General features: G+C 69.5%; 63 protein-coding genes and 1 tRNA gene (2 of these 64 running past the window's edge). 39 read left to right on the top strand and 25 right to left on the bottom strand.

The window, feature by feature from the left end:
• Together FHX82_RS13745 and FHX82_RS13740 are read left to right on the top strand one after the other, a co-directional pair.
• Window positions 1-432 carry the 3' portion of a class I SAM-dependent methyltransferase gene (locus tag FHX82_RS13745; protein WP_145936653.1) on the top strand. 363 nt of this gene lie to the left of the window's left edge, so the window shows 432 of its 795 coding nt (coding positions 364-795); the start codon falls outside the window, past its left edge; the stop codon is at window positions 430-432.
• Window positions 433-445: 13 nt separating this feature from the next.
• On the top strand, window positions 446-616 hold the full coding sequence (locus FHX82_RS13740) for a hypothetical protein (protein WP_183176627.1): 171 nt from the start codon (window positions 446-448) through the stop codon (window positions 614-616).
• Here the strand turns inward: FHX82_RS13740 and FHX82_RS13735 are convergent.
• From FHX82_RS13735 to FHX82_RS13710, 6 genes are all read right to left on the bottom strand, one after another.
• Window positions 613-1,608 (bottom strand): TIGR03842 family LLM class F420-dependent oxidoreductase, encoded by a 996-nt coding sequence (locus FHX82_RS13735; RefSeq protein ID WP_145936652.1) that lies wholly within the window; start codon window positions 1,606-1,608, stop codon window positions 613-615. The two genes, FHX82_RS13740 and FHX82_RS13735, sit on opposite strands and share 4 nt — an antisense overlap.
• A 10-nt stretch (window positions 1,609-1,618) precedes the next feature.
• On the bottom strand, window positions 1,619-3,004 hold the full coding sequence (hydA, locus tag FHX82_RS13730) for a dihydropyrimidinase (protein ID WP_145936702.1): 1,386 nt from the start codon (window positions 3,002-3,004) through the stop codon (window positions 1,619-1,621).
• Complete coding sequence (locus tag FHX82_RS13725; RefSeq protein WP_145936651.1) at window positions 3,004-3,846, bottom strand: nitrilase-related carbon-nitrogen hydrolase; 843 nt, start codon at window positions 3,844-3,846, stop codon at window positions 3,004-3,006. Before FHX82_RS13725 ends, hydA begins: the two co-directional genes overlap by 1 nt.
• On the bottom strand, window positions 3,797-5,365 hold the full coding sequence (locus FHX82_RS13720; RefSeq protein ID WP_145936650.1) for an NCS1 family nucleobase:cation symporter-1: 1,569 nt from the start codon (window positions 5,363-5,365) through the stop codon (window positions 3,797-3,799). Before FHX82_RS13720 ends, FHX82_RS13725 begins: the two co-directional genes overlap by 50 nt.
• A 154-nt stretch (window positions 5,366-5,519) precedes the next feature.
• Window positions 5,520-5,885 carry an SSI family serine proteinase inhibitor gene (locus FHX82_RS13715; RefSeq protein WP_145936649.1) on the bottom strand — a complete coding sequence of 122 codons (366 nt, stop codon included), beginning with the start codon at window positions 5,883-5,885 and terminating at the stop codon, window positions 5,520-5,522.
• A 244-nt stretch (window positions 5,886-6,129) separates the two neighbouring features.
• Complete coding sequence (locus FHX82_RS13710; protein WP_145936648.1) at window positions 6,130-7,719, bottom strand: PucR family transcriptional regulator; 1,590 nt, start codon at window positions 7,717-7,719, stop codon at window positions 6,130-6,132.
• An 84-nt stretch (window positions 7,720-7,803) separates the two neighbouring features.
• Here FHX82_RS13710 and FHX82_RS13705 point away from each other — a divergent pair, with 84 nt between their 5' ends.
• The 17 genes from FHX82_RS13705 to FHX82_RS13625 all read left to right on the top strand — a co-directional run bounded on the left by FHX82_RS13705 (window position 7,804) and on the right by FHX82_RS13625 (window position 24,339).
• Complete coding sequence (locus FHX82_RS13705; protein ID WP_145936647.1) at window positions 7,804-9,096, top strand: aspartate aminotransferase family protein; 1,293 nt, start codon at window positions 7,804-7,806, stop codon at window positions 9,094-9,096.
• Window positions 9,093-10,583: a CoA-acylating methylmalonate-semialdehyde dehydrogenase gene (locus FHX82_RS13700; RefSeq protein ID WP_145936646.1), complete on the top strand. Its 1,491-nt coding sequence runs from the start codon at window positions 9,093-9,095 to the stop codon at window positions 10,581-10,583. The genes FHX82_RS13705 and FHX82_RS13700 overlap by 4 nt, the downstream gene beginning before the upstream one ends.
• A gap of 83 nt (window positions 10,584-10,666) precedes the next feature.
• A complete protein-coding gene (hrcA, locus tag FHX82_RS13695) occupies window positions 10,667-11,692 on the top strand; it encodes a heat-inducible transcriptional repressor HrcA (protein WP_145936645.1) in 1,026 nt (341 codons plus the stop codon).
• Window positions 11,693-11,734: 42 nt separating this feature from the next.
• Window positions 11,735-12,901 carry a molecular chaperone DnaJ gene (gene dnaJ, locus FHX82_RS13690; protein ID WP_145936701.1) on the top strand — a complete coding sequence of 389 codons (1,167 nt, stop codon included), beginning with the start codon at window positions 11,735-11,737 and terminating at the stop codon, window positions 12,899-12,901.
• A complete protein-coding gene (locus FHX82_RS13685) occupies window positions 12,901-13,653 on the top strand; it encodes a 16S rRNA (uracil(1498)-N(3))-methyltransferase (RefSeq protein ID WP_145936644.1) in 753 nt (250 codons plus the stop codon). Before dnaJ ends, FHX82_RS13685 begins: the two co-directional genes overlap by 1 nt.
• Before the next feature lie 391 nt (window positions 13,654-14,044).
• A complete protein-coding gene (locus FHX82_RS13680) occupies window positions 14,045-14,404 on the top strand; it encodes a histidine triad nucleotide-binding protein (protein ID WP_145936643.1) in 360 nt (119 codons plus the stop codon).
• Window positions 14,405-14,494: 90 nt separating this feature from the next.
• A complete protein-coding gene (locus FHX82_RS13675; RefSeq protein WP_145936642.1) occupies window positions 14,495-15,574 on the top strand; it encodes a PhoH family protein in 1,080 nt (359 codons plus the stop codon).
• A gap of 6 nt (window positions 15,575-15,580) precedes the next feature.
• The gene (gene ybeY, locus FHX82_RS13670; RefSeq protein ID WP_145936641.1) at window positions 15,581-16,135 is read left to right on the top strand and encodes an rRNA maturation RNase YbeY; all 555 of its coding nucleotides are present in this window, start codon (window positions 15,581-15,583) and stop codon (window positions 16,133-16,135) included.
• A 3-nt stretch (window positions 16,136-16,138) separates the two neighbouring features.
• Complete coding sequence (locus FHX82_RS13665) at window positions 16,139-17,464, top strand: hemolysin family protein (RefSeq protein WP_145936640.1); 1,326 nt, start codon at window positions 16,139-16,141, stop codon at window positions 17,462-17,464.
• Complete coding sequence (locus FHX82_RS13660) at window positions 17,464-17,799, top strand: cytidine deaminase-like protein (RefSeq protein ID WP_145936639.1); 336 nt, start codon at window positions 17,464-17,466, stop codon at window positions 17,797-17,799. Before FHX82_RS13665 ends, FHX82_RS13660 begins: the two co-directional genes overlap by 1 nt.
• Entirely contained in the window at window positions 17,796-18,689 is an 894-nt protein-coding gene (gene era, locus FHX82_RS13655) for a GTPase Era (protein ID WP_145936638.1), read from the top strand. The genes FHX82_RS13660 and era overlap by 4 nt, the downstream gene beginning before the upstream one ends.
• A 32-nt stretch (window positions 18,690-18,721) precedes the next feature.
• Window positions 18,722-19,480, top strand: a complete 759-nt coding sequence (gene recO / locus FHX82_RS13650; protein ID WP_145936637.1) for a DNA repair protein RecO — start codon at window positions 18,722-18,724, stop codon at window positions 19,478-19,480.
• Window positions 19,481-19,544: 64 nt separating this feature from the next.
• Entirely contained in the window at window positions 19,545-20,357 is an 813-nt protein-coding gene (locus FHX82_RS13645) for an isoprenyl transferase (protein ID WP_145936636.1), read from the top strand.
• On the top strand, window positions 20,354-20,770 hold the full coding sequence (locus FHX82_RS13640) for a hypothetical protein (protein ID WP_145936635.1): 417 nt from the start codon (window positions 20,354-20,356) through the stop codon (window positions 20,768-20,770). The genes FHX82_RS13645 and FHX82_RS13640 overlap by 4 nt, the downstream gene beginning before the upstream one ends.
• Window positions 20,771-21,741: 971 nt before the next feature.
• Window positions 21,742-22,749 (top strand): permease, encoded by a 1,008-nt coding sequence (locus FHX82_RS13635; protein ID WP_229880876.1) that lies wholly within the window; start codon window positions 21,742-21,744, stop codon window positions 22,747-22,749.
• A gap of 17 nt (window positions 22,750-22,766) precedes the next feature.
• Entirely contained in the window at window positions 22,767-23,117 is a 351-nt protein-coding gene (locus FHX82_RS13630; RefSeq protein WP_145937607.1) for a hypothetical protein, read from the top strand.
• Window positions 23,118-23,616: 499 nt separating this feature from the next.
• A complete protein-coding gene (locus FHX82_RS13625; protein WP_145937608.1) occupies window positions 23,617-24,339 on the top strand; it encodes a TIGR03943 family putative permease subunit in 723 nt (240 codons plus the stop codon).
• A gap of 248 nt (window positions 24,340-24,587) precedes the next feature.
• Here FHX82_RS13625 and FHX82_RS13620 read toward each other — a convergent pair whose 3' ends face one another.
• Together FHX82_RS13620 and FHX82_RS13615 are read right to left on the bottom strand one after the other, a co-directional pair.
• Window positions 24,588-25,010, bottom strand: coding sequence for a Fur family transcriptional regulator (locus FHX82_RS13620; RefSeq protein ID WP_145937609.1), 423 nt, complete (start codon window positions 25,008-25,010; stop codon window positions 24,588-24,590).
• Between the two features lie 82 nt (window positions 25,011-25,092).
• Window positions 25,093-25,449: an ArsR/SmtB family transcription factor gene (locus FHX82_RS13615; protein ID WP_145937610.1), complete on the bottom strand. Its 357-nt coding sequence runs from the start codon at window positions 25,447-25,449 to the stop codon at window positions 25,093-25,095.
• Between the two features lie 148 nt (window positions 25,450-25,597).
• Here FHX82_RS13615 and FHX82_RS13610 point away from each other — a divergent pair, with 148 nt between their 5' ends.
• From FHX82_RS13610 to FHX82_RS13570, 9 genes are all read left to right on the top strand, one after another.
• A complete protein-coding gene (locus tag FHX82_RS13610) occupies window positions 25,598-26,986 on the top strand; it encodes a glycine--tRNA ligase (RefSeq protein ID WP_145937611.1) in 1,389 nt (462 codons plus the stop codon).
• 76 nt (window positions 26,987-27,062) lie between these two features.
• Window positions 27,063-27,995: an ABC transporter ATP-binding protein gene (locus FHX82_RS13605; protein ID WP_145937612.1), complete on the top strand. Its 933-nt coding sequence runs from the start codon at window positions 27,063-27,065 to the stop codon at window positions 27,993-27,995.
• Window positions 27,992-28,717, top strand: a complete 726-nt coding sequence (locus FHX82_RS13600) for an ABC transporter permease (RefSeq protein ID WP_145937613.1) — start codon at window positions 27,992-27,994, stop codon at window positions 28,715-28,717. The genes FHX82_RS13605 and FHX82_RS13600 overlap by 4 nt, the downstream gene beginning before the upstream one ends.
• On the top strand, window positions 28,717-29,871 hold the full coding sequence (locus tag FHX82_RS13595) for a sensor histidine kinase (protein WP_145937614.1): 1,155 nt from the start codon (window positions 28,717-28,719) through the stop codon (window positions 29,869-29,871). The genes FHX82_RS13600 and FHX82_RS13595 overlap by 1 nt, the downstream gene beginning before the upstream one ends.
• A complete protein-coding gene (locus FHX82_RS13590; protein WP_145937615.1) occupies window positions 29,868-30,473 on the top strand; it encodes a response regulator transcription factor in 606 nt (201 codons plus the stop codon). The genes FHX82_RS13595 and FHX82_RS13590 overlap by 4 nt, the downstream gene beginning before the upstream one ends.
• An 11-nt stretch (window positions 30,474-30,484) precedes the next feature.
• Window positions 30,485-31,120: a YdcF family protein gene (locus FHX82_RS13585; RefSeq protein WP_145937616.1), complete on the top strand. Its 636-nt coding sequence runs from the start codon at window positions 30,485-30,487 to the stop codon at window positions 31,118-31,120.
• 21 nt (window positions 31,121-31,141) lie between these two features.
• On the top strand, window positions 31,142-32,401 hold the full coding sequence (locus FHX82_RS13580) for a deoxyguanosinetriphosphate triphosphohydrolase (protein ID WP_145937617.1): 1,260 nt from the start codon (window positions 31,142-31,144) through the stop codon (window positions 32,399-32,401).
• Window positions 32,402-32,422: 21 nt separating this feature from the next.
• Window positions 32,423-33,532, top strand: coding sequence for a serpin family protein (locus FHX82_RS13575; RefSeq protein WP_145937618.1), 1,110 nt, complete (start codon window positions 32,423-32,425; stop codon window positions 33,530-33,532).
• A gap of 8 nt (window positions 33,533-33,540) precedes the next feature.
• A complete protein-coding gene (locus FHX82_RS13570) occupies window positions 33,541-35,325 on the top strand; it encodes a glycosyltransferase family protein (RefSeq protein ID WP_145937619.1) in 1,785 nt (594 codons plus the stop codon).
• On the opposite strand, the gene FHX82_RS13565 is transcribed toward FHX82_RS13570, so the two are convergent.
• Window positions 35,312-36,058 (bottom strand): alpha/beta fold hydrolase, encoded by a 747-nt coding sequence (locus FHX82_RS13565; RefSeq protein WP_229880873.1) that lies wholly within the window; start codon window positions 36,056-36,058, stop codon window positions 35,312-35,314. The genes FHX82_RS13570 and FHX82_RS13565 overlap by 14 nt on opposite strands.
• A gap of 46 nt (window positions 36,059-36,104) precedes the next feature.
• On the opposite strand from FHX82_RS13565, the gene FHX82_RS13560 reads away from it, so the two are divergent.
• The gene (locus FHX82_RS13560; protein ID WP_145937621.1) at window positions 36,105-36,680 is read left to right on the top strand and encodes a carboxymuconolactone decarboxylase family protein; all 576 of its coding nucleotides are present in this window, start codon (window positions 36,105-36,107) and stop codon (window positions 36,678-36,680) included.
• Here the strand turns inward: FHX82_RS13560 and FHX82_RS13555 are convergent.
• Window positions 36,634-37,569, bottom strand: a complete 936-nt coding sequence (locus FHX82_RS13555; protein WP_145937622.1) for a sigma-70 family RNA polymerase sigma factor — start codon at window positions 37,567-37,569, stop codon at window positions 36,634-36,636. The genes FHX82_RS13560 and FHX82_RS13555 overlap by 47 nt on opposite strands.
• Window positions 37,570-37,592: 23 nt before the next feature.
• On the opposite strand from FHX82_RS13555, the gene dnaG reads away from it, so the two are divergent.
• Genes dnaG through FHX82_RS13540 form a run of 3 tightly spaced genes read left to right on the top strand, consistent with a single transcriptional unit; the run spans window position 37,593 to window position 40,740 of the window.
• Window positions 37,593-39,470 (top strand): DNA primase, encoded by a 1,878-nt coding sequence (gene dnaG / locus FHX82_RS13550; protein WP_145937623.1) that lies wholly within the window; start codon window positions 37,593-37,595, stop codon window positions 39,468-39,470.
• Window position 39,471: 1 nt separating this feature from the next.
• On the top strand, window positions 39,472-39,984 hold the full coding sequence (locus FHX82_RS13545; protein WP_145937624.1) for a hypothetical protein: 513 nt from the start codon (window positions 39,472-39,474) through the stop codon (window positions 39,982-39,984).
• A gap of 15 nt (window positions 39,985-39,999) precedes the next feature.
• Window positions 40,000-40,740, top strand: a complete 741-nt coding sequence (locus FHX82_RS13540; RefSeq protein ID WP_145937625.1) for a trans-aconitate 2-methyltransferase — start codon at window positions 40,000-40,002, stop codon at window positions 40,738-40,740.
• Between the two features lie 695 nt (window positions 40,741-41,435).
• Here FHX82_RS13540 and FHX82_RS13535 read toward each other — a convergent pair.
• Window positions 41,436-41,666, bottom strand: coding sequence for a hypothetical protein (locus FHX82_RS13535; protein WP_145937626.1), 231 nt, complete (start codon window positions 41,664-41,666; stop codon window positions 41,436-41,438).
• Window positions 41,667-41,813: 147 nt separating this feature from the next.
• On the opposite strand from FHX82_RS13535, the gene FHX82_RS13530 reads away from it, so the two are divergent.
• Window positions 41,814-41,886: transfer RNA gene (locus tag FHX82_RS13530), tRNA-Asn, on the top strand.
• A gap of 57 nt (window positions 41,887-41,943) precedes the next feature.
• Here the strand turns inward: FHX82_RS13530 and FHX82_RS13525 are convergent.
• From FHX82_RS13525 to FHX82_RS13490, 8 genes are all read right to left on the bottom strand, one after another.
• Window positions 41,944-43,101 carry a tyrosine-type recombinase/integrase gene (locus FHX82_RS13525; protein WP_145937627.1) on the bottom strand — a complete coding sequence of 386 codons (1,158 nt, stop codon included), beginning with the start codon at window positions 43,099-43,101 and terminating at the stop codon, window positions 41,944-41,946.
• Window positions 43,101-43,280 (bottom strand): helix-turn-helix domain-containing protein, encoded by a 180-nt coding sequence (locus FHX82_RS13520; RefSeq protein ID WP_145937628.1) that lies wholly within the window; start codon window positions 43,278-43,280, stop codon window positions 43,101-43,103. Before FHX82_RS13520 ends, FHX82_RS13525 begins: the two co-directional genes overlap by 1 nt.
• A 4-nt stretch (window positions 43,281-43,284) precedes the next feature.
• Window positions 43,285-44,766: a replication initiator gene (locus tag FHX82_RS13515; RefSeq protein ID WP_145937629.1), complete on the bottom strand. Its 1,482-nt coding sequence runs from the start codon at window positions 44,764-44,766 to the stop codon at window positions 43,285-43,287.
• 17 nt (window positions 44,767-44,783) lie between these two features.
• Window positions 44,784-45,023: a hypothetical protein gene (locus FHX82_RS13510; protein WP_221215900.1), complete on the bottom strand. Its 240-nt coding sequence runs from the start codon at window positions 45,021-45,023 to the stop codon at window positions 44,784-44,786.
• 58 nt (window positions 45,024-45,081) lie between these two features.
• Window positions 45,082-45,894, bottom strand: coding sequence for an FtsK/SpoIIIE domain-containing protein (locus FHX82_RS13505; protein ID WP_145937630.1), 813 nt, complete (start codon window positions 45,892-45,894; stop codon window positions 45,082-45,084).
• A gap of 10 nt (window positions 45,895-45,904) precedes the next feature.
• The gene (locus FHX82_RS13500; RefSeq protein ID WP_229880870.1) at window positions 45,905-46,546 is read right to left on the bottom strand and encodes a hypothetical protein; all 642 of its coding nucleotides are present in this window, start codon (window positions 46,544-46,546) and stop codon (window positions 45,905-45,907) included.
• A gap of 180 nt (window positions 46,547-46,726) precedes the next feature.
• Window positions 46,727-47,005, bottom strand: a complete 279-nt coding sequence (locus FHX82_RS13495) for a hypothetical protein (RefSeq protein WP_145937631.1) — start codon at window positions 47,003-47,005, stop codon at window positions 46,727-46,729.
• 2 nt (window positions 47,006-47,007) lie between these two features.
• Window positions 47,008-47,334 carry a hypothetical protein gene (locus FHX82_RS13490; RefSeq protein WP_229880868.1) on the bottom strand — a complete coding sequence of 109 codons (327 nt, stop codon included), beginning with the start codon at window positions 47,332-47,334 and terminating at the stop codon, window positions 47,008-47,010.
• Window positions 47,335-47,500: 166 nt separating this feature from the next.
• Between FHX82_RS13490 and FHX82_RS13485 the strand changes: the two genes are divergently transcribed.
• Both FHX82_RS13485 and FHX82_RS13480 read left to right on the top strand, forming a co-directional pair.
• On the top strand, window positions 47,501-48,268 hold the full coding sequence (locus tag FHX82_RS13485) for a DUF5919 domain-containing protein (RefSeq protein ID WP_145937633.1): 768 nt from the start codon (window positions 47,501-47,503) through the stop codon (window positions 48,266-48,268).
• Window positions 48,255-48,725 carry an NUDIX hydrolase gene (locus FHX82_RS13480; protein WP_145937634.1) on the top strand — a complete coding sequence of 157 codons (471 nt, stop codon included), beginning with the start codon at window positions 48,255-48,257 and terminating at the stop codon, window positions 48,723-48,725. The genes FHX82_RS13485 and FHX82_RS13480 overlap by 14 nt, the downstream gene beginning before the upstream one ends.
• Here FHX82_RS13480 and FHX82_RS13475 read toward each other — a convergent pair.
• The 3 genes from FHX82_RS13475 to FHX82_RS13465 all read right to left on the bottom strand — a co-directional run bounded on the left by FHX82_RS13475 (window position 48,704) and on the right by FHX82_RS13465 (window position 50,327).
• Window positions 48,704-49,261, bottom strand: coding sequence for an HD domain-containing protein (locus tag FHX82_RS13475; protein WP_145937635.1), 558 nt, complete (start codon window positions 49,259-49,261; stop codon window positions 48,704-48,706). The genes FHX82_RS13480 and FHX82_RS13475 overlap by 22 nt on opposite strands.
• A 9-nt stretch (window positions 49,262-49,270) precedes the next feature.
• Window positions 49,271-49,924 (bottom strand): hypothetical protein, encoded by a 654-nt coding sequence (locus tag FHX82_RS13470; protein WP_145937636.1) that lies wholly within the window; start codon window positions 49,922-49,924, stop codon window positions 49,271-49,273.
• A 79-nt stretch (window positions 49,925-50,003) separates the two neighbouring features.
• Window positions 50,004-50,327 carry a winged helix-turn-helix domain-containing protein gene (locus FHX82_RS13465; protein ID WP_183176626.1) on the bottom strand — a complete coding sequence of 108 codons (324 nt, stop codon included), beginning with the start codon at window positions 50,325-50,327 and terminating at the stop codon, window positions 50,004-50,006.
• A 114-nt stretch (window positions 50,328-50,441) separates the two neighbouring features.
• Here FHX82_RS13465 and FHX82_RS13460 point away from each other — a divergent pair, with 114 nt between their 5' ends.
• Window positions 50,442-50,819, top strand: coding sequence for a helix-turn-helix domain-containing protein (locus FHX82_RS13460; protein WP_308431589.1), 378 nt, complete (start codon window positions 50,442-50,444; stop codon window positions 50,817-50,819).
• 48 nt (window positions 50,820-50,867) lie between these two features.
• Here the strand turns inward: FHX82_RS13460 and FHX82_RS13455 are convergent, their stop codons facing one another.
• From FHX82_RS13455 to FHX82_RS13445, 3 genes are all read right to left on the bottom strand, one after another.
• Window positions 50,868-51,209 carry a hypothetical protein gene (locus FHX82_RS13455; RefSeq protein ID WP_145937638.1) on the bottom strand — a complete coding sequence of 114 codons (342 nt, stop codon included), beginning with the start codon at window positions 51,207-51,209 and terminating at the stop codon, window positions 50,868-50,870.
• 338 nt (window positions 51,210-51,547) lie between these two features.
• Window positions 51,548-52,741, bottom strand: coding sequence for a DNA recombination RmuC family protein (locus FHX82_RS13450; RefSeq protein ID WP_145937639.1), 1,194 nt, complete (start codon window positions 52,739-52,741; stop codon window positions 51,548-51,550).
• Window positions 52,742-53,500: 759 nt separating this feature from the next.
• A complete protein-coding gene (locus tag FHX82_RS13445) occupies window positions 53,501-53,665 on the bottom strand; it encodes a hypothetical protein (protein ID WP_183176625.1) in 165 nt (54 codons plus the stop codon).
• 103 nt (window positions 53,666-53,768) lie between these two features.
• On the opposite strand from FHX82_RS13445, the gene FHX82_RS13440 reads away from it, so the two are divergent.
• The 3 genes in view from FHX82_RS13440 to FHX82_RS13430 are tightly spaced (at most 12 nt apart) and all read left to right on the top strand, a layout consistent with a single transcriptional unit that may run on beyond the window.
• Window positions 53,769-53,933: a ribbon-helix-helix domain-containing protein gene (locus tag FHX82_RS13440; RefSeq protein ID WP_145937640.1), complete on the top strand. Its 165-nt coding sequence runs from the start codon at window positions 53,769-53,771 to the stop codon at window positions 53,931-53,933.
• Between the two features lie 12 nt (window positions 53,934-53,945).
• Window positions 53,946-54,266, top strand: a complete 321-nt coding sequence (locus FHX82_RS13435) for a VOC family protein (RefSeq protein WP_145937641.1) — start codon at window positions 53,946-53,948, stop codon at window positions 54,264-54,266.
• A protein-coding gene (locus tag FHX82_RS13430; RefSeq protein WP_145937642.1) for a class I SAM-dependent methyltransferase crosses the window boundary here: on the top strand, window positions 54,263-54,641 show its 5' portion. Its footprint extends 473 nt past the window's final position; the window shows 379 of its 852 coding nt (coding positions 1-379); it begins with the start codon at window positions 54,263-54,265; the stop codon falls past the right edge of the window. The genes FHX82_RS13435 and FHX82_RS13430 overlap by 4 nt, the downstream gene beginning before the upstream one ends.

Here is a 54,641-nt window from a genome sequence, read left to right as displayed (position 1 = left end):
GGCGCCCGCAAGGCAGCGGAGGTGCTGCGCCCCGGCGGGCGGCTCGCGGTGTTCTGGAACGGTTTCCAGCCGCCCGACGAGCTGGCGAAAGCGTTTGCCGAGGTGTACCGCCGGGTGCTGCCGGACTCGCCGATCACGGCTGCGGCGGGCCGGTCGGCGGCGGAGATCTATTCGCTGGGAGCCGCGAAGGCGGCCGACGGGATGCGGGAGACGGGCGCGTTCGGCGAGCCGGAGGAGTGGCGTTTCGAGTGGGAGCGCTCCTACCCGCGCGACGAGTGGCTGGACCAGCTCCTCACCCAGGGCGGGCAGGGATTGCTGCCGGAGGAGCAGCGCGAGCAGCTGCTCTCCGGCATCGCCGCCGCGATCGACTCCCACGGCGGCCGGTTCACGGCGCACTACACGACGATCGTCTCCACCGCGGCGCGGGTGTGACTACTCTGGCCGGGTGAGTGTCAAAGCCGCTGTCACGGCTCTGGTCGTCGTCCTCGTCATTTCGCTGGGGCTGATGGTCTGGGCGATCATCGACGGGAACTTCATCAACGTGGTCCTGGAAGCGGGTTTGGTCGCGTTCGCGGTGTACTCGCTCGTGCGGGTCAAGCGACATGGTAGGTCCTAAGTGGACAGCTTCGCGATGATGTCCCCGTAGGCGGCCAGCGTCCGCTCCCGCTGGTCGTGCATCAGGTACACCGCGAACTGGTGCACGCCCAGCTCCGCCAGCTCCTGCAGCCGCTCGATGTGAGCGGTCGCCGGGCCGGTCAGGCAGAACCGGTCGACGATCTCGTCCGGCACGAAGTCCGTCGACGGGTTGCCCGCGCGGCCGTGGTGGGCGTAGTCGTAACCCTGACGCTCGCGGATGTAGTCCGTCAGCTCGTGCGGCACCGGACCGGAATCCCCGTACCTGGCAACGAGATCCGCCACGTGGTTGCCCACCATGCCGCCGAACCACCGCAGCTGCTCCCGCTGGTGCGCCACGTCCTCGCCGACGTACGCGGGCGCCGCCACGCAGATCGTGATGCCCGCCGGGTCGCGGCCCGCCGCCCTGGCCGCCTCCTGCACCGCGCCGATGGTCCACCGCGCGATGGCCGGGTCCGCGCACTGCAGGATGAAACCGTCGGCGTGCTCGCCCACCATCTTCAGCGCCTTCGGCCCGTACCCGGCCATCCACATCTCCAGCCGCCCGTCGCGGACCCACGGGATGCGGACCTCCTTGCCGTTCAGGACGGCCGCCCGGCCCTCCGCCAGCTCCTTGACCACGTGCATCGACTCGCGCAAGGTGTCCAGTGTGGACGGCGGCTTGCCGATCACCCGGTGCGCCGAGTCGCCCCGGCCGATGCCGCAGACCGTCCGGTTGCCGAACATGTCGTTCAGCGTCGCGAACAGCGAGGCCGTCACCGACCAGTCCCGCGTGCCGGGGCTGGTCACCATCGGCCCCACCGTCAGCGCCGACGTGGCCGCGAGGATCTGCGAGTAGATCACGAACGGCTCCTGCCACAGCACGCACGAGTCGAACGTCCACCCGTAGCCGAACCCGCAGTCCTCCGCGGCCTTCATCAACCGCACGACGTCGCGCGCCGGCGGGTCGGTCTGCAGCACCACCCCGAATTCCACGGCGATCCCCTCAGTTCAGGTACTGGCACAGGTCACGCGACAGGAACCGGCCGTGACCCGTTCCGCCGCTGAAACCCGACGGCGAAACGACGACCTTTCCGCGCGACAGCACGGTTTCGACCTTCCCGGTGAGCTCGAACCCTTCGTACGCCGAGTAGTCCACGGCCATGTGGTGTGTCTCGGCCGACAGCGTCTGCGTCGCCGCCGGGTCGTAGATCACGATGTCGGCGTCTGCGCCCGGGGCGATCACGCCCTTGCGCGGGTACAGCCCGAACATCCGCGCCGGAGTCGTCGAGCACGCCTCCACCCACCGGCCCAGCGAGATCTCACCCGCGACCACGCCCTGGTGCAGCAGGTCCATCCGGTGTTCCACGCCCGGAATGCCGTTCGGGATCTTCGAGAAGTCGCCGCGGCCCAGCTCCTTCTGGTCCTTGAAGCAGAACGGGCAGTGGTCGGTGGACACCACGGACAGGTCGTTGGTCCGCAGCCCGCGCCACAGGTCCGCCTGGTGCTTCTTCTCCCGCAATGGGGGAGAAGCGACGTACTTGGCGCCCTCGAAGTCCGGACGAGCGAGGTCCTCGATGGACAGATAAAGGTACTGCGGGCACGTCTCGGCAAACACGTTCTGCCCCGCGTCCCGCGCCGCCGCCACCGCGGAAAGCGCTTCCGCCGCCGACAGGTGCACGATGTACAGCGGCGAACCGGTCACCCGGGCCAGGGTGATCGCCCGCGAAGTCGCCTCACCCTCCAAAGCGGACGGACGCGTCAACCCGTGCTGCACCGGATCGCCCTTGCCCTCCGCGAGGGCCTGCGCCACGAGCTGGTCGATCGCGATGCCGTTCTCCGCGTGCATCATGATCATGGAACCGGTCTCGGTGGCCTTCCGCATCGCCCGCAGGATCTCGCCGTCGGTCGAGTAGAACACCCCCGGGTAGGCCATGAACATCTTGAAGCTCGACACCCCGGCGTCGACGCAGCTCTCCATCTCCTTGAGCGTCGAGTCGTTGACGTCGGAGACGATCATGTGGAACCCGTAGTCGACGGCGCAGTTCCCGTCCGCCTTCTCGTGCCACTTGTCCAGTGTGGACGCCAGCGACGTGCCCTTGGCCTGCACCGCGAAGTCGATGATCGTGGTGGTGCCGCCCCACGCGGCGGCCGTGGTGCCCGTGGCGAAGGTGTCCGAGGAGAACGTGCCGCCGAACGGCATCTCCATGTGCGTGTGCGCGTCGATCCCGCCCGGCAGCACGTACTTCCCGGTCGCGTCGAGCACGGTGTCCGCGGTGTCGAACAACCCCGGCGCGGTCACGGCCGCCACCCGTTCGTCCTCGACCAGCACGTCCGCCGCCACGCCCCCGGCGGGGGAGAGCACCGTCCCGCCCTTGATGAGCGTGCGCATCACGGCGCCACGATCGAGTCGTAGGAGTCGGGCCTGCGGTCGCGGTAGAACTGCCACAGGTCGCGCACCTCGGCGAGGGCGTCCATGTCGAGGTCCCGCACGACCACCTCGTCGTCGGTGTCCGACGCCGCCTCGGCGACCAGCTCCCCGCGCGGGTCCGCGAAGTACGTCTGTCCGTAGAAGTCGTTGTCGCCCAACGGTTCCACGCCGACGCGGTTGATCGCGCCCACGTAGTACTCGTTCGCCACCGCCGCCGCGGGCTGCTCCAGCCGCCACAGGTACTGCGACAGCCCGCGGCTCGTCGCCGACGGGTTGAACACGATCTGCGCCCCGCCGAGCCCCAGCGCGCGCCAGCCTTCGGGGAAGTGCCGGTCGTAGCAGATGTACACCCCGATCCGGCCGACCGCGGTGTCGAACGTCGGATATCCCGTGTTGCCGGGCCGGAAGTAGAACTTCTCCCAGAAGCCCTTCACCTGCGGGATGTGGTTCTTGCGGTACTTGCCCAGGTACCGGCCGTCCGCGTCGATCACCGCCGCGGTGTTGTAGTACACGCCCGCCTGCTCCTGCTCGTACATCGGGGCGACGATCACGATCCCGTGCCGCTCGGCGACCTCCTGCAGCAGCTTCGTCGTCGGCCCGTCCGGAATGCCCTCGGTGTAGGAGTAGTAGTCCGCGTCCTGCACCTGGCAGAAGTACGGGCCGTAGAACAACTCCTGCAGGCAGACCACCTGCGCGCCCTGCGACGCGGCGCTCGCGATGGCCTCCACCGCGCCCGCGATCATCGAGTCCTTGTCACCCGTCCACCGCTGCTGCACCAACGCGGCCCTGACCAGGTTGCTCACTGACTTCCTCCTTCTCCTCGGACGCGCGACCCGGCAGGGTCAGCGCGAGGTAGACCACGAAAGCGCCGATCAGCCCGGCGACCCAGCTGTAGTCGTAGACCGGCTTGAGGAACGGGATCAGCCCGTCCGCGGGGAACGGCCCGCCGGACCCGGGCGCGGTGTAGGCGCCGCCGACCGCGAGCACCGCCCCGACGACGGTCGCGACGAGCGCCTGCCAGCTCCAGCCCGCGCGGAACCAGTACCGGCCGCGTTCGGTGTACAGCCCGGCGAGGTCGAGCGAACGCCGCCGCTGCACCCAGTAACCCGCGACAAGCACGCCCGCGACCGCGCCGAGGATCCCGCCGTAGAACCCGAGCCAGGTGAAGATGTAGATGTTCGGGTCGGAGTAGAGCTTCCACGGCTGGATCACCACGCCGATCACGCCGGTGATCAGCCCGCCGAGCGCGAACGTGACGCGCTTGGGGAAGGCGTTGGAGAAGTCGTAGGACGGGCTCACCACGTTCGCCGCCAGGTTCGCCGAGATCGTCGCGAGCACCAGCGCGATCAGCGCGACCACCACGAGCACGGGGCTGGAGAACCGGTCGGCCAGCCGTGCCGGGTCCCAGATCGCCTCGCCGTAGAGCAGCTGCCCGCCGGAGGTGGTCAGGATCGCCACGATCGCGATGAACGTCATCGTGGTCGGCAGGCCGAGCAGCTGCCCGCGCACCTGCTTGCCCTGGCTGCCACCGAACCGCGTGAAGTCCGGCATGTTCAGCGACAACGTGGACCAGAACGCGATCATCGCCATCAGCGACGGCGCGAACACCTTCCAGAAACCGCTTCCCCAGCCGAGTTTCGCGGGCTCGGCGAGGATCGGGCCCGGGCCGCCCGCCTTGACGAGCACGTAGGCCAGCAGGATCAGGAAACCGACCGACACCAGCGGCGCGGTCCAGTTCTCGAAGCGCCGCACCGCTTCCATGCCCCGCCAGATGATCAGCATCTGCACGACCCAGAACACCGCGAACGACAGCCACAGCGTCCACGGCTGCCCGCCCACCTCGGCCGCGTGCCGCCAGCCGCCGCCGGCGAGCTTGCCGACGAGGATGTAGATCGCCTCGCCGCCGACCCACGTCTGGATGCCGAACCAGCCGCACGCGATGAACGCGCGCAGCAACGCGGCCAGGTTCGCCCCGCGGATTCCGTAGAACGCCCGCGCGAACACCGGGAACGGGATGCCGTACTTGGTGCCCGCGTGGCTGTTGAGCAACATCGGCACCAGCACGATCAGGTTGCCCAGCGTGATCGTGACGAGCGCCTGGAGCCAGTTCATGTTCAGCGCGATGAGCGAGGACGCGAGCGCGTACGACGGGATGTTGTGGGCCATCCCCATCCACAGCGCGAAATAGTTGTACGTGTTCCAGGTGCGCTTTTCCACCGGGACGGGCGCCAGTTCCTCGTTGAAGAACCGGCTGCCCCGCAACGGCGCGGGATCGCTGAGCTCCACCCTGCCGTCGGGGTGGGTGATCTGCGAGGGTGCCATTGCGGAATGGTGCGCGCCCGGTGCGGGCGCCCGGCATTGGCAGAGTGTTCACCGTTGCCCGCGCACGCGCGCATTCTGCCGGTTGCGCGGGGCGGGCAGCGGTGCTCCGTGACGTGTCGTTGATCTACCGGAAACAATCCCGGCTACGCGAAGCCTACGAGAAGTCGAAAACGCTCGCGGTGCCGGCGTTCGCGGCGCAGCGGTTCTGGTAGCCGCGGGAGAACACCACCGGACGACCGTGCCAGTGCCCGGTGGCCGTCGCGGTGACCGGGGCGTAGATCATCGGGCAGAGGATCTCCTCCTTCGGCAGGCGGCCGAAGTCGCCGTCCACGGAGTCGAGGGTGCGGCAGGCGCGGTCGGCGTGCGGGTGGCTGCCGCCGGCGGGACCGCATTCGAGGGTCACCGAGGACAGCGCACCGGACTCGGTGCGCACCGAAAGGGTGAACGTGGACTCCGCGGGCGAGGGATGGGCCAGCGCGAGGACCGACACCATGGCGGGCACGACAGTAGAGAAAGGCATAACGAGGGTATCGGCCGTTTTTCCTTGACCCTCGCCTACACGACCGAGTGAACTACTCCTACTGGTTCCGTGGGGATTTGCTTGGCGGTGCGGGTAGCGGAACTTCAGCGGCCTTCTCGCTCCGGGATCGCCTCCTCATGACCGCCAGGTCACCACGTCGGCGCTGTCCTCGCGAGAAGACCGCTGAGAACCCGCGGGGTGCGGGTTGACGGCCCCACTTGAGCGGCTTCGCCGCCGAAAAGAACTACTCCCGCAGGTCGTGGGCCAGCAGCGCGACGTACAGCGAGAGCATCGACTCGGGGTCTTCCAGCGGCACGCCGAGCACCTGCTCGATGCGCGCGAGCTGCTGGTAGTACGCCGTGCGCGAGGTGTGCGCCGCGGCCGCGGCGGCCGACTTGTTCCCGCCCTGCTCGCAGTAGTGCCGCAGCGCCTGCACCAGCCGCGTGCCCGCCGCGGCGTCCCGCGACAACAACGGCCCCAGCTCCCGAGCCGCGAACGCCTGCACCCGCTCGTCGTCCGCGAGCAGGTGCAGCAGCCCGCGCAGCCGCACGTCCTCGAGCCGGTGCAGGGGCCGGTCCTCGCCGCCGTGCGTCGCGGCCGCCGCGACCTGCGCCGCTTCGACGAGACTGCGCCGCGCGTGCGCCGGGGAGGTCACCGTCGTGCCGGCGGCGAGCACCCGGGGCGACCGGACCTCGCCCGCCAGCCGGTCGAGCACGGCGTCGACGTTCGCCTTGGGGGACAAGGAAAGCAACGCCCGCACGCTCAGCTCGTCGACGCCCGCGACGAGCGCGGACACCTTCGCCCGCCGCGCCGCGAGCGACACGGTCTCCGCCAGTTCCCGCAGCACGGCGGCCGCGGACCCGGCGGGCTGCCGGGTTTCGGTGAGCCGCGGCCGGATCGCGACCCCTACCAGCTGCCGCCCGGTCAGCGGCACGCCGAGCGCCGACGCACGGGCCAGCAGTTCGGCCGACGGCACGGGCGCCGCGAGCAGCTCGCCCAGCACGGCCCGGTGCGCCTGACGTTCCAGGCTGTCGCTGTCCCGCGCGACCAGCCGGTGCACGGCGAGCGCCGACGCGGCCCGCTCGGCGACCACGACGTGCCGGTGCGGCGGCGGCTCGTCCGACACGAGGATCAGCCGCCCCCAGTCGTGCCCGCGCGCGCCGACGATCGTCACCAGCCACCCGGCCTCGGCGGCGTACCCGGTCCGCTCCCCGACGTGCACCGTCCGCGAGCGCGGCAGCCAGCCGGTCAGCAGGTCACCCGGATCAGTGCCCGCGGTGTCGTATGCGAGCACCTCGTGCGACAGCGTCTCCAGCACCGCGGGCCGTTCGGTCAGGCGGACCACCTCACGCAGGACGTCCGCGGGCTCGGCGCCCGCGACGGTCAGCTCCGTGAACACCTGGTGCACCTGTTCGGCGGCCCGCAGCTCCGCCACCTGGGCGTCGACGATCTGCCCGTTGACCGTCTCCGTCACCGTCACGTAGCGCGTTTCACGGGACAGGGTGATCAGCGGCAACCCGTTGCGGTCGGCGGCGGCGACCAGCGCCGGGGGCAGCGCGTCGCTCCAGTGCCGCACCAGCTCCACCACGAGCCCCGCCACGCCCGCCTCGGCGAGCCCGTCGAGGTACTTCGCGAGCGCGGCCGGGTCGTCGGGCAGCGCGATCCCGGTGGTCAGCACCAGCTCGCCGCCCTTGAGCAGGTGCCCGATGTCGGCCACCTCGGCCACGTGCACCCAGCGCACGCGGTTGTCCAGCCCCTCCGCCCCGGCGACCACGCGCGGCCGACCGTGGCGCACCACGGGCAACGCGAGCACGTCGGCGACGGTGGGATACATAGGGCACAAACTGTACGGGCGGAATGCCTGATCGGTACATGTTGCTCGTGTCGGCTCCTCCCGTTGGTGGCCAGACTCGGGGGCATGAGCGAATCGGAGCTGGCGGCCCGGCACCGCGCCGTCCTGCCGAAGTGGCTGGCGCTGTACTACGACGAGCCGATCGAGATCGTGCGGGCGCGGGGCAGGCGCGTGACCGACGCCGACGGCACCACCTACCTCGACTTCTTCGCGGGCATCCTGACCAACGCGATCGGCTACGACGTCGCCGAGATCTCCGACGCGGTGCGCGCCCAGTTCGACACCGGCGTGCTGCACACCTCGACGCTGTACCTCATCCGCAAGCAGGTGGAGCTCGCCGAGCAGATCGCGCAGCTGTCCGGAATCCCGGACGCGAAGGTGTTCTTCACCAACTCCGGCACCGAGGCCAATGAGACCGCGCTGATGCTCGCCACGCAGTACCGGCGCAGCAACCAGGTGCTGGCGCTGCGCAACTCCTACCACGGGCGTGCCTTCGCCACCGTCGGCATCACCGGCAACCGCGGCTGGTCGGCCAGCTCGCTCTCGCCGCTCAAGGTCAGCTACGTGCACGGCGGCTACCGCTATCGCGACCCGTTCGGCGGCCTGTCCGACGCCGACTACGTCAAGGCGTGCACCGACGACCTGCGCGACGTCCTGCAGACCACCACCTCCGGTGACGTCGCCGCGCTCATCGCGGAGCCGATCCAGGGCGTCGGCGGGTTCAACGTGCCGCCGGACGGGTTGTTCGCCGCGTTCCAGGAGGTCCTCGACGAGTACGGGATCCTGCTGATCTCCGACGAGGTCCAGACCGGCTGGGGCCGCACGGGCGAGCACTTCTGGGGCATCCAGGCGCACGGCGTGACCCCGGACGCGATGACGTTCGCCAAGGGACTGGGCAACGGGCTCGCGATCGGCGGGGTCGTCGCGCGGGCCGACGTGATGGACTCGCTCACCGCCAACTCGATCTCGACGTTCGGCGGGAACCCGGTCGCCACGGCGGGCGCGAAGGCCACTTTGGACTACCTGCTCGACAACGACCTGCAGGGCAACGCGCTCAAGCTCGGCAACCACCTCATCGCGGGCCTGCGCGATCTCGGCGAGCGCTGTGACATCGTGGGAGACGTGCGTGGCAAGGGCCTGATGATCGGCGTCGAGCTCGTCGAGTCCGGCGGTAAGGATCCCAGTCCCGCCAACGCTTCCGCCGTGCTGGAGGAGACGAAGGCGCGGGGCCTGCTGGTCGGCAAGGGCGGGTTGCACGGCAACGTCATCCGCCTCGCGCCGCCCATGACACTGACGAACGAAGAAGCGGACGAGGCGCTGGAGATCCTGTCGGCGTCGATCGAGGAGGTCGCCCGATGACCGCACGCATCAGCCACTGGATCGACGGCAAGCACTGGGCCGGCGTCGCCGAGCGGACCGGGGAGGTGTTCGACCCCGCCACCGGAGAGGTCCGTGCGCACGTGGACTTCGCCGGTGCCGGGCAGGTGGACGAGGCGGTCGCCGCGGCCGCCCGCGCCTTCCCCGGGTGGCGGGACACCTCGCTCGCCGCGCGCAGCCGCGTGCTGTTCGCGTTCCGCGAGCTGCTGGCCGCCCGCAAGGACGAGCTGGCGAAGATCATCACGAGCGAGCACGGGAAGGTCGAGTCGGACGCGGCGGGGGAGATCGCCCGTGCCATCGAGAACGTCGAGTACGCGTGCGGCGCGCCGCAGCTGCTCAAGGGCGGCTTCAGCGAAAACGCTTCCCGCGGCGTGGACGTGTACTCGATCGCGCAGCCGCTGGGCGTGGTCGGGGTGATCTCGCCGTTCAACTTCCCCGCGATGGTGCCGCTGTGGTTCGTGCCGAACGCGCTGGCGTGCGGCAACACCGCCGTGCTCAAGCCCAGCGAGAAGGACCCGTCGGCTTCGGTGTTCCTCGCGGAGCTGTTCGCCGAGGCCGGGCTGCCGGACGGTGTGCTCAACGTGCTGCACGGCGACAAGGTCGCGGTCGACGGGTTGCTCGAACACCCGGCGGTGAAGGCGATCTCGTTCGTCGGCTCGACGCCGATCGCGCGTTACGTCTACGAAACCGGTACCGCGCGCGGCAAGCGCGTGCAGGCGCTGGGCGGCGCGAAGAACCACATGGTCGTGCTGCCCGACGCGGACCTCGACCTGGCCGCCGACGCCGCGGTGTCGGCGGGCTTCGGCTCGGCGGGGGAGCGGTGCATGGCGGTGTCGGTGGTGGTCGCGGTCGAGCCGGTGGCGGACGAGCTGGTGGCGAAGGTCACGGAGCGGATGGCGCGGCTGAAGGTCGGCGACGGGCGGGACCCGGCGTCGGAGATGGGGCCGCTGGTGACCGCCGCGCACCGCGACCGCGTCCGGTCCTATGTGGAGGCCGGGCTCGCCGAGGGTGCGTCGCTGGTGGTGGACGGGCGGGACGTCGCGGTGCCGGGCGGCGGCTTCTGGCTGGGGCCGACGCTGTTCGACCGCGTCACCCCGGAGATGTCGGTGTACCGCGACGAGATCTTCGGCCCGGTGCTGTCGGTCGTGCGGGCGGGCAGCTACGACGCGGCGCTGGAGCTGGTGAACGCCAACGCGTACGGCAACGGCACGGCGATCTTCACCAACGACGGCCGCGCCGCGCGCCGGTTCCAGAACGAGGTGGAGGTCGGCATGGTGGGCCTCAACGTGCCCATCCCGGTGCCGGTGGGCTACTACTCCTTCGGCGGCTGGAAGGACTCCCTGTTCGGCGACAGCCACGCCTACGGCCCGGAGGGCTTCCACTTCTTCACCCGGCGCAAGGTGGTGACGAGCCGCTGGCCGGACCCCAGCCAGGGCGGGGTGAACCTGGGCTTCCCGCGCAACTCGTGACCCCTCCGCTGGCACTCGACGCGGAAGAGTGACAACTTCCGTAAACTCGGTGTCAGGTGCACCGGGACTGCGGAGGTGAAGGGGTGGCCAGCTCGGACGAGCGACGCTTCGAAGTGCTGCGTGCCATCGTCGCCGACTACGTCGCCCACCACGAGCCGGTCGGCTCGAAGGCGATCGTCGACCGGCACAACCTGGGCGTGTCGAGCGCGACCGTGCGCAACGACATGGCCGCGCTGGAGGAGGACGGCTACATCACGCAGCCGCACACCAGCGCGGGCCGGATCCCGACGGACAAGGGCTACCGCCTGTTCGTCGACCGGCTCTCCGACATCAAGCCGCTGAGCAGCGCGGAACGCCGGGCGATCACGAGCTTCCTCGACGGCGCGCTCGACCTGGACGACGTGCTGCGCCGCTCGGTGCGGCTGCTCGCCCAGCTCACCCGGCAGGTCGCGGTCATCCAGTACCCCACGATGTCCAACGCCAGGCTGCGGCACCTGGAGGTCGTCCCGCTGACCCCGGCCCGGTTGATGCTCGTCGTGATCACCGACTCCGGCCGGGTCGACCAGCGCACGATCGACCTCGGGGACGTGCTCGGCGAGGACGACGTGGCCCGCATCCGGGACGTGCTCAACTCGAAGCTCTCCGGCCTCCGGCTCACCGATGCCGCCGCGCGCGTCGCCGAGCTGCCGGAGCAGGCGCCGGGTGAGCTGCGCGACGCGCTGGTGCGGGTCTGTACGGTGCTCGTCGAACACCTCGTGGAGCACCCGGAGGAACGGCTCGTCCTCGGCGGCACCGCGAACCTGACCCGCAACGTCGCGGACTTCCCCGGCTCGCTCCGGCAAGTGCTGGAGGCGCTGGAGGAGCAGGTCGTGGTGCTGAAGCTGCTGGCCGCGGCGCGCAACCCCGGTGCGGTCACGGTGCGCATCGGCGAGGAGAATGAGGACGAGCAGATGCGCAGCACCTCCGTGGTGTCCATCGGCTACGGGAAGGACGACATGCTCCTGGGCGGCATGGGCATCGTCGGGCCGACCCGGATGGACTACCCCGGCACGATCGCCGCGGTGCGCGCGGTCGCCAACTACGTGGGCCAGATCCTGGCCGGCAGCTGACCGGCGAGTTCTTGAGGGCTTTGGCAGGAGGACATGAGAACGGTGGCGAGGGACTACTACGGCATCCTGGGCGTGCCGAAGAACGCGAGTGATCAGGAGATCAAACGCGCGTACCGGAAGCTGGCCCGGGAGCTGCACCCCGACGTCAACCCCGCCGAGGACGCGCAGCACAAGTTCAGTGAGGTGACCACCGCCTACGAGGTCCTCTCCGACCCGCAGAAGCGCAAGATCGTCGACCTCGGCGGCGACCCGCTGGACAACGGCGCGGGCGCGCGGGGCGGCGGCGGGGACCCGTTCGGCGGTTTCGGCGGGCTCGGCGACATCATGGACGCCTTCTTCGGCGCCGCCACGGGTGGCGGCCGCGGCCGCGGCCCGCGCAGCCGCGTGCAGCCGGGGTCGGACGCGCTGATCCGGATCTCGCTGTCGCTGGAGGAGTGCGCCACCGGTGTCAGCAAGGAGATCCCGGTCGACACCGCGATCCTGTGCGACGTCTGCCGCGGCGCCGGCACCGGGCCGGGCGGCACGGTCAAGACGTGCGACACCTGCAACGGGCAGGGCGAGATCCAGTCGGTGCAGCGGTCGTTCCTCGGCCAGGTGGTCACGGCCCGGCCGTGCCCGGTGTGCCGCGGCTACGGCGAGGTCATCACCGACCCGTGCCGCCAGTGCGGTGGCGACGGCCGCGTGCGGGCGCGCCGCAACGTGACGGCGAAGATCCCGGCGGGCGTCGGCGACGGTATGCGGATCCGGCTGTCCGGGCAGGGCGAGGTCGGTCCCGGCGGTGGCCCGGCGGGCGACCTGTACGTGGAGATCGACGAGGAGCCGCACGACGTGTTCCTCCGCGAGGGCCACGACCTGCACTGCAACCTCCGCGTCCCGATGACCACGGCCGCACTGGGTGCCACCGTGCCGCTGGAGACGCTGGTCGACGGCGAGTTCGAGCTGGACATCGAGCCGGGCACCCAGCCCGGCGCGGAGCTGCTGCTCACCGGCAGGGGCATGCCGCGGCTGCGGTCCTCCGGGCGTGTCGACGGCCGTGGTGATCTGCACGTGCACATCGACGTCGTGGTGCCGACGAAGCTCGACGACGCGCAGCGCGAGCTGCTGCGTGAGCTGGCGCAGCAGCGGGGCGAGGACGTGTCGACGCTCGCCTCGGGCGGCCGGTCGGGTGGGCTGTTCTCGAAGCTGCGCGGCGCCAAGAGCCACCGGTAATGCCGGGCACCACCGCGCCGGTGTTCCTCGTCGAGGAGCTGCCGGCGGGTTCGCGTGCCGTGCTCGGCGGCGACGAGGCGCGGCACGCGGTCACCGTGCGCCGGATGCGCGCGGGGGAGCGGCTGACGTTGTCCGACGGCGCGGGCACGGCGGCGGACTGCGTGGTCGAAGCCGTGCGGCCAGGGCGTGAGCCGGAGCTGGACGTCACCATCGAGGAACGCTGGACCGAGCCGGAGCCGGCGTTGCGTGTCGTGGTCGCGCAGGCGCTGGCGAAGGGCGACCGCGGCGAGCTGGCGGTGGAGCTGGCGACGGAGGCCGGCGCCGACGCGATCCTGCCGTGGCGGGCCGAACGCAGCGTCGCGCGCTGGGAAGAGGGCCCGCGTGGCGCCAAGGCCCGCGGCCGCTGGCAGGCCACGGTCCGGGCGGCGGCGAAACAGGCGCGAAGGGCGTGGGTCCCGCCGGTCGAGGAACCGGTCGACACGGCGGGCCTCGCGGCGGCGGTGCAGGCGGCGGCGGTGGCGCTGGTGCTGGAAGGCACCGCGGCGGAACGGCTGACCAGGGTGGAGCTGCCCGCCGAGGGCGAGGTGCTGCTCGTGGTCGGTCCCGAGGGCGGCATCACGGACGCGGAGCTGGAGACGCTGCGCGAGGCGGGCGCCGTCCCAGTCCGGCTCGGCCCCACGGTGCTGCGCACCTCCACGGCGGCCGCGGTGGCACTGGGTGCTCTGGGCGCACGCACCAGCAGGTGGGACTGAGCCCTGGGGCAAAACAGGAAAAATCAAGACGCAATATGGCGTTCCCGTAGCCGCAACCACTACGCTTGCACCACCTGGGGCCGGGTTCTTCCATCCCTGGGTTTCCAGACCCCGCCGGACACCTCCCCCCTCGGTCCGGCGGAGCCGCGGCGGCGGTGGGGCGACCCCCAGGTTCTACCGCCCCGCGGCGTCTGATGCTCGGGCTTCGCCCTTCGCCGACTGCGGGGCGGCAGAGTGTCTTTTGGGGGTCGAACCCCCAAACCCCCGCCAGGAGGGCTCCGCCCCCTGGACCCCCGCTGGGGGCTGCGCCCCCTAGTCCCCGCCCCCCGTGCGGTGCCGGTTGCGATGTCGGGTGCCGGTTTTCGTCGTACCGGCGGTATAGGCTCCGCTCATGAGTGACGATGCGGAGACGTTGTTCGAGCGGATCATCGCCGGGGAGATCCCGGCGGACGTCGTGTACTCCGACGACACCACGTTCGCCTTTCGCGACATCCGGCCGCAGGCCAGGGTGCACGTGCTGGTGGTGCCGAAGAAGCGATACCGGAACGTGGCGGAGCTCGCGGCCGCCGATCCGCAGCTGCTCGCCGATGTGGCGAAGACCGCGGAGAAGGTCGCGGAACTTGAGGGAATCAAAGAGTCGGGTTACCGCGTTGTCTTCAACACGGACAGTGATGCCGGGCAGACCGTCTTCCACGTGCACGCGCACGTACTGGGCGGTGAGCAGCTCGGACTGTTCGGCAGGCACGAGTAACCACCTGCGACACGCGGGGGCGTGCCGCTAGCATCAATGATGTCAACACCATCGACCAGCGCACGGCGCAGAAAGCAGGCCCGAGGGCACGTGGCCGGTACCGCACCGGGTGGAGCCGCCCGATCCGACGTCCCCCAGGACGTCCCCCAGACCAGCACGGACGTCACCGAGATCGCCACCAAGAGTGCGCAGTCCCGGTTCCCCATCCCCGACACCGCCGCGCTGACGCTGCTCGGCTCCCGTGACGAGAACCTCCGCGTCGCCGAGGAACTGCTCGAAGCGGACGTGCACGTCCGCGGCAACGAGGTCACCCTCACGGGCGCCCCCGCCGACGTCGCGTTCGCCGAACGGGTCTTCGCCGAGCTGGTCACCCTCGCCGGACGCGGGCAGCAGGTCGGTCCGGACACCGTGCGCCGCACCGTCGGCATGCTCTCCGCGGGCGGCAAGGAGTCCCCGGCCGAAGTGCTGAGCATGGACATCCTGTCCCGCCGTGGCCGCACCATCCGGCCCAAGACGCTGAACCAGAAGCGGTACGTCGACGCCATCGACAAGCACACCATCGTCTTCGGCGTCGGTCCCGCGGGCACGGGCAAGACGTACCTGGCCATGGCCAAGGCCGTGCAGGCGCTGCAGGCCAAGCAGGTCACGCGCATCATCCTGACCCGCCCCGCGGTCGAGGCCGGGGAGCGGCTGGGCTTCCTGCCGGGCACGCTGTCGGAGAAGATCGACCCGTACCTGCGGCCGCTCTACGACGCGCTGCACGACATGGTCGACCCGGACTCCATCCCGCGCCTGATCCAGGCGGGCACCATCGAGATCGCGCCGCTCGCGTACATGCGCGGGCGCACCCTCAACGACGCGTTCATCATCCTCGACGAGGCGCAGAACACCACGCCAGAGCAGATGAAGATGTTCCTGACCCGGCTCGGCTTCAACTCCAAGATCGTGGTCACCGGGGACGTCACGCAGGTCGACCTGCCCAACGGGCAGCGCAGCGGCCTGCGCGTCGTGCGGGAGATCCTGGAGGGGGTCGACGACCTGCACTTCGCCAACCTCACGAGCCAGGACGTGGTGCGGCACCGGCTGGTCGGCGACATCGTCGACGCCTACGAGAAATGGCAGGCCACGCAGGAGGCCGCCACCGGAAACGGCTGGAAAGGCCGCCACTAACACCTCATGAGCATCGAAATCGCCAACGAGTCCGGCATGGCGGTCGACGAGACCTCCATCGTCTCCGCCGCCCGCTTCGCCCTCGACCGCATGGAGGTCAGTCCGCTCGCCGAACTGTCCGTGGTGCTGGTCACCCTCGACGTGATGAGCGACCTGCACGTCCGCTGGATGGACCTGCCCGGTCCCACCGACGTGATGGCCTTCCCGATGGACGAGCTGGACGCCGCCCGCCGCCCCGACGCGGGGGACACCTCGCCCGCGCTGCTGGGTGACATCGTGCTGTGCCCGGCGTTCGCCAAGGACCAGGCCCGCACGGCGGGTCACTCGCTGATGGACGAGCTGCACCTGCTCACCGTGCACGGCGTGCTCCACCTGCTCGGCTACGACCACGCCGAGCCCGCCGAGGAGCGCGAGATGTTCGGCCTGCAGAAGCGGATCCTCACCGACTTCAAGGCCGCGGTCAGCGCGGCGAAGCGGCGGGACGCGCAGCGGTCCAACGACGACCGCCTGCTCGGCGCGGCCGGGCTGCACGCCGCCGACGACCCCGCGGAAAACACCTAGCCGATGGCGAGCTCGGCCTCACTGCTGGTGATCGCCGTCGCGCTGGTCCTGCTGGGTGGGGTGTTCGCCGCGGCCGACGCGGCGGTCAGCACGGTCTCCCCGGCGCGCGTCGACGGGCTGATCCGGCTGGGCCGCCCGGGTGCGCGGCAGCTCGCGGCGGTCGTCGCGGAGCGGCGGCGGCACATCAACCTGTTGCTCCTGCTGCGGATGATCTGCGAGCTCACCGCCACCGTGCTGGTCACGGTGGTGTTCCTGCGCTGGATCTCGCCGGAGTGGCTCGCGGTGATCGTCACGGCCGTCGTGATGGTCGTGATCAGCTACGTCGTCATCGGCGTCGGCCCGCGCACCATCGGCCGCCAGCACCCGTACCGCGTCGGCGCCGCCGTCGCCGGTCCTGTGCGGGTGCTCGGCACCGTGCTGGGCCCGCTGTCGCGGTTGCTGATCCTCGTCGGCAACGCGATCACGCCGGGCCAGGGTTTCCGCGAAGGCCCGTTCACCTCCGAAATCGAGCTGCGTGAGCTGGTCGACCTCGCCCAAGAACGCGGGGTCGTGGAGCCCGCCGAGCGCGAGATGATCCACTCGGTCTTCGAGCTGGGCGACACCGTGGCGCGCGAGGTGATGGTGCCGCGCACCGAGATCATCTGGATCGAGCAGGAGAAGACGGTGCGCCAGGCGCTCGCGTTGTCGCTGCGCACCGGGTTCACGCGCCTGCCCGTGATCGGCGAGTCGGTCGACGACATCGTGGGCGTGGTCAACCTCAAGGACCTCGTGCGCGCCTCCCTCGACGACGGTTCGGCGAAGCCCGTGGCGCAGCTGATGTACCCGGCGAGCTTCGTGCCCGACTCCAAGCGCCTCGACGACCTGCTGCGCGAGATGCAGCTGTCCCACAACCACATGGCCATCGCGGTGGACGAGTACGGCGGCACCGCGGGCCTGCTGACCATCGAGGACATCCTCGAGGAGATCGTCGGCGAGATCACCGACGAGTCCGATCTGGAGGAACGTCCGCCGGTGGAGCACCTCGACGACAAGTCCGTGCGCGTCTCCGCGCGCCTGGGCGTCGACGATCTCGGCGAGCTGTTCGGCCTCGAACTGGCGGACCACGACGTGGAGACCGTCGGCGGCCTGCTCGCCCAGCGCCTGGGCCGCGTGCCGCTGCCCGGCGCGGAGGCCGAGGTCGACGGCCTGCGCCTGCACGCCGAGGGCGGCAAGGACCGCCGCGGCCGGATGCGGATCACCACCGTCGTGGTGCGGGCGGCGGACGACGCGATAGCCGGACGTAGGGTGCGTACCGGCAACCAGGACGAACGCGACGGGAGCGTGGAGTGATGGCCGAGTTGGGGCCGGAAGACGAGAAGATCGTGGTCCTCGCCCGGTCGGCCAGGGCCCGCACCCAGGCCACCGAGGGCGCCGCGGTGCGCGACACCGACGGCCGGACGTACGCGGCCACCACGGTCGAGCTGCCGTCCTTCCAGATCACGGCGGTGCAGGCGGCCATCGCCGCGGCCGTGTCGAGCGGGGCGGAAGGGCTGGAGGCGGCGGCGGTCGTCACGCACCGGCCGATGGTCGACGGCGCGTCGGTGCAGGCGGTGCGGGACCTCGCGGTGGACGCGCCGATCATCCGCGCCGACCTCAAGGGCGACGTGCAGGAAGTGCTGCGGTGACGCACCGTTCCGGTTTCGCCTGCTTCGTCGGCCGTCCCAACGCCGGCAAGTCCACGCTGACCAACGCGCTGGTCGGCAGCAAGATCGCGATCACGTCCAGCAAGCCGCAGACCACGCGGCACGCGATCCGCGGCATCGTGCACCGCGACGACGCGCAGCTGGTCATCGTCGACACCCCCGGCCTGCACCGCCCGCGCACGCTGCTGGGCGAGCGGCTCAACGACATCGTGCACTCGACTTGGTCCGAAGTGGACGTCGTCGGGTTCTGCGTGCCCGCCAACGAAAAGGTCGGTCCCGGCGACAAGTTCATCGCCAACGAGCTGCGCAAGATCGCGAAGCGGACGCCGGTGGTCGGCATCGTCACCAAGACCGACCTCGTGGGCCGCCAGCAGATCGCCGACCAGCTGCTCGCGCTGCAGGAGGTCATGGACTTCGCCGACCTGATCCCGGTGTCCGCGGTCGACGGCTTCCAGGTGGGGCAGCTGGCGGACCTGCTCGTCGAGCGGCTGCCGGAGGGCCCGCAGCTGTACCCGGACGGCGACCTCACCGACGAGCCCGAGCAGACGCTGGTCGCGGAGCTGATCCGCGAGGCCGCGCTGGAGGGGGTGCGCGACGAGCTGCCGCACTCGATCGCCGTCACGGTCGAGGAGATGCTGCCGCACGAGGGCCGCGACGACATGGTGGACGTGCACGCGTTCCTGTACGTCGAGCGGCCCAGCCAGAAGGGCATCATCCTGGGGCACAAGGGCGAACGGCTGCGCACGGTGGGTTCCGAGGCGCGGCGGCACATCGAGGCGCTGCTGGGCAGCAAGGTGTACCTCGACCTGCACGTCAAGGTGGCCAAGGACTGGCAGCGCGACCCGAAGCAACTGCGGCGGCTCGGTTTCTGAGTTCTGTCGGTGCTCCGTGAGACGATGTTCCGGTGAGCCTCTATCGCGATACCGGTGTGGTGCTGCGGGTGCACAAGCTGGGTGAGGCCGACCGGATCATCACCCTGCTCACCCGGCGGCACGGCAAGGTCCGTGCCGTGGCCAAGGGCGTGCGCCGCACCACCTCGCGGTTCGGCGCGCGGCTGGAGCCGTTCGGGCACGTCGACGTGCAGTTCTACACGGGCCGCACGCTCGACGTGATCACCCAGGTGCAGACGGTGGACGCGTTCGCGTTGCCGCTGGTGGGCGACTACCAGCGCTACACCGCGGCCAGCGCGATCGCCGAGACGGCGGACAGGCTGACGGCGGAGGAGGGCGAGCCGGCGGTCCGGCTGTACCTGCTGGTCACGGGTGCCCTGCGGGCGCTGGCCGACGGTGAGCGCGACCCGTCGCTGGTGCTGGACGCGTTCCTGCTGCGGGCGATGGCGTTCGCGGGCTGGGCGCCGGCGATCACGGAGTGCGCGCGCTGCGGGTTGCCGGGGCCGCACCGGGCGTTCAGCGTCCAGGCGGGCGGTTCGATGTGCGGCACGTGCCGCGCGCCGGGGTCGGTGCACCCGGCGCCGGAGGTGCTGCTGCTGCTGGATGCCCTGCTGCACGGCAACTGGGACGTCGCGGAGTCGTCGGTGCAGGGCACGAGGCGGGACGCGAGCGGCCTGGTGGCGGCCCACCTGCAGTGGCACCTGGAACGGCAGCTGCGTTCGCTCCCGCTCGTGGAGCGGCGGGCGAAGGAGGTGGCCAGGGGCGGGGCGTAGCGGGTCCCTCGTCCGGGGCAAGTAGGGTCGGACGGCGGAAGCGAGCTACGGGAGGCGGATCAGGGTGCTGCGCAGGGGACGTCAGGACACCGCGGTGGCGCTGCGGGCGCCGGATCCGCACCCCTCCGGGGCGCGGCCGCCGGAGATCCCGGCCGAGCTGGTGCCCCACCACGTGGCCCTCGTGATGGACGGCAACGGCCGTTGGGCCAACCAGCGGGGCCTGCCGCGGATCGAGGGGCACAAACGCGGTGAGGCCGTCATGATCGACGTGGCGAGCGGTGCCGTCGAGCTGGGCGTCAAGTGGCTGTCGGTGTATGCCTTCTCCACCGAGAACTGGAAGCGCAGCCCCGACGAGGTGCGCTTCCTCATGGGCTTCAACCGGGACACGATCCGCCGCCAGGTGGACTACCTCGGCTCCATCGGTGTGCGGATCCGCTGGGCGGGCCGGGCGCCGAGGCTGTGGCGCAGCGTCATCAAGGAGCTGCAGGCCGCCGAGGAGAAGACGAAGAACAACACGTTGCTGAACATGACGATGTGCGTCAACTACGGCGGCCGGGCCGAGATCGCCGACGCCGCGCGCCGTCTCGCGCAGCTCGCCGCCGAGGGCAAGGTCAACCCGGACAAGATCGACGAGCGGATGCTGGCGAAGTACATGTACCAGCCCGAGATGCCGGACGTGGACCTGTTCCTGCGGCCGTCGGGGGAGCTGCGGACGTCGAACTTCATGCTGTGGCAGTCGGCGTACGCGGAGTTCGTCTTCCAGGACACGCTGTTCCCCGACTTCGACCGGCGCCAGCTGTGGGCGGCGTGTCTGGAGTACGCCAAGCGGGACCGCCGTTTCGGCGCCGCTGTCGACGCCGCGAAGGGTGCCTCATGACGAGCGAAGCCGCGGACACCGCGGAGCTGCTGGACCGGGCGCGCGAGGCGCTCGAACGCTACCTGGAGGTGCACGTCGACGACGACGGCGCCCTGACCTTCTCGCATGCCGGCGTCCCGGCGGTCATCCAGGCGACGCAACTCGCCGAGGGCCTCACGGTGCTGAGCCTGACGTGCGTGGTGGCATGGGATCTGCCGGACCAGCCGGGAGTCGCGGCCTCAGCGGCGGAGCGCGCGGGGCAGGGCCTGTTCGGCACACTGGGAGTGACCCACACGGACCGTGGTCTGGACCTGACGCTGCGCTACGCGTTCCCGGCGCAGGGACTGGAAGTCGCGGCGCTGGGCACGCTGCTGATGCTGGTGGTCTCGACGGCCTCGCAGCTTCGCGGAGAGCTGGTCCCGACACAGGGCTGAGGGCGGCGAGCGTCGGCACCTGTCGGTGCCGACTCGACCGGAGTCTGTAGCGAGGCGGCTGGTTGGGTGCGCGGGCTCGCCGCTCGCGGGCCGCACGGCGGGGGAGCCGGAGTGGTTTGCCGACGGAGTCCGCCGTCTTCGCAGGCCGCACCCTCCCAGGCCGCGCCCCCACTTCGACGCCGCCCCTCCGCAACCCTGCCCCTCTTCAAGTCGGGCCCCTCCCGAGCTGCGGCCCTTCTCAAGCCCTGCCCCTCACCGAGCCGCGCCCTCTCCCCGCTCCGCCAAGCCACCCTCCCCGCCCGCCCCAGTTGCGCCCTTTTCACGCCCCGTTCCCCAAGTCCCGCCCCCGGCGAAAACCTCACCCCTTCTTCGTCCACTCCGGCTGCGCCCTTTCCGGGCCGCGTTCCCCGAGCGCCGCCCTCTCGAACCTTCGCCCTGCCAAGCCGCGCTCCTTCTTCGTCCACTCCGGCCGTGTCCTTTCCGGGCCGCGTTTCCCGAGCGCCGCCCTCTCGAACTTTCGCCCTGCCAAGCCGCGCCTCTTCCTCGCCCACCCGGCCGTGTCCTTCCACGCCCCGTTCCCCCGAGTCCCGCCCTCTCCAACCTCCGCCCCCGGCGAAAACCTCACCCCTTCTTCGTCCACTCCGGCTGCGCCCTTTCCGCGCCGCGTTCCCCGAGCGTCGCCCTCTCGAACCTCCGTCCCCGCCAAACCGCGCTCCTTCCTCGCCACCCAGTCGTGCCCTTCCACGCCGCGTTCCTCCCCGAGCCCCGCCCCGCCCGACCTCCGCCGCCGAGCCACATCCCTCCTCGCCCCCGACCGCGCCCTCTCTGAGCCCCACCCCTTCCCGGGGTCGCGCCCCCCAACCCCCGCCCCATCCCCACCCCCGGCCGCGAACTGAATCGGTCATCACGCCTTCGAGCAAGCCCTCGGAAAGACCCCGAAACTGTCGGTGCCTCCTGGCATCATCGTCCGCGTGGATCTGCTGACCGACCGCCCGCGGGAGAAGTCCCCGCGCCGCCGCGTGACCTCCGTCGAGGTGTTGTGCGCGGTGCTCGTCGTCGCGATCCTCGCCCAGTCCTGGCTGCAGGACGTGCTGGACGTGGCCGCCCTGCGCACCGGTGCCACCGTGTTCGTCGCGGTGTGCGTGCAGGCGTTGCCCTTCCTCGTGCTCGGCGTGCTGCTCAGCGGGGCGATCGCCGCGTTCGTGCCCGCACGGGTGCTGCGGCGCGTCCTGCCGAGCCGGACGGTGGCGGCCGTCGGGGTCGCGGGCCTCGCCGGCGTCGCGTTGCCCGGCTGCGAATGCGCGTCGGTACCGGTGGCGCGGCGGCTGCTGGGCCAGGGCGTCGCCCCGGCCGCGGCGCTCACGTTCCTGCTCGCCGCGCCGGCGGTGAACCCGGTGGTCCTGGTGGCCACGGCGGTCGCGTTCCCGGGGCGGCCGGAGATGGTATTGGCGCGCTTCCTGGGCTCGCTCGCGACGGCCGTCGTCATGGGCTTGTTGTGGGCGCGCTGGGGCAAGCTGTCGTGGATCGTCGAGCGGGCGTTGCGGCGCACGGCCGATCCCGAACGTGGCCGGTGGCGGGCGTTCGCCGAAGTCGCCCGCGCCGACCTGGTCGAGGCGGGCGGGTTCCTGGTACTGGGGGCGCTGCTCTCGGCGGCGCTGAACGTGCTGGTGCCGCAGTCGTGGTTCGGCGTCCTGGGCGGGCAGGTCGTGGTGGGCGTCGCGGCGATGGCGGTGCTCGCGGTGGTGCTGGCGCTGTGCAGCGAGGCGGACGCGTTCGTGGCGGCCTCGCTGACGGCGTTGCCGCTGCTGCCGAAGCTGGTGTTCCTGGTCGTCGGCCCGGCGGTCGACGTGAAGCTCTTCGCGCTGCAGGCGGGTACCTTCGGCCGTTCGTTCGCGGTGCGGTTCGCGCCGGTGACCTTCGTGGTGGCGGTGTGCTGCGCGCTGGCGGTCGGAGTGCCGCTGCTGGGCGGTGCACGGTGAGCGATGGGGGAGTGGCGATGAGGCCCGGACTGGCTCTGGCTTCGGTGGCGCTGGGCGCGGTCGGCCTGGTGTTCGCGTTCGCGACGTGGGTGACGTGGCTGGTCGTCCACCCGTGGGGAGTGCTGACGTCGGCGCTGACCGTGATCTTCGCGTTGGTGCTCGGGGCGCTGTGGGTGCTGGTACTGGGGTCGGCGGTGCTGGGCGTGATCTTCGGCCTGGTGGCCGGCGAGACGGGCCGACTCGCCCGGATCGGCATCGGCCTGTGCAGCCTGGCGGCCCTGCTCGCACTCGCCGGCGCGGTGGCGTTCGTACTGGCGGCCCTCCACTGGACCCCGGTGATGAAACTCGACACCGGCGGTCTCCTATGAGCCGCGCAATCGGGAGTGTCCCGCCCGGAGTTGCGTTGCTGGCTGGGCTGCACGCCGGTAGCCCAGCTCGACACCGGCGGTCTCCTATGAGCCACGCACCCGAGAACCTCCTGCCCAGCGCTGCGGTGCTGGCTGGGCTGCAGGCCGGTGGCCGAGCTCGACAGCGGTGGCCGTTAAAGCGCGCACTCGGGAACCTCCTGCCTGGCGGTGCCTCGCTGCCCTCGCGCCGGACCACGACCGCCAGCTTCGACCGCGGCGGCCTCCAGCGCGGGGCGGTGCTGAATAGGCGCTGGGCGGCAGTCATCGGTTCCGAACACGGCGGTCGCCGGGCGAGTGTGGAACAGGAAACCTCCCCGCTCGGCGGGGCGCTGCTGGGCGGCCGTCGATTCGGGGCAGGGTGGGGGCCGGTGAGGCGCGCACCCGGGAAGCCCCTGCCCGGCGGCGTCGTGCGGCCCATGCGCGAGACCACGACCGCCGGCTTCGACCACGGCGGTCGCCCATGAGGCGCGAGACCCAGAACATCCTGCTCGTCCTGCTCGGCGGGGCGTTGCTGAAGATCGGCATCACGGGCGACTACCTGCAGTACGTCAAACCCGCGCAACTGCCGTGGGTGCTGGCCGGGGGAGGGGTGATGGTGGCCCTCGGTGCGGTGGCCATCCTCCGCGACATTCGTGCCCACGCCCGTCAGCCCGCCGGGCTCGAGGCCAACACAGCGCACCACGGGCACCACCACCCCGCCCGCTCGGCGTGGCTGTTGCTCCTGCCGGTGCTGGCGGTGTTCCTCGTCGCGCCACCGGCGCTCGGGGCGGACTCCGTCGCGCGCACCGAGGCCCGCGCGCCCGCACCGGCTTCCGCCGCCTTTCCGCCGTTGCCCGGGGGAGCCGTGGTGCCCTTGTCACTGACCGAATTCGTCACCAGGGCGGGCTGGGACTCCGGCGGCTCGCTCAACGGCAAAACAGTCCAGCTGACCGGGTTCGTGACCCACGCCCACGGTTCTATCCTCCTCGCGCGCATGGTCATCACCTGCTGCGCCGCCGACGCCTACCCGCTCACCGTCCGGCTGACCGGGCCCGCCACGCCCGCCTACCCCGACGACACCTGGCTCCGCGTCACGGGACAGGCCGTGCCCGGCACCGCCAGCAGCGCCAACCGCTACACGCCCGACCTCACGGTCACCGCCGTCGACCGGATCACCCAGCCGCCCGACCCCTACGAGGACTGAGACGCGCGGCCGAAACAGTGACGCCGAGCGCGGCTCAACCAGCAGCACCACGCCAATGAGCCCCAGCCGCCACGGCTCCGACCCCGCCAAGTGGGCCGTGGAGTTCGGCGAAAGTGTTCCGTCGTGCCGAGGCGAGACGTCCGGACCAGCCCTGACCCCAGCAGGGTGCGGCGGGCAATCGAGGACGAAGCAGCCCGCGAGACCCGTGTGCAACCCCGGCGGGCAACCAGACCCCCCGAACCCGACCCCTACGAAGACTGAGCCAGCCGGGCCGCGCAGTCGGCACAGGTGCCGACGATCTCGATCGTGTGGGTGATCTCCGTGAACCCGTGCCCGCTTGCGATCTTCTCCGCCCAGCGCTCCACCGCCGGGCCCTCGACCTCGACCGTGCGGCCGCAGTGGCGGCACACCAGGTGATGGTGGTGGTGCGCGGAACACCGCCGGTAGATCGCCTCCCCGGTGTCGGTGCGCAGTACGTCGATCTCACCGGCCTCCGACAGCGACTGCAGCGTCCGGTACACCGTCGTCAGCCCGATGCCGTCGCCGCGTTTGCGCAGCTCGTCGTGCAGCTCCTGGGCCGAACGGAAATCGTCGACCTCCGCCAGCAGCTCCACCACCGCGGCCCGCTGCTTCGTGGACCGACGGCCCGGCACGGGCGCCAGCCTGCTCATGCGGCCCTACTTTCAACGGCGCGGCAAGCCGCGGCAGTGTCATTGGCCGGCATGATGCCGGATGATTCGCTCGCAAGCTCGCTCATGAACCCTCCTGCACGTGTGCGACCGCGTCCACCACGATGTGTGCCAGATGATCGTCCACGAGCCGGTACACGACCTCGCGGCCCCGGCGCTCCCCGTGCACCACCCCCGCCGCCTTGAGCACGCGCAGGTGCTGGCTGATCAGGGGCTGCGCCACGTCCAGCGCGTCCACCAGCTCGTGCACGCACCGCTCGGCGTCCCGCAGCTGCAGCACGATCGCGATGCGCACCGGCGCGGCGAGTGCGCGCAGCAGCTCACCGGCCCCGCTCAGCGCCCCCGGCGACGGCACCGCGGTGCGCGGCCTGGCGGGCCCGTCCGAGTGGACCTCGCCCGGCACCTGGCTCGCCGCGGTCATGTCGATCTCCAGCCTGTCGAATGGGGTGTCCCCCCATCCTAGTGGGCGCTATCGCCTGCCCAGCCGGTCTGTCAAGCCCCTCGCGGAGCAACCGGACCCGCCGGATACCCTGGACGAAACCATCCCGCAGGCCTTGGGAGAGCGTGGAGTGCCCGCCAACACGATTGAGACCGTAGTCAGCTTGTGCAAGCGCCGTGGCTTCGTCTTCCCCAGCGGGGAGATCTACGGCGGTACCCGGTCTGCGTGGGACTACGGGCCGCTCGGCGTGGAGCTCAAGGAGAACATCAAGCGCCAGTGGTGGAAGACCATGGTGCAGAGCCGCGAGGACGTCGTCGGCCTCGACTCGGCGGTCATCCTGCCCCGGAAGGTGTGGGAGGCGTCCGGTCACGTCGAGGCGTTCGTCGACCCGCTGGTCGAGTGCCTGTCCTGCCACCGCCGCTTCCGCTCCGACCACCTGCAGGAGGAGTTCGCCGAGCGCACCGGCAAGCAGCCGGCCGAGGGCGACCTGTCCGAGGTGCCGTGCCCCAACTGCGGCACCCGCGGCCAGTACACCGAGCCCCGCAGCTTCAACGGGCTGCTCAAGACCTTCCTCGGCCCCGTCGAGAGCGAGGAGGGCCTGCACTACCTCCGCCCGGAGACCGCGCAGGGCATCTTCGTCAACTTCCTCAACGTGCAGACCACGTCGCGCAAGAAGCCGCCGTTCGGCATCGGCCAGATCGGCAAGTCCTTCCGCAACGAGATCACGCCGGGCAACTTCATCTTCCGCACCCGCGAGTTCGAGCAGATGGAGATGGAGTTCTTCGTCGAGCCGGGCGAGGACGAGCGCTGGCACCAGTACTGGATCGACCTGCGCACCGAGTGGTACACCGACCTCGGAATCAAGTCCGACAACCTGCGCCACTACGAGCACCCGAAGGAGAAGCTGTCCCACTACTCGAAGCGGACCGTCGACATCGAGTACCGCTTCCAGTTCTCCTCGGGACAGGAGTGGGGTGAGCTCGAAGGCATCGCGAACCGCACCGACTTCGACCTCACCACCCACTCGAACCACTCCGGCGTGGACCTGTCGTTCTTCGACCAGACCACCGGCGCCCGCTACCGGCCGTTCGTCATCGAGCCGGCCGCCGGTGTCGGCCGCCCGATGATGGCGTTCCTGCTCGACGCGTACGCCGAGGACGAGGCGCCCAACGCCAAGGGCGGCATCGACAAGCGCACCGTGCTGCGACTGGACCGCCGCCTGGCGCCGGTCAAGGCCGCGGTGCTGCCGCTGTCGCGCAACTCCGACCTGACGCCGAAGGCCAGGGACCTCGCCGCGCAGCTGCGCAAGAACTGGAACGTCGAGTTCGACGACGCGGGCGCCATCGGCCGCCGCTACCGCCGCCAGGACGAGATCGGCACGCCGTTCTGCATCACCGTCGACTTCGACTCGCTGGAGGACCAGGCGGTCACCGTGCGCGAGCGCGACTCGATGACGCAGGAGCGCGTGGCGCTGGACCAGGTCGAGGGTTACCTGGCCGCGCGCCTGCTCGGCTGCTGACCCCTGACACCTGTCACGGGCAGGTCGTGACGAGCGGCCTGCCCGCACAGGCGTTCCCGGCGGCAGAGTCGGGGACATGAACGGAACCAGCTCCCCGCCGCGCGACGCGGCTGTCACGGCCGGGGCCGCGGTGCGGCTGTCCGGCCTGCGGAAGTCCTACGGTGAGGTGCGTGCCGTCGACGGTGTCGACCTCACGATCGCGCCCGGCGAGGTGGTGGCGCTGCTCGGCCCGAACGGTGCCGGGAAGTCCACCACCGTCGACATGATCCTGGGCCTGACCATGCCCGACGCGGGCAGCGTGACCGTCTTCGGTGCCGCGCCCGCCGACGCCGTGAAGGCCGGTGCCATCGGCGCGATGCTGCAGGGCGGCGCGCTCCTCGAAGACGCCACCGTCGGCGAGATGGTCGCCATGGTCGCGTCGCTGCACCGCAACCCCATGCCGGTCGGCGAGGCGCTCGCGCGCGCCGGGATCGAGGACCTCGCGAACCGCCGCGGCAGCAAGCTTTCCGGCGGCCAGAAGCAGCGTGCGCGGTTCGCCGTGGCGCTCGTGTCCGATCCGGACGTGCTGCTGCTGGACGAGCCCACCGCGGCGATGGACGTCGGCAGCCGCCGCGAGTTCTGGCGCGCCATGCAGACCTTCACCGACTCCGGGCGCACTGTCGTGTTCGCGACGCACTACCTGGAGGAGGCCGAGGAGTTCGCCGACCGGGTCGTGCTGATGCGGGCCGGGCACGTCGTCGCCGACGGGTCCGTCGCGCAGGTGCGGGCGCTCGCCGGCGGCCGGACGCTGCGCGCGGTCGTGCCCGGCGCGACGGAGGCCGCCGTCGCGGATCTGCCCGGCGTCACCGAGTACCAGCTGCGCGGGCAGCGGATCGCCTTGTCCAGCAAGGACTCCGACGCGACCCTGCGCGCGCTGCTCGCCGCCTTCCCCGCCGCGCACGACATCGAGATCGCCGCGATCGGTCTCGAAGGCGCGTTCCTCTCGCTGACCTCCGAGGAGGAGTCATGAGCCCGAAGTTCCTGCTGCTGGAGATCCGCCGCATCCTGCGCTCGCCGCGGTTCCTGATCTTCACCGTGGGCTTCCCGGTGGTGCTTTTCCTGCTGTACGTGGGGATCTTCGCGAAGGACCAGGACACCAAGGCCGTGCTGATGGTGAGCATGACCTCGTTCGGTGTCATGGCGTCGGCCCTGTTCACCGGCACGCGCGTGGCGCTGGAGCGGGCGTCGGGCTGGCAGCGGCAGCTGCGGCTCACCCCGTTGTCCGGTGCGGGTTACCTGACCGCCAAGGCCACCGCGGGCATGGCGATGGCGCTCGCGCCGGCGCTGCTCGTGCCGCTGGTCGCGGTGGTGGTCGAGGGGGTCTCGCTCGACGGCGGGAACTGGCTCCGGGCCTCACTGGGGGTGTGGCTCGCGGCGATCCCGTTCGCGCTCATCGGGCTCCTGATCGGACAGGTCGGCACGGCGGACTCGGTCCAGCCGATCACGCAGCTGGTGATGCTGCCGATGGCCCTGCTCGGCGGGATCTTCATCCCGATCGACACGATGCCGGACTGGCTGCTGAAGTTCGCGCACGTGCTGCCGAGCTACTGGCTGGGCCAGGTGGGGCGCGGCGCGGTGACGGCGGACCTGAGCACCGGGCTGGGCAAGGACGTGCTGGTGCTCGGGGCGTGGACGGTGGTCCTCGGGATCGCGGTGGTGCGGCGCTACCGTAAGGACTCGGCGCGAGTCTGATGAGGGAGAACGTCGTGCGGGAGCGCGGACCGGAGTGGGGCGGCTGGTGGCGGGAGGACACCACCGGCCGCGCCCACCGGGCGTGGCGGTTCACCGCCCGCTGGTGGGTGGCCGGAAGCCTGTTCCTGCTGCCGGTCGTGCTTCCGTCCCTGCGGTACGCGTTCGCTCCGGGCACGCCGGTCGCCGCCGCGGTGGCGCTGCTGGTCGTGGTGGCGCTCTACTGCACCGGCTACCTCCTGTTCCAGCTGGTGTTGTTCGGCGCGGTCCCGCTGTGGCGGAAGGTGGCCTTCTGCGCGCTCATGCTGGCGCTGGGTTGGGCGGTCTTCCTGCTGCTGCCGAACAGCGAGGTGTATCTGCTGCTCTACTCGATCGGCGTGATCTCGTTCGGCCTGGCACCCGGCTGGGTGCTGGGGTTCAACGGCGCGTCCCTGGTCGCGCTGGCCGTGCTGGAGTGGCGGCACGTGGGCAACCACGGCTCGTTCAGCGACGTGTGGGCGCTGCTGGGCATCTCCGCCTCGATGTTCTTCGTGGGCCGCCTGCTCTTCACCGTCCGGACGCTGCGGGCGGCGCGCGACGAGATCGCCACGCTCGCGGTCACGGCGGAACGCGAACGCCTGGCGCGGGACCTGCACGACATCCTCGGGCACAGCCTCACCACGATCACCGTGAAGGCCGGGCTGGCGCGGCGGATGCTGGAAAGCGGGCAGCCCGAGCGGGCGATCACCGAGATCGCCGAGGTCGAGGGTCTGTCGAGGAGCGCGTTGTCGGACGTGCGGGCGACGGTGTCGGAGTACCGCGAGGTGTCGTTGTCGGCGGAGCTGGTGGGCGCCAGGGCGGCGTTGCGGGCGGCGGAGATCGAGGCCGACCTGCCGCACGCGGTGGACAACGTGCGGCCGGACCTGCAGCAGGCGTTCGGGTACGTGCTGCGGGAGGCGGTCACGAACGTGCTGCGGCATTCGGGGGCGAAGCACGTGAAGGTGCGGTTCGGGCGGGACTGGCTCGACATCTCCGACGACGGCGTGGGAGCGCCGGAAGGCTTGCGCGGCAACGGGTTGTGCGGTCTGGCCGAGCGGCTCGCGCAGCTCGGCGGGAAGCTGCACACCGAGTCGCGTGTGGACGGTGGGTTCGTGCTGCGGGCCGAGGTGGCCTCGTGATCCGGGTGCTGCTCGCCGACGACCAGGCGATGGTGCGCGGCGCGCTGGCCACCGTGCTGAGCCTGGAAGCGGACATCGAGGTGGTCGCGCAGGTGGGCTCGGGCGACGAGGTGCTTCCCGCGGCGAAGGAGTGCGGCCCGGACGTGGCGCTGCTGGACGTGCAGATGCCCGGCAAGGACGGGCTGACCGCCGCCGCCGAGCTGCACGCCGCGCTGCCCGCCTGCCGGATCATCGTGTGCACGACGTTCGGCCGGCCCGGCTACCTGGCGCGGGCGATGGCCGCGGGCGCGGCCGGGTTCCTGGTGAAGGACGCGCCGCCGGAACAGCTGGTGGACGCGGTGCGGCGGGTCTCCGCCGGGCTGCGCGTGGTGGATCCCGCGCTGGCCGCCGAGTCGCTGGCCACCGGGCCGAGCCCGCTGACGGCACGCGAGCACGAGGTGCTGCGGGCGGCCAGTGACGGGGGCACAGTGTCCGACGTGGCGAAGCGGCTGCACCTGTCCGAAGGCACCGTCCGCAACCACCTGTCGGCCGCGATCGGCAAGACCGGCGCCCGGACGCGCGCGGAGGCGGTCCGGCTCGCGGAGCAGAACGGGTGGCTGTGAGAATGGCGCCGATGAAGCCGTCTGCCGCCAGCTGGGTGCGCCGGGCCCTGTTCGGGACCGTGCTGGTGGTGGTGCTGGCGATCGGCGGTACGGCGTTCCGCGTGTGGCAGGTCGCGCGGGTCGACGACCGCGACCACGCCGACGTGATCATCGTGCTGGGCGCGGCGCAGTACAACGGGAAGCCGTCGCCGATCTTCCAGGCCCGCCTGAAGCATGCCCAGCAGCTGTACGAGGACGGCGTCGCGAAGGTGATCGTCACCGCGGGCGGCAACCGCGCCGGGGACGAGTACACCGAGGCTTCCGCGGGCGCGCAGTGGCTGGTGGAGCAGGGTGTGCCGCGGGCGAGCACGCTGCCGGTGGGGGAGGGCCGCGACACGCTGGGCAGCCTGCGCGCGGTCGCGACCGAGGTGGCGAAGCACGGCTGGCACACGGCGGTGCTGGTGAGCGACCCGTGGCACTCGCTGCGCGCCAGGACGATGGCCGACGACGTGGGCATCGAGTCGTGGACCTCGCCGACGCACAGCGGGCCGATCGTGCAGACCCGCGAGACGCAGGGGCTCTACATCTTCCGCGAAACCGGCGCGCTGCTGTTCTACCTGCTGACGAAAACTCCGGCCGACGACATCGGCGGGACGGGCTTGGGCTGAAAAGTGTCGGTGGTCGCTCCTATGGTGGGTCCCGTGTACACCGACCACGACCGCGAGCGGCGGTTGCCGGAGCCGCCGAAGAGCGCCGCGCTGCCCGGCTCGCGCCCGGACGGGCGCAGTGACTTCGCCCGCGACAGGGCGCGCGTGCTGCATTCCGCGGCGCTGCGTCGGCTGGCGGGCAAGACGCAGGTGGTCGGGCCGGGGGAGGGCACGGAGATCAGCGGCGTGCCGCGCACGCGGCTCACGCATTCGCTGGAGGTCGCGCAGATCGGCCGGGGGATCGCCGAGGAGCTGGGCGCCGACCCGGACCTGGTGGACACCGCGGGGCTGGCGCACGACATCGGGCATCCGCCGTTCGGGCACAACGGGGAGCAGGCGCTCGACGCGGTCGCGCAGCCATGCGGCGGGTTCGAGGGCAACGCGCAGACGCTGCGCATCCTCACCCGGCTGGAGCCGAAGCTGGAGCCGGTGGGGCTGAACCTGACGCGCGCGTGCGTCGACGCGGCCACGAAGTACCCCTGGCCCCGTCGCGCCGGGCAGGTCAAGTTCGGTGTGTACGCGGACGACCTGGGCATCTTCACGTGGATGCGCGAGGGCGCGCCGGAGGGGCGGCGGTGTCTCGAAGCGCAGATCATGGACTGGTCGGACGACGTGGCGTACTCGGTGCACGACGTCGAGGACGGGATGCTCGCCGGGCGCCTCTCGCTGTCCGCGCTCGCCGTCCCGGAGGAGCGCGCGGCGGTGGCCGAACTGGCGGCGAAGCACTTCTCGCCGTTGTCGGTGTCGGCGCTGGAAAGTGCCGCGCGTGAGCTGCTGACGTTGCCGGCGGTGGCGGAGCTGGCGAAGGGGTCGGTCTCGCCGTTCGCCGCGCAGGTCGCGCTGAAACGCGTCACGAGCGAGCTGGTGGGCCGGTTCGCCGCGGCGGCGGTCACCACCACGCGTGCCCGGTACGGCGAGGGGCCGCTGACGCGCTACGCCGCGGACCTCGAAGTGCCCGAGCAGGTGGGGGCCGAGGTGGCGCTGCTGAAGGCGCTCGCGCTGCGGTACGTGATGAGCGACCCCCGGCGGCTGGCGATGCAGGAGGGGCAGCGGCAGACGATCACCGAGCTGGTGGAGCTGCTGGCGCGCCGCGCGCCGGAGTCGCTGGACAGCGTCTTCCACCCGGCCTGGCACGCCGCGGCGGACGACGCCGCCCGGCTGCGGGTGGTGGTCGACCAGGTGGCCTCCCTCACCGACGCCCAGGCACACGCCTGGCACGCCTGGCACACCGGACGGCAGTGAAAATCCGGTAGCGTCGAAGCGATGGGCAACCCGGAACTCGATCACCTGCGATTCTGCTTCGCGCTGCACCGCGCTGTGGCCGGTGCTGGCGACTCGTGCTTCTCGCCCTACTCCGTCGCCAGCGCGCTGGGCCTGACCAGCCAGGCGGCGCGCGGAGCGGCGTCCGAGGAGCTGGCAGCACTGCTGGCCGGCGGCGCCGCGGACGTCGCGAAGCAGGCGGAGCTGCTGCGCACCGCCGCCACGCTCGACGAGGGCGGCCGGGGGGAGGCGCCCGTTCTCGAGGTCGCCAACACGTTGTGGACGGGCGACCACTTCGCGCTCAACCAGGACTTCCTCGGCGACCTGGCGGCCTGGCCGAACGGCCGCGTCCGCACCACGCCGTTCCAGGAGAACCCGGAGGCGGCACGGCAAGCGATCAACTCCGATGTGGCGGAGACCACCCACGACCTGATCCCGGAGCTGCTCGCGCCCGGCACCGTCCGCCCGGACACCGTCGCGAGCCTGGTCAACGCGGTGTACCTCAAGGTCGCCTGGCGCCACCGGTTTCCGGAGGAGCGCACCGAGGACGCGGACTTCCGCAGTCCCTCCGGCGTCCGCTGCGTGCCCACCATGCACCTGTCGGAGTCGCTCGGTTACGCCGCGCGAGACGGCTGGCAGGTCGTCGAGCTGCCCGCCGCGGGCGGGGTCACCGCCACGGTCCTGCTGCCGGACGGGGATCTCGCCGCGGCGGAGTCCACAATGGACGACAACGCGCTCGCTGCGCTGGTGCGCGCGCCGCGCAAGCGGCAGGTCCGGCTGGCGCTGCCGAAGGTGAAGCTCAGGCAGCGCGCCGCGCTCAAGCCCGCCCTCGCCGGGCTCGGGGTGCGGACCATGTTCACGCCTCGCGCCGACTTCACGCCGCTGTCCCCGGATCCGCGGCTGTACGTCGGCGAGGTGCTGCACGAGGCCGTCCTGCGGCTCGACGAGCAGGGCCTGGAGGGTGCCGCGGCCACCGCCGTGATGATGCGCGCGCTGGCCATGATCACGCCCGCCGACCCCGTCGACGTGGTCGTGGACCGGCCTTTCCTGCTCCTCGTGCGGCACGCCGCGACGGGTGTGGTCTACTTTTTCGCCCGCGTTGTCGAACCGTGAGGTAAGAAGTGACCGCGTTGCTGGAGTCGCCGGGGACGGTGCAGGTGGAGGAATCCCGACGGCGGCGGTGGACCCGCGCCGACTCGATCGCCGCACTGTTCTTCGTGCTGGCCGCGTTCGTCATCTACGCCGGGCTGTGGGTGAACCTCGGCAGCGGCTACCTGTACAACAGCGCCCAGGACCAGAACATGTGGGAGTGGTTCTTCGAGACCACGGCCCAGTCGGTGTGGCACTGGCAGAACCCGCTGGAGTCGGTGCTGCAGAACTACCCCGACGGCGTGAACATGATGGCCAACACGGCCATGCTGGGCCTGAGCATCCCGCTCTCGCCCGTCACGATGTTGTTCGGGCCCACCGTCACCTGGGCGATCGCGCTCACCGGCGGCCTGTCCGGCACGGCTTTCGCCTGGTACTGGGTGTTCTCGCGGAACCTGGTGGGCTCGCGGCTCGCGGCCGCGATCGGCGGGGCGTTCTGCGGGTTCGCGCCGCCGATGATCTCGCACGGCAACGCGCACCCGAACTTCGTCGTGCTCTTCCTGCTGCCGTTCATCGTGCTGCGGCTGATCAGGCTCGCGCAGGGTGCCCGGCCGGTGCGCGACGGGCTGATCCTCGGCGCGCTGCTGGCCTACCAGGTGTTCCTCGGCGAGGAACCGCTCCTCATCACCATGCTCGGCTTCGTGGTGTTCGCCATCGCCTACGCCGCGTCGCGCTGGCGCGAGGCCGTCGCCATGATCAAGCCGATGGTCATCGGCCTCGCCATCGCCGGCGTGCTCGCGCTCGCGATCGTCATCTTCCCGCTGTGGTGGCAGTTCCTGGGCCCGCAGAGCTACCGCACGCTCGAACACGGCCCGGTCGGCAACGACACGGCGGCGTTCACGCGCTTCGCGACGGAGTCGATCGCGGGGCAGGCGGACGCGGCCGCGGACGTGTCCATGAACCGCACCGAGGAGAACGCGTTCTTCGGCTGGCCGCTGGTCGTGTTCATGGTGGTCCTGACCATCTGGCTGTGGCGGAACGTGTTCGCCCGCGCGGTCGCGATCTCGATGTTCGTGCTGGCCTGGCTCTCCCTCGGCGTCTCGATCACGGTGGCGCACAAGGACACCGGCATCCCGGGGCCGTGGAAGCTGCTGGCGGACCTGCCGCTGTTCGACTCGCTGCTGGAGTCGCGGCTGGCCATGGCGTGCATCCCGGCGGTCGCCGCGCTGCTCGCGATCGCCACCGACAAGGTGTTCCAGGCGGCGCCGTCGTTCCGCGACCGGGAGCTGCCGCTGCGCTGGCTGTGGCTCGGCGCGCTGGTGGCCGTGCTGCTGCCCATCGCGCCGACGCCGTTGCAGGCCAGCACCAGACCGGCGACGCCCGCGTTCTTCTCGGACGGCACGTGGCGCCAGTACGTCACCTCGGGTTCGGTGGTCACCGTGCCGCTGCCCAACACCGGTGACGCGCGGGCGCTGCACTGGCAGGTGGCGGCCGACGTCGGGTTCCCGCTGGCGGACGGCTACTTCGTCGGGCCGAACGGGCCGCACGACAAGCGAGGCCGCTACGGCGCGCCCGACCGCTTCACGGCGACGCTGCTCAACGACGTCCGGGAGACGGGCGACGTGCCGGAGGTGACCGACGCCCAGCGCGCCGAGACCCTGGCCGACCTGCGTTACTGGCACGCCGACGTCGTGGTCCTCGCGCCGGGCAACAACCAGCAGTCGCTGCAGGCGACGGTCGAGCAGCTGCTGCGCACCCCCGCGCGTTACGTGGACGGGGTGTGGCTGTGGGACGTGCGGCAGCTCACGGCCGCGTGAGGTAGTCCGCGATCGCGGTCCCGAGCTCCTGCCCGGCGACGGCGCTCATGTGGTCGCCGGGCACCCGGGCGAACTCCGCTTTCGGCAGCAGTTCGGCGAGCCGGTCGGCGCTGCGCTGACCGTCGTCGCGGTCGCCGACGAGCACGAGCACCGGCGTCCCGAGGCGGCGCAGCTCCTCGGGCGGGGTGTCGACGAAGGTGTCCAGCACGTGCCGCAGCGCCACCGGGTCCCCGCCGGTCGACCGCAGGAACCGCTCCGCCTTCCACTCGGCGGAGCCGCGCTCGAACGTGCCGAGCCCAGTGAGGATGCGCCGGAAGTGCTCGCCACTTCCACGGGTTTCGGTGATGCCCTCCAGGCCGGTGCCCGCCACCACGGCACGTCCTGGCGTCGCGCCACGCACGAGCATCCGCACCACGGTCCGGGCGCCGAGCGAGTAGCCGCCCAGGTCGTACTCGTCGAGGCCGAGGTGCTCCAGCAGCGCGAACGCGTCGTCGGCGAGGACGTCCGGCGGGTAGGCGGCGGGGTCGTGCGGCTTCGCGCTGTCGCCGTGCGCCCGGAGGTCCGGCATGATCACGCGCCGCCCCCGCTCGGCGAGCTTCGCGGCGTGCCCGTAGGTGAGCCAGTTGACCTGCGCGGTGGAGAAGTAGCCGTGGATCAGCACGACCGGTCGTCCGCGTCCGACCTCCCGGTAGGCGAGCTCGGTCCCGTCGCGGCCCTGGAAGCGTCCTGTCACGGGATCCGAGGCTAGCTCGTCCTGAGGGGGAGAGAAGGAGGAGACCATGTCCCGCATCCCCGTCCTGTCCACAAAGGACGCGAACCTGTTCACGCGGCTCATCTACCGCATCGCCCGCCGCCGCTACGGCGCCGTTCCCGAGCCGTTCGCGGTGATCGCCCGCCACACCGGGCTGCTCGCCGCGGGCGCCGTGCACGAGCTGGCCGTGGAGAAGGCGTCTCGGACGCTGCCCGTCAACGTCCGGCAGATCGCGAGCTACCGCGTCGCCGTGCGGCTCGCCTGCTCGTGGTGCGTCGACTTCGGCACCATGCTGCAGAAGCACGACGGGCTCGACATCGAACGGCTCAAGCACATCGACGAGTACGCCACCTCGCCGCTGTTCAGCAGGCAGGAGCGCCTCGCGCTCGCGTACGCCGACGCGATGACCGAGAGCCCGGTGACGGTCACCGACGAGCAGGTCGCGGAGCTGGAACGCGAGTTCGGCCGCAAGGGCGTGGTCGAGCTGAGCTACCAGATCGCGCTGGAGAACCTGCGGGGCAGGCTCAACAGCGCGCTCGGCATTCCCGAGCAGGGGTTCACGTCGGGGGAGGCGTGCCGGGTTCCGCTGCCGGGAGCCGCGTGAGCTTGTCCGGGTTCGCCACGTCGTAGACCGCGACGATCAGCCCGTCGCGGATCGCCATGGTCTGCAGGTGCGCGTCGAGCGGGCGGCCGCCGGGGACCTGGGTGGGCGGCACGTAGACGCCCAGGTCCCCGTTGACCAGCACCGGCCGCCCGGTCCAGAACGCCTCCGGCCGGAACATCTCCACCAGGCCGCGGAAGAACCGGGCGATCTTGTCGCCGCCCACGATGACCTGCCGCGCGGTGCGGGTCTTGCCGCCGGAATCGCCGACGAAGGTCGCGTCGGGGTGCAGCACCGCGGTCATGCCCGCCACGTCGCCGGCGAGCAGTGCCGTGAGGAACCGGTCGAGCACCTCCTGCTGCTCGGCGAGGCTCGCCCGCGGCGGCGGTTCCGCGTCCTTCACGGCACGCCGCCCACGCGAGGCGCTCTGCCGCGCCGCCTCCGCCGTCGTGCCGAGGATGTCCGCGATCTCCGCGAAGGGCACCGAGAACGCGTCGTGCAGCACGAACGCGACGCGCTGCTCCGGCGTGAGCTTGTCGAGCACGACCATCGCGGCCATGCGCAACCCTTCGTCACGCACGGCGGCGTCCAGCGGGTCCTCGGCCTGCTTCCCACCCAACGGGGTGACGATGGGCTCGGGCAGCCACTGGCCGACGTACCGTTCACGCTGCACCGCGGCCGAGCGCAACCGGTCGAGGCAGATGCGGCCGACCACGGTGGTGAGCCAGCCCCTGAGGTCGCGGATTCCGGCCTGCTTCTCCTCGCCGAGGCCCGCGAGCCGCAGCCACGCCTCCTGCACGGCGTCCTCGGCGTCGGCCACCGATCCGGTGAGCCGGTAGGCCACCGCGACCAGGTGGGCGCGGTGCCCGGTGAACTCCTCAGCCAGCCCCATGACCGAGACAGTATCCTCGACCCGTGGCAGGTCGAATCCGGGAAGCAGACATAGCGGAGGTTCGCGACCGCAACCGGATCGACGAGGTGGTGGGCGAGTACGTGGCCCTGCGCAACGCCGGCGGCGGGGCGCTCAAGGGCCTGTGCCCGTTCCACGACGAGAAGACGCCGTCGTTCAACGTGCGGCCCACGCACGGCACGTTCCACTGCTTCGGCTGTGGTGAGGGCGGCGACGTCATCAAGTTCCTGATGAAGATCGACCACCTCCCGTTCGTCGAGGCCGTCGAGCGGCTCGCCGACCGCGTCGGGTTCCGGCTCACCTACGAGGGTGGCGGCGCCAGCGTCCAGCGCGACCGCGGCACGCGCACCCGGATGGTGGAGGCGCACAAGGCGGCGGCGGAGTTCTACACCGAGCAGCTGCGCACGCCCGAGGCCGAGCTGGCCCGCAAGTACCTGCGCGAGCGCGGTTTCGACGAGGCCGCGGCGCAGCGCTTCGGCTGCGGGTTCGCCCCGTCGGGCTGGGACAAGCTGACGAAGCACCTGCTCAACCGCGGGTTCGAGCTGTCGGAGCTGCTCAAGGCGCAGCTGGTGCGCGAGGGCAGGCAGGGGCCGATCGACCGGTTCCACCGCAGGCTCGTGTGGCCGATCAGGGACCTGTCCGGTGACGTCGTCGGGTTCGGCGCACGCCGGCTGTTCGACGACGACCCGATACAGGCGAAGTACCTCAACACCAGCGAGAGCCCGATCTACAAGAAGTCGCAGGTGCTGTTCGGGCTCGACCTCGCCAAGCGCGAGATCGCCAAGCGGCACCAGGTCGTCGTGGTCGAGGGCTACACCGACGTGATGGCCATGCACGCCGCGGGCGTGCCGACGGCGGTGGCGTCGTCGGGCACGGCGTTCGGCGAGGAGCACATGAAGGTGCTGCGCCGCCTGCTGATGGACGACGACGCGTTCCGCGGCGAGGTGATCTTCACCTTCGACGGTGACCAGGCGGGCCAGAAGGCCGCGCTCAAGGCGTTCGAGGGCGACCAGACGTTCGCGGGCCAGACGTACATCGCGGTCGCGCCGGACGGCATGGACCCGTGTGAGCTGCGGCTGGAGAAGGGCGACGCGGCGGTGCGGGACCTGGTGGCGCGACGGATCCCGCTGTTCGAGTTCGCGATCCGCAGCATGCTCGCCGAGTACGATCTCGACTCCGTCGACGGGCAGGTCGCGGCGCTGCAGCGCACGGTACCGCTGGTGGCGCAGATCAAGGACAGGGCCAAGCGCGACGGCTACGCGACGAAGCTGGCGTGGTGGGTCGGCTGGCAGGACGCGGACATGGTGGTGCGCCGCGTGCGGGGCGCGGCCGGTGCGCCCGCCAAGCCCGAGCGGCGGGCACCGGCGGCCGCGGCCGCACCGGAGGACGTCCAGCGGCCGTCGCCGAAGGACCCGCGGCTGATGGCGCAGCGCGAGGTGCTCAAGGCGGCGCTGCAGGAGCCCGCGCTGGCGGGCCCGGAGTACGACGCGCTGCCCGAGGAGGCGTTCACCCACCCGGCGTACGTGGCGGTGCACCGTGCGGTGCTGAAGGCGGGCGGGGCGAGCTGCGGGCTGGCGGGCCCGGCCCTGCTCGACGCGGCGAGCGCGAACCTGCCGCCCGGCACGGTGCGGACGCTGCTGTCGGAGCTGGCGGTGGAACCGTTGCACGCGAAGACCGAGGCCGACGTCCGCTACATCGGCAGCATGATCGCGGCGGTACAGGAGAACCTCGTCGGCAGGCAGATCGGCGAGATCAAGTCGCGCCTGCAGCGACTGTCCCCTGTGGACGCCGAGGAGGAGTACCGGGCGTTGTTCGGCGACCTCGTGGCGCTGGAGGAGTACCGGAAGGCGTTGCGCCAGCAGGCGATCGGCGGGATGGACTGAGGTGGCCTTGCTGCGGCGGCTGTTCGGCGACCGGTTGCCGGAGGGGTTTCCGGGCACGCTCGCGCCCGCGGAGAACGCGCTCGGCGTGGCTCCGGTCGGCTCCGGTGGGCATCTCGTGGTCACCGAGCTGGGCCTGTGGCTGCCCGACGGGCGCCGGGTCGGCTGGCACCTGATCAGCAAGGCGGTCTGGGACGCGGGGGTGCTGACGCTCGTCGAAGCGGCGGAGACCGGCACGGCGGGTGGGGCGGTGCTGCTGGAGGACCGTCCGCCGGTGCGTTTCGAGCTGCCGAAGCCGGGGCGCGTGCCTGTGCTGATCCGGCAGCGGGTGGACAGCTCCATTCGTGGGCGGCACCGGCAGGAGCTGACCGGCGGCGGGGTGTGGTTCGTGCAGCGCAAGGTGCCCGGGCGGGACGGCAGTGTGCTGCAGGTCCGGCCGGACCCGGGGGTGGACGCCGAGGTGGTGGCCGCGATCGCCCGGGAAGCCGCGGAGAAGCTGGCACCGCCGGAGGTGTAGCAGTACGCTCGTACTGTGTGGGATCCCGCGAAGTACCTCGACTACGCCGACCTGCGAGGACGCCCGTTCTTCGATCTCGTGGCGCGGGTGGGTGCGGTCTCGCCGCGCCGCGTGGTGGATCTGGGTTGTGGGCCGGGGAACCTGACGGTGTCGCTCCGGTCGCGCTGGCCGTCGGCGGTTCTGGAAGCCGTGGACAGCTCACCGGAGATGGTCGCCGCGGCTCGCCAGGCCGGGATCGCCGCCGAGGTGCTGGACGTGCAGGACTGGAAGCCGGCGCCGGACACGGACGTCGTGGTGACCAACGCGGTGCTGCAGTGGGTCCCGGAGCATGTGCGGCTCCTGCGGCGGTGGGTGGGGGAGCTGCCGCCGGGCGCCTGGCTGGCGATGCAGGTGCCGGGCAACTTCGACTCCCCGTCGCACGTGCTGGCGCGCGACCTGGCGGGGCAGTGGGGGGTGACGCTGAGGGGCCTGGAGACGGTTGCCACGCCGTCGGAGTACGCCACGCTGTTCGCCGACGCGGGCTGTCAGGTGGACGCCTGGGAGACGACGTACGTGCAACGCCTGACGGGCCAGGACGCGGTGCTGGAGTGGATCACGGGGACGGCGCTGCGGCCGGTTCGCGCGGCCCTCTCGGACGGGGAGTGGGCGGAGTTCCGTTCCGCGCTGGCGCCCCGGCTACGCGAGGCGTACCCGGCTCGCGGGGACGGGACGGTGTGGTTCCCGTTCCGCAGGGTCTTCGCGGTGGCGCAGGTGTAGCAGGCTGCTTTGCGCATGACCTGGAGACGTTGCGTGACGTCCGTCGACACGCTTGTAACACATATTTCCAGGTGTACGACTCCCGAGGGAGCCGACTGTGAGGGGTTGAGCGAGGTGATCCGCCGAATCGTCGCGGGAGGGACCGTACTACTCGCTGCCGGGTGCGCCACTGCCACGCCGGCGCCTGTGAAGACATTCACCCTTCGCGGTGAGGTGGTCATGAACAACACCTCACCGGGGGCATTTCCGACCTTGGCAGCGGGTGCCGGGGCTCCGGTGGTTACTCGGACATGGCGTCCGGAACCGCCGTGACAGTGGCAGACCCTCGGGGGCGCGTCGTCGCCACCGGGAGCATCACTTCCGGCCAGGCCAAGCGGACCTCGATCACACTTCCCGGCGACACCACCGCCACCTACTACATAGCTGCGTGTTCCATGCTCTTCGAGGTACCGGGCGTGCCAGACGATTTGCCGACCTACTCCATTACTGTGTCCCATCGCGGAACTCAGGTTGTTCCCTCGGTGCAGGCGCACGACACGGTGAAATTCGAGCTCCGCTAGTACATCCCTCTTCGCGGGGTTTCTCGCGCAGCGCACACGCCTGATGGGCACGTCCACGCCCTCGTGCTCCGTCGAACGTCTGACAGCCGATTGTCGGCACGCGCCCCGGCGCCGTTGCCGGAGCGCGCCGATCGTTCAGTCCCGCGTCACGCCGACGCGGTGCCCGTTGCGGCCCTGCGGCCGGAAGAACGGCACCTTGTCTCCGACCTTCTCGCCGACCTTGGCGCGCGCGACGCCCGCCGCGCCCTGGACCATCGGGTGGTCGGCGACCTTACGGTACGTGCGCACGATCTGGTCGTAGCGCGCCCGGCCCGCCTTCGCCCCGAGCACGTATCCGACGGCCGCGCCGAGCAGGAAAACCTTCACGTCTCCGCCTCCTCTGGTTGTTCGGCCCGTGGGAGCCATTGTCCCCCAGCGCGCCACCTGATGCCGGGGGTGCTTGCAGAGCGCGATCAGGGGTGCGCTAAAGTTTCTCCCCGTTGGCCCGGAGCGATCCGGACTGGCACCGAACGTTCCCCTGTAGCTCAACTGGCAGAGCATTCGGCTGTTAACCGAAGGGTTGTTGGTTCGAGTCCAACCGGGGGAGCAGCGGAAACAAGGCCCTGGAGATCATCCAGGGCCTTGTTTACATCTACGGCTGACATCAGTTCTCAGCCAGCCGGTTCATCTGCTGGGCCAGTCGTCGCTTCGCCTCGTCGAGCACGTGCCCGTAAATGTCGGCCGTCGTCGAGATGGACGCGTGGCCGAGCAGCTCCATGACCTCACGGATGGTCGCTCCGTCCAGGAGCAGCAGCGTCGCGCAGGTGTGGCGCAGGTCATGTACCCGGTTGCGATCGATCTTGGCGTTCTTCAACACGCGGTCGAGCATCGTGTTGACATTCCGAGGCTCAATCACCCTCCCCGTTCGGGTGATGAACACCAGGTCGTCCGGCTGCCCCGGTGCCGGGTTCTGGTGGACGGACATCCGCTCTGCCGTCGATGTCCGGTGCGCACGCAGCGCGACCAAGCAGACCTCCGGCAGGTAGACCTCCCGGCGTGAGCGCTTCGTCTTCGGCTGGCCGAAGATGAGCCTCCCGCGCACCCGCTGGACCGTGCGCCTGACGCGGACCTCGCCCGTCATCAGGTTGATGTCGGACCACGCCAGTCCCAGCACTTCACCCTTTCGCAGACCGGTCGTGATCAGCACGAGCCAGAGCGCATACAGCCAGTGCGTCGCGACGTACCGCAGGAAGCGCCGAGCGTCGGTCTCCGACATCGGGCGTACCTCGAAGTGATCACGCGAAGGGGCTTTCACCAGCGTGGTGACGTTCCGGCCGATCAGCTCCTCCCGGACGGCGTTGTTCAACGCACCGCGCAGGACCTCGAAGATGTTCTGGACGTAGCGCGCCGAGAGATCCTTACCGTGCACTGTCTTTGCCTTGCGTAGCTGCGCCAAGAACTTCCGCACGTCCGCCGGTGTCAGCGCGTTGAGCTTCTTGCTGCCGAGCTTGGGCTTGATGAACCGCCGGATCACCACCTCGTAACCCGAGTAGGTAGATGGCCCGCGCTCGACCTGGACCACATTGTCCAACCAGTAGTCGAGGTAATCGCTCAGCTTCATTGACGACGAGATGGACGGCAGCCCCTTGCGGTTGTTGTCCAGCAGCTCGATTCGCTTCTCGTTCGCCTCCTCCCAGGTCTTGCCGTAGACGTACTTCCGCTCGCGTGTGCCGTCGACCGCGAGCACGTAGACAGCCGCGTGATAGCGGCCGTCCTTGCGCTGCACGATCGTTCCCATGCCGTTGGCCGCACGCTTGGTCATCACGCAGCCTTGTCTATAAGGGACTCCACGTAGGCGTCGATCGCCGTGCGCGGAATCCGTCGTGCGCCGAAGACCTTGACCGACTGGAGCAAGTCCAGCCGAATCAAGTCGTAGACGCGTGTCCGGCCGATCCCGAGCAGGCGGGCGGCTTCGTCGACACGGAGCAAAATGGGTTCCACTGGTTCACATCCTTCCTCGGTCGGTTGCTTCGATTTCTTCTCGTGCGACGCGCCGCCGTTCTCGCGCCTTGGCTGCAGCCGTGTTCGCCAGGGCGGCGTCACCGATGGTCAACCAGCCGACGCCGTCGAAGATCCAATCCAGGGTCACTTCGGCTTGATCCCCGAGCTGGTCGAGGTCGGCCGGCGGGGTGTCCTCGGGGTGCTCGCCTCGTTGGAAGGCCCGGCGGACCGCTCGGAGTGCGCCGAGCGTCGTGGAGTAGCGGCGGCTTTTGGTGGAGAAGTGGCCGCCGAAGCCGAGCATGTGTGCCCATTTCTGGAGGCGGCCCCAGCCCTCATCCCAGGCTTTCCGCTGGGCTTCGGAGGTGTAGTAGAAGGGGCGCTTGCCGAGGTACCAGCAGGCGACGAGCTGTCGGGCCTGGTGCGTGTCCTGGTCGGCGTAGATGCTCGCGGTCCGGTCGGTAAGCCGCCGGGACACGAGCCCGGCTTCTTCGGTGGCTTTGGTGGCGTACTTGGCGAGATACGCCGCGACGGCAGTCGAGGTGAGTACGCCGTGGTCGTCGTGATCACCGGCATTGAGGTGGACCCGGCGGATGTCGGTCTGCTTGCCCCAGGTCAGGGTCCAGCCGGTGCGATGCCGGGGGTGGGACGCCGTGGTGAAGCGCGTGAGGGTCGCAGCGGTGGCGATGTGGCTGCTCAGCAGCTCCGGCGTGATCGAAACATCCGGCGCCACGATGCTATCCCGGTCTTCCGGGTCGACGCCATCGAGCCGGATCAGGGCGTGGAAGTGCACGGTCCCGCGCCGCTGGTATTCGGCCACCTTTGCGTACGAGAGCCGCACCCGAACGCCCCGGGCCTTGGCAGCGGAAGCGAGAAGCCGGTTCAGCGTGATCGTGGTGCGCCGCCACAGCTCCCCGACGTGGAAGTTCCACACGGCTTGCGCGTCGTAGTCGTAGCAGTCCCGGCACAACGGTTCCCCGACACGCGGGTCGTCCTCGGTGTGCCGCTCCCGGCATTCGGTCGAGCGGCCGTGCGGGCACAGTGGCGCGTATCGACGAGGGCGGCAGGGGCGGACCCCGTTCGAGCCGACCACGCGGGCGTGCACGGTGCCGAACGCGGGTGCGGTGAGGGTGACGAAGAAGCACGGGTGCTCGGTCACGGTGTCGGGTACGCCCTTGCCGCCGACGAGCCCGGCCTTGACGAGCTGGTACGTGTCCGCTCGGTAGGTCTCCGCGCAGGCCGGGCAGACGGAGGCACGGCGGTTCTTGCAGGCGACGTACAGCAGCCCGTCCGGCATGTCGTCGGTCGGTTGCTCGGTGGTGCCGTCGTCCCAGGTCGCTTCCAGCCGTAGCCGCACGGGCCGGGAGCAGGCAGCGGCGGGCATGACGTGCGCTAGCCACCACCGGTAGTCCGGCTGGGAGGCGCGGGAGACAAGCTCGGCAACGGCTCCCAGCCCCACCACGGTTTTGGTGGTGGGGCTGGGAGTCATGGTCGAGACGGTCATTGTCAGGCGGTGAACAAGTAGGCGTAGGTGTCGATGTCGGCGGTGGTGGCCCAGCGGAAGCCGTTCACGAGTTCGCCCGTCGGGTTGTAGGTGGGCAGCAACGCCGACGGGTCGAAGGCTTCGATGGGCAGCCCGACGAACCGCGGAGAGCCCGGCGCGTGTGCGAGCCGAACCACGTCGACCGCGCCGCCGGGGGCTGAGACGAACACCCAGACGTGATCCGGGCTGGTCGAGATGGGCATGGTGGGGGTGAGCACTGTGGACAGTCCGCTCCTGTGAGACGAATACGGTAATGGTGGATCAGGCGACGGTTTTCTTGCTGCGTAACCGTTGCGCGTAATCCACAAGCGAATAGATCTGCGCATCAGTGAGATACGCGGTCTTCATGCGCCGAGGCGTGCCGCCTTCGGCCAGGAGCAGCGCGACGCCGCGTTCCTCCGGTGCGATGGTGGAGGCGTCGTAGCCCTGACTGGCCCAGCCACGGCCGAGGATGATGTCCGACGACGAGTCGGTGGTGCAGCGGTAGGCCAGGCGGTAGCCGAACAGGTCCCGCAGTGAGGTCGGGATGATGTCGGCGGACGGCCGCTGTGTCGCCGCTACGACGATGACTCCGGCAGCGCGGCCGCGTGCTACGAGGTCACGCAGCAGCCGGACGAAGGTGTCCTGCTGGTCCTTGCTGCCCATCGTGGCGGAGAACAGGGCAAGCTCGTCGATGACGAGCATGATCACGTCGATCGGGTCGCGGCGGTCGATCTTGCGGCGCCGCACACGGTCGAGTTCCCGGTACCGGCGGTCCATCTCCGCCTGCAACCGCTCCAGCGCCAGCAACGCGGCTTCGATATCCGGGCCCACGAACAGGTCGGCCACGTCGCGCCACAGGCCGAGTTCGACTTGCTTGCCGTCGAACAGCCACAGCGACAGGTTCGGGGACAGTGCCCCGTGCGCGACGATGTTGTTCAGCCCGACGGACTTGCCCGCGCCCGGTTCCCCGGCGAGCAAGATGTTCCGCCAGATGAGTTCGATATCGACGCCGTGCCCGTCCTCGTAGATGCCGAGGTGCACGGGATCGTAGATGGACAGGCCAGCGACGGGAATCGTGTCCTTCTTCGACATCACGCATTCCTCAGTCGATGTAGTCGGACAAGTCGTCGCCGTTGACCACGGCCGGACGTTCGGTCTTCTTCTCCTTGACCGGCAAGGGCGTAACCGTGGCGCCGGTAATCGGCTCCGCGTTCTCCTGGACACGAGCACCCAACAGCGAGCCGAGCTTGCCCAGCGGCGAGTCCAGCGGAGTCGACTTGTCGAGCGGGTCGCGTCGGATGACATCGACCGCGAACAGGGTCGAGAGCTTGCGCACCTTGTGCAGGCGGGCGTCACGGGCAAAGCAGGCCGGAGCGATGTACTCCAGCGCCTCTTCGATGTCCCCGGACGAGGAACCGGCACGCGTCCACAGCCAGACGCGTTCGCCGGTCTTGGTCGGCCGGGCCCACAGCATGAACGGCAAGGCGCCGTCCAGGTTCATCGTGCGCGCCCGTGCCTGTCGCAGGCAGGTTCGCAACCGGTGCCGGTCAACGATGCACCAGAACCGCCCGTAGACGAACCGCCGCGAAGGCGGAATCACCACGATCACGACGGTCACGCCGCCGAAGATCAGCCACGCGACGACTGGGCCGACCTCGTGTCCGAGCCAGATCCTGGCAGTCACAACGAGCGAGACAATCAGGATCTCGGCACGCCAGCGCACGAGGACGCCGACGACGAGCACGACCCACGAGTGCTTCGGGGTGTGCCACACTTCCATCACGTCGAGCCGTCGCGCCCCACGCGGACGGCGAATAGACTTGGCCACGACTCTCGCACCTCCAGGGCGAGTTGTGCCGAGAGGCACGGGGTCCGGGCAGGAACCGCCAAGAACCAGACCGGTCCCCGTGCTTCCTCGGATGCGTTACTGAGCTTCGAAGATGTCTGACTCGTTCAGACCGTGTCGGGCCACGATGTAGCGCGCCCGTGCGACGCAAACCTTGGCGTCGATGATGTCGTACTCGCGGCACAGCGCTTCGTACTCATTCCACAGCCGATCACGATCGGACTGTGGCAGGGATTTCGAGCACAGCCAGGCTTCTGCCTTGTCCTTGCAACGCATGTTGATTGCCAAGCGAACGACGGCGAACCGTCGATACGTCTCCCAAAGTCGTTGAGTATCAGGACGTTCAGGGTTGTTCATCGTCATGCTCCCGCCGAAGAACCGGACTTCGAGCCGGGGGCAGCCTTGATGTCGGTAGCGCGGAAAGCCACACCGTTGCGGCCGTTCTGTGCCCACGGAATCGCCTGCAACTCCACCGGGGTGACAAGGGAACCAATCGCGACCTTCGGCGGCTGCGGAGCCGCCACGGTCACGGTGATCACCTCAGCCCCGCCGTTGTCCATGGCAACCAGTTGCACGGACCACATGGGAATGTTGGTGCTGCGCTCGACTCGCTGCACGCCGTTCTGGTCGGTCTTCGGCTGAGCCTCACGGCCCACCGTGAACGTCACCTGCGAAGTGTCGATCATCAATCGCATCTCTACTGGCCTCCAAGGCAGTTACTCGGTTCAGGCGCCCGCGCGGTGTATCGCGGTAGATCGCGGTGCGCCGAACCAAGATGCCTCTGGACGCGGGGACCACTTCACCACAACGAAGGACTTCTCAGGACGTCCTAGACGTCCTAAAGTCGTCCCTATGCGGAACGAACGGCTGCGCGACGCTCTGACAGCCGCCGGAGTGTCGACCGACGTCCTGGCCGAAGAGCTTGCCGTGGACCCGAAGACGGTCGAGCGTTGGATCACGAAAGGCCGTGTGCCGTACCGGAAATACCGCAGCCGGATCGCGGCACGGCTGCACACCACCGAGACCTACCTGTGGCCGGACGCGCTCAGCGGCGAGGAAGCCACGACGGTCAGCCAGTCGGAGCTGGTGACGTTCTTCCCGCACCGCAATTCGGTACCGACCGAGCTGTGGGATCGGGTCATCAACGACGCGACGGAGCGGATCGACCTCGTGATGCACGCGGCACTGTTCCTCGTGGAGCGTCCGAACTTCGTCAGATCACTGGTACAGAAGTCCCGAAAAGGATGCAGCATCAGACTCGCCTTCGGTGACCCCGCCAGCCGGGAAGTCACGCGCCGCAGCGAGGAAGAACGACTCGGCAAGCACACACTCGCCGGACGTATCCGCAACGCGCTGGCGTTCTACCGGCCGCTGTTCGAGCTGGCCGAGCCGGAAATCCGATTTCACCGCACGACCCTGTACAACTCGATCTTCCGCTTCGACGACGAGATGATCGTCAACACGCACGTGTACGGCATCCAGGGCGCGCACGCCCCCGCGATGCACCTCCGGCGCCTGTCGGCGGGCAGCCTGTTCGACACCTATGCCCAAAGCTTCGAAGAGATCTGGCGCACCTCCAAGCCCGCAACCCTGGAAGAGGCCAACCTTGACGCGCACTGACTACTTCAACGACCCCAACGCCCCAGCCGCGAACAGCATCGGCGTCGCCGTCAGCGCCTTCACCCTCAACGAGCGCGGCGAACTGCTGATGATCCGCCGCACGGACAACGACCTGTACGCGCTACCCGGCGGGAACCTCGAACTGGGCGAGACACTGAGCGAGGCCGCCGTGCGGGAGGTGCGGGAGGAAACCGGGATCGAGGTCGAGGTGACCGAGCTGATCGGGGCGTACTCGAACCCACGGCACGTCATCGCCTACGACGACGGCGAGGTGCGGCAGGAGTTCTCAATCTGCTTCCGCGCCACGCCTACCGGCGGTGATCTCCGCACCAGCTCCGAGAGCAAAGAAGTCTACTGGGTGCCGCGCGATGCGATCGGGGACCTCAACGTGCACCCGTCAATCCGGCTACGCATCCAGCACGGCTTCGAGAACCGTCAGTCCGCGTTCTTCACGTGAGCGGCCAATCGGGCTTCAGTGCGCTCGACGGCTCGTAGCCGCTCCGGCCACGACAGGTCGATTGCTTTGCTGACCGCGTGCTCGGGGCCGTAGCGCTCCTTGACTTCAGTCATGCGCTCGATGAAGGTCAGCGTCTCGCCGTCCGGGCCGGTGGTCATGTCCGCCCACCACAACGCATCACGCTCCGGTGTCTGCTCGTCCTCGTAGTCGGCCAGCAGATGGGTCAGCCCGACGACCTCCGCATCCTGGTAAGCCGCGGAATGGTGGGCGACGAGGTTCACCAGTCGAGACGGGGTGCCGATGCTGGCGAGGTACCGAGCCCCGTCGATCGGATGGAAGTTCAGGGTCGCCAAGTCAGGGGCATAGCCGACATCGTGCAAGAGCGCGGCGACCTCGACCAGCTCAGCGTCCAGCCCCGGAACGGACTGGAGTCGACGGGCCTGCCGGGCGACTCCTTGGACGTGGGCCCAGCGACGCGGAAGCGAGTCCGCGAGCTTGCGGGCGGCGATGTCGTGCGCCCAGCTCACCAGTGACACCGGCGCAGACTACCGAACACGAGGCCACCACGGCTGACTTCGCTGCGCGAGCAGGCTGGACGTGGTGTCGCCGGCCGCGATCCAGTCCCGGGCATCGCGGTCGATCCAGCCCGCCACGTCGAGCGACAACGCAAGCAGGTCGCGCAGAGGCCGGTTGTGGATGGGCTCGTGATGCCCGATGCGGTTGCGCAGCAGATGCAGCTCGGAGACCGCCCGCTCGACGTCCGCCCGTCGCTTGCCGGGGAAGGCCCGGTACATGCAGTAGCGCCAGAGCGTGCCGTCATAGCGCCGGGCGAGCAGGAACCGCCAGAACCCGAGGTTCAGCTCCGCCACCACACGACCGGGTGTCTCTGCCCTGCCAGTGCGCGTGCCCCGGCGGATGGCCTCACGGATGTCGCGGCGTGTCCGGTCGCTGACGAGCGGATCTACCGCCACGTACCAACGATCGGTCCCGTACTGCTGCTGCGACCAAGCGGCCAGCTCACGGTGCAGCGCGTTGCGAACCAGCACCTCGACGTGTCCGAGGGTGCGCCAGAAGGCGGCCGAGACCTCCGCGTTCCACTCGTAGAGGGCAACCGCGTCGCGCTGGTCACGGACCGCCGTTCGGTACGGCGTCAGACGATCGTGGGAGAACCACGATTCGAGGTGACTCAGATCAGGCATCGTGTACCATCATCTACGAAGACCCCGGCACGCCTCTGATTCAAGCGGCCGGGGTTTTGGCGTGTCGGGGGCATGGGCTTCACACCCGCTGCGAATCGTCTGCGCGGTCCGGCGCTGACCAGTGCTCTTCCTGACCCACCGGTTCCGCCTGCATCTGGAACGCCTCCAGCGGGCTGACGTACGTGCCCTTGCTCCTGATCACCCGGACGAACCCCCGCTGCTTCAACAGCCGGACAGCATGCCGGGCGGTCCCCAGTGACACCCTGTACTCCTCCGCAAGCTCCCGCTCCCCCGGCAACGGCCGATTCGGCTGAAGCTCGCCCGCCCTGATCCGGGCCTCGATATGCGCGGCCATCTGCTCATACAGGTAACCCGCCGGGTCAGGCACGAACAGGATCGACATGGAACTACCTCCGCTTGGTTGCAGTCGGACCTCAACTGCCGCCAACCGTCAGTCCAGCTCGATCCCCATCGGCGCCGGATCGCCAAGCAGGCCATGAGCTGAACACGAGCCACGGTGCGGCCCCGCCCCGCAGGGGACGGTCAAGCGCCGTGCACCACGCGGGAGTCAGGCCCGCCGCACCAGGACGCACCGCCAGAATATCCCATCTTGGGATATGGGCAACTACTGCGGTGGCCTGACTATGTGGAGAAGTCGATCTACTCGGCCGAGTACCAGCAGGTATGCGAGCTACTACGCCAGCTCCGGCACGAGGCAGGGTTGACCCAGGTCCAGGTGGCCGAGGCACTCGGGGTGCCTCAGTCGTTTGTGAGCAAGTATGAGTCCGGGCAGCGCAGGCTTGACGTGGTGGAATTGAGGCATGTCGTAGATGTACTCAACACGACTTTGATCAACTTTATGGAGAGTCTAGAGGGAAGATGGAAAATGGGTTAAGCGATCATTGGAAACGGCGTGGGTGCGGCAAAATCAACATGCGCACGATCAATTGCCGTAGATGTTTTTCAGGGCGTTATGTGCTAGTGGTAACTCTGCCTCCGCGCACGAAGCTGACTCATTTCGGTAGGCTGCATAAATTTCAGGCGAATGCACATGCTGCATCCATAGGCTGAAGAAGCCCGCGCTACGCCAGCCATCTCGATGCCCCAATTTAACTTGCAACTCAACGCGATGTTCAATCGCTTCAAACTGAAAAGCGTCGCCACTAGATGAGAATTCGAAGAAATAGGTGTCGGCCGAGTTTCCCTTGATTACGAAGGTGGCGGGTAGAGAGGAGAGGTCATCGGTCCGCGGATCTATTTGAGTGCGCAAGTTTTCCCAGCGCATGAAAAGTACCGAATCATTCCCTCCTGTTATTGCAAGCTTTAGATCTTGTATCACCAGATGCTTCGGCCCGGTATTCGAGATGACGATGGGAAGTCGAAGTAGCACCTCCGACCTGGATATGTACATCGCGAATGAGTGCGGTGCGAAAGTTTTAAGTCGCCCTGTTCTTGAGTTCATCCACCAGAAGGACGCAATTGTAAACGCTAGAGCGCAGCCGGCGGGCACCCACGATGCAATCAGGTTTTGGCTTGTCATAAGACACTTTCCTCTGCTGAATCGCTGGTCGCGAACGCAAGCGCTGAACCTTCGTTACGGATGTCCGCCTCCAGACTTCCTTCTTACTTGCCGGTGAATTTTCCGGTCAATTCAATGAACTTTTCAATGATCGTCAGTTCGCTGCTCTCTTTGGCGCTGGCGTTCTCGACGCGAGTTTCCCAGGCGCGGCCAAACATGCGATCAACAAATTCCATCTTTGCCTGTTTGACGCGTTCTTCATCGTTGACGTCCGCTAGGAAAGTTCCGATTGTGCCTAACTCAAGTTGCACTCGCTTGTTCGTTCCGGCGCGAGATATCGCTGCTGACGCGACACGGAAGGATACTCCTGCGGCGACTGCTGCGGTCACTGTGACTCCAAGCTTCAACGATACATATTGCCAAGAAGGAGTCGAAATTATCGAAATCTGCCCCAGTGTTTGAATTAAATGCCAGGCAACGAAACCGAGGATCCCAAAACCCAGAAAGTAGAAAAGTATTCCTGAGACCCATTCTCTCGTAGAATAGGAACCATAGTCCTTTGCGAGTATTGCGGCAGTAGCTTTTCCGGAAACTTTCTCGACGTCTTTATGAAGCTTTAAGATATCCTGAAGCGTGGCCTCTGCTTCATTCTTTGCTGCACTAGTGGCATCCAGGCTAGGTTTTGCCAGTTCTGTCATATTGTCGCCTTGCTCCTTTATCCATTGCTCGAACTCCTCTTGGCGGCGGCGTTGAGACTCGGAGAAGGCTTCATTAGACGTAGTTAAGGCTGAATCCAGCCTGCTTTCGTCGGCAGAAATCTTGTTTGTTAGTTTACCGACCTCGTCCTCTAGTTCGGACAGTCGCGTTTGGGCTTGATGCTGTCGAGCCTGATCCAGGTTGGCCTGGTTGCTCAGTTCGTGGCCCATATCCTTAAGCTGCGAGCGCAGGTCATCAATTGCCTTTTCTGCTAGCCTCCGATATTCCTTGAAGGTTCGGTTTGCCTGTGCGGCTGCACCGCCTTTCGCAGTTATAATTGGCCATGAACCGTATAGATTCAGAACCTGATCTAGATGAGAGTTCATATTATGAAGATGTTGTACATTCGAATTAGATTTGTAGTTCCGTAGCTCGGTTGCAGCATTTTCCAGATTGGCCCGCGTGTTGTTCAGTGTTACTATCGCATAAGGAATCGGGTCGACAGGATCTGCGTGGCTAAGAATGGCGGACGTGGTGTACCGTGCTGTCTCCATCAGTATCGACGGAACACCGGGAGACACTTCCTCCACTAGGTCCTTCATCTGTCGAGTTGTGTTCCATATTGGATGTTCGTTGAACGTTTGTTGATCCATGTCATGCCTATCCTGCCTGTGAAGCACGCATTGGTGCCGTGAGAACTTTCCTTACGTCTTCAAGCCGCCCTACCGGGCGGGCGCGCGGGCCGAACTGGCGCGCGGTCGAGCCGTGCCGCTCCGCTGGGCTCGACCGCGCCGAACGCCGTCGGCCACCGCTCGCGGGGTGGGCGCATGAGAGACGTAGGAAGTGACACCGGCAGGCGGGCGCCGGAACGGCCAACTTCCCCGCGATCGCCGGATGGTCAAAGCCGGGACGGGCGCCGTCAACCCCGCTGCGCGCCGGTCACGCCCCGGGTGGCCACTCTGCGTCCGGCAAGTCACGGAACGTAGATCGCCGGGTGGGCGTGATCGGTTACAGGGTTGACGGCGCCCGTCCCGGCCTTGGGCGGCTGTGGATCGCGGGAAAGGTGGGGCCTGGTTGGTGGCCAGCCGGACCCGCGTGCCGCCGGTCGCCCGGGCGCGGCTGACATCCAAATCTGACATCAATCGGTGCGGACATCCGTGAACAACGGCGAGCCAGAGCGGACGCCCGAGCCAGCGAAACAGCAGCTCAGCGGCAGGTCGGCCGCACACACCACATAACTGTTAACCGAAGGGTTGTTGGTTCGAGTCCAACCGGGGGAGCGAAAGCCCAGGTCATCGACCTGGGCTTTTTTATTTGCTCGAACTCAGCAGGCCCGACCCGCCAGAAACCCGCCACTTTCGTCACGCGCCGGGCTCCTCGTCGAACATCCGCTCCAGGGCTTGCGCCGACGCGTCGTTGGCTACCCTGCGCTTGCGGTAGTGCTTGTCCGCGACCTTCTGGGTGTTGCCGAGCTGGTCCGCGATCGCGCTCAAGGGCAGGTCCGCGTCGTCGAGGACCGAGGCCACCGTCTTGCGGAAGACGTGTGATGTGACCCACCGGTAGCCGATCTCGGCGAACGCTTTTCTCTTTCACCACCACCCTAGCTTGCTAGCATGCTACCCTCCTACCATGCCCGCCGGGGAAGTGAAGCAGTTCAACGTCTACCTGCCGCTCGACCTGATCAAGCAGGTGAAGCACCACGCGATCGAGGAGGGGCTCTCCCTCTCCGCCCTGGTGACCGACGCGCTGCGGGCCTACCTCGACGACTCCCGCAGGCAGCGATCTTCCGACTGAACGGAGCTGACCATGTCCACCGAAGGCGTCCAGGCCGTCTTCCTCGAGACCCACAACTGGGGCAAGGCCGCGAAGTTCTTCCAGTCACTGGGGTTCGAGCTGGAATTCGCCACCGACCACAACTCCGGGCAGCTGCGCAACGGCACCGGGCCGTCCCTGTTCATCGCCGAGGTGCCCGAGGACCAGGAGACCCGGATGCGGCTCGTCCTCGGCACCACCACCGAGGACACGAATCTCGACCTCGTCCAGCCCTTCGAGGACACCCACTACGGCACGAGGGAGGCCGTCGTGCGGGACCCGGACGGGCGCGAGTGGATCCTGCAGGCCCGATGAACGCTCCCGAGCACACCGCCGCACGGGTGGCGCTCTGGCGGGCCCTGCACGTCCTCCACGACGCACCGCCGCACGTGTTCGACGACCGGGTCGGGCTGCGGCTCGTCGCGCCCGGTGACGACTGGCGTGCGCGGCCCGACATGGATCCCGTCGCCACCAAGGGTTTCCGCGCCGGCGTCGTCGCGCGTGCCCGGTTCGCCGAGCACCTCGTCACCGAGCAGGTCGCCGCGGGTGTCCGCCAGTACGTCCTCCTCGGCGCCGGCCTCGACACCTTCGCCCAGCGCAGGCAGGACCTGGACGTCCGGATCTTCGAGGTCGACCAGCCCGCCCCGCAGGCCTGGAAACGCAGGCGGCTCCTCGAACTCGGCTACGGCA

Source organism: Amycolatopsis bartoniae, from assembly GCF_014191255.1.
In the GTDB taxonomy this organism is placed as follows: domain Bacteria; phylum Actinomycetota; class Actinomycetes; order Mycobacteriales; family Pseudonocardiaceae; genus Amycolatopsis_E; species Amycolatopsis_E bartoniae.
The sequence above is the reverse complement of the archived record's forward strand: the minus strand, read 5'-3'. Positions and strand labels throughout refer to the sequence as shown.

Excerpts from the sequence above, each read along its gene's own strand:
- FHX82_RS13605 (WP_145937612.1), top strand. The coding sequence starts at position 27,063 with ATGAACGGAACCAGCTCCCCGCCGCGCGACGCGGCTGTCACGGCCGGG.
- FHX82_RS13440 (WP_145937640.1), top strand. The coding sequence starts at position 53,769 with ATGCCCGCCGGGGAAGTGAAGCAGTTCAACGTCTACCTGCCGCTCGAC.
- FHX82_RS13490 (WP_229880868.1), bottom strand. The coding sequence starts at position 47,334 with ATGATCGACACTTCGCAGGTGACGTTCACGGTGGGCCGTGAGGCTCAG.
- FHX82_RS13555 (WP_145937622.1), bottom strand. The coding sequence starts at position 37,569 with ATGGGGCTGGCTGAGGAGTTCACCGGGCACCGCGCCCACCTGGTCGCG.
- FHX82_RS13700 (WP_145936646.1), top strand. The coding sequence starts at position 9,093 with ATGACCGCACGCATCAGCCACTGGATCGACGGCAAGCACTGGGCCGGC.
- FHX82_RS13575 (WP_145937618.1), top strand. The coding sequence starts at position 32,423 with ATGGGCAACCCGGAACTCGATCACCTGCGATTCTGCTTCGCGCTGCAC.
- FHX82_RS13615 (WP_145937610.1), bottom strand. The coding sequence starts at position 25,449 with ATGACCGCGGCGAGCCAGGTGCCGGGCGAGGTCCACTCGGACGGGCCC.
- FHX82_RS13630 (WP_145937607.1), top strand. The coding sequence starts at position 22,767 with ATGAGGCCCGGACTGGCTCTGGCTTCGGTGGCGCTGGGCGCGGTCGGC.
- FHX82_RS13505 (WP_145937630.1), bottom strand. The coding sequence starts at position 45,894 with ATGTCGAAGAAGGACACGATTCCCGTCGCTGGCCTGTCCATCTACGAT.
- FHX82_RS13625 (WP_145937608.1), top strand. The coding sequence starts at position 23,617 with ATGAGGCGCGAGACCCAGAACATCCTGCTCGTCCTGCTCGGCGGGGCG.
- FHX82_RS13710 (WP_145936648.1), bottom strand. The coding sequence starts at position 7,719 with ATGTATCCCACCGTCGCCGACGTGCTCGCGTTGCCCGTGGTGCGCCAC.
- FHX82_RS13685 (WP_145936644.1), top strand. The coding sequence starts at position 12,901 with ATGCCGGGCACCACCGCGCCGGTGTTCCTCGTCGAGGAGCTGCCGGCG.
- FHX82_RS13720 (WP_145936650.1), bottom strand. The coding sequence starts at position 5,365 with ATGGCACCCTCGCAGATCACCCACCCCGACGGCAGGGTGGAGCTCAGC.
- FHX82_RS13665 (WP_145936640.1), top strand. The coding sequence starts at position 16,139 with ATGGCGAGCTCGGCCTCACTGCTGGTGATCGCCGTCGCGCTGGTCCTG.
- FHX82_RS13585 (WP_145937616.1), top strand. The coding sequence starts at position 30,485 with ATGAAGCCGTCTGCCGCCAGCTGGGTGCGCCGGGCCCTGTTCGGGACC.
- ybeY (WP_145936641.1), top strand. The coding sequence starts at position 15,581 with ATGAGCATCGAAATCGCCAACGAGTCCGGCATGGCGGTCGACGAGACC.
- FHX82_RS13660 (WP_145936639.1), top strand. The coding sequence starts at position 17,464 with ATGGCCGAGTTGGGGCCGGAAGACGAGAAGATCGTGGTCCTCGCCCGG.
- FHX82_RS13595 (WP_145937614.1), top strand. The coding sequence starts at position 28,717 with ATGAGGGAGAACGTCGTGCGGGAGCGCGGACCGGAGTGGGGCGGCTGG.
- FHX82_RS13715 (WP_145936649.1), bottom strand. The coding sequence starts at position 5,885 with ATGCCTTTCTCTACTGTCGTGCCCGCCATGGTGTCGGTCCTCGCGCTG.
- FHX82_RS13495 (WP_145937631.1), bottom strand. The coding sequence starts at position 47,005 with ATGAACAACCCTGAACGTCCTGATACTCAACGACTTTGGGAGACGTAT.
- hydA (WP_145936702.1), bottom strand. The coding sequence starts at position 3,004 with ATGCGCACGCTCATCAAGGGCGGGACGGTGCTCTCCCCCGCCGGGGGC.
- FHX82_RS13600 (WP_145937613.1), top strand. The coding sequence starts at position 27,992 with ATGAGCCCGAAGTTCCTGCTGCTGGAGATCCGCCGCATCCTGCGCTCG.
- FHX82_RS13485 (WP_145937633.1), top strand. The coding sequence starts at position 47,501 with ATGCGGAACGAACGGCTGCGCGACGCTCTGACAGCCGCCGGAGTGTCG.
- FHX82_RS13580 (WP_145937617.1), top strand. The coding sequence starts at position 31,142 with ATGGTGGGTCCCGTGTACACCGACCACGACCGCGAGCGGCGGTTGCCG.
- FHX82_RS13465 (WP_183176626.1), bottom strand. The coding sequence starts at position 50,327 with ATGTCGATCCTGTTCGTGCCTGACCCGGCGGGTTACCTGTATGAGCAG.
- FHX82_RS13640 (WP_145936635.1), top strand. The coding sequence starts at position 20,354 with ATGACGAGCGAAGCCGCGGACACCGCGGAGCTGCTGGACCGGGCGCGC.
- FHX82_RS13515 (WP_145937629.1), bottom strand. The coding sequence starts at position 44,766 with ATGACTCCCAGCCCCACCACCAAAACCGTGGTGGGGCTGGGAGCCGTT.
- FHX82_RS13435 (WP_145937641.1), top strand. The coding sequence starts at position 53,946 with ATGTCCACCGAAGGCGTCCAGGCCGTCTTCCTCGAGACCCACAACTGG.
- FHX82_RS13705 (WP_145936647.1), top strand. The coding sequence starts at position 7,804 with ATGAGCGAATCGGAGCTGGCGGCCCGGCACCGCGCCGTCCTGCCGAAG.
- FHX82_RS13510 (WP_221215900.1), bottom strand. The coding sequence starts at position 45,023 with ATGCCCATCTCGACCAGCCCGGATCACGTCTGGGTGTTCGTCTCAGCC.
- FHX82_RS13450 (WP_145937639.1), bottom strand. The coding sequence starts at position 52,741 with ATGAAGGACCTAGTGGAGGAAGTGTCTCCCGGTGTTCCGTCGATACTG.
- FHX82_RS13560 (WP_145937621.1), top strand. The coding sequence starts at position 36,105 with ATGTCCCGCATCCCCGTCCTGTCCACAAAGGACGCGAACCTGTTCACG.
- FHX82_RS13455 (WP_145937638.1), bottom strand. The coding sequence starts at position 51,209 with ATGCGCTGGGAAAACTTGCGCACTCAAATAGATCCGCGGACCGATGAC.
- FHX82_RS13620 (WP_145937609.1), bottom strand. The coding sequence starts at position 25,010 with ATGAGCAGGCTGGCGCCCGTGCCGGGCCGTCGGTCCACGAAGCAGCGG.
- FHX82_RS13680 (WP_145936643.1), top strand. The coding sequence starts at position 14,045 with ATGAGTGACGATGCGGAGACGTTGTTCGAGCGGATCATCGCCGGGGAG.
- FHX82_RS13470 (WP_145937636.1), bottom strand. The coding sequence starts at position 49,924 with ATGCCTGATCTGAGTCACCTCGAATCGTGGTTCTCCCACGATCGTCTG.
- FHX82_RS13525 (WP_145937627.1), bottom strand. The coding sequence starts at position 43,101 with ATGACCAAGCGTGCGGCCAACGGCATGGGAACGATCGTGCAGCGCAAG.